55 protein-coding genes and 1 pseudogene (2 of these 56 running past the window's edge) are annotated in these 55,290 nt (G+C 65.4%); 23 read left to right on the top strand and 33 right to left on the bottom strand.

The window, feature by feature from the left end:
• From V7S63_RS25170 to V7S63_RS25160, 3 genes are all read right to left on the bottom strand, one after another.
• Positions 1 to 1,073: the 5' portion of an ABC transporter substrate-binding protein gene (locus tag V7S63_RS25170; RefSeq protein WP_336532274.1), read on the bottom strand. It extends 205 nt beyond the left edge of the window; the window shows 1,073 of its 1,278 coding nt (coding positions 1-1,073); the start codon lies at positions 1,071 to 1,073; the stop codon falls past the left edge of the window.
• A gap of 60 nt (positions 1,074 to 1,133) precedes the next feature.
• The gene (locus tag V7S63_RS25165) at positions 1,134 to 2,147 is read right to left on the bottom strand and encodes a substrate-binding domain-containing protein (RefSeq protein ID WP_336532250.1); all 1,014 of its coding nucleotides are present in this window, start codon (positions 2,145 to 2,147) and stop codon (positions 1,134 to 1,136) included.
• Between the two features lie 188 nt (positions 2,148 to 2,335).
• The gene (locus V7S63_RS25160) at positions 2,336 to 2,995 is read right to left on the bottom strand and encodes a TetR/AcrR family transcriptional regulator (RefSeq protein WP_336532249.1); all 660 of its coding nucleotides are present in this window, start codon (positions 2,993 to 2,995) and stop codon (positions 2,336 to 2,338) included.
• A gap of 321 nt (positions 2,996 to 3,316) precedes the next feature.
• Here V7S63_RS25160 and V7S63_RS25155 point away from each other — a divergent pair, with 321 nt between their 5' ends.
• Positions 3,317 to 4,585: an aspartate aminotransferase family protein gene (locus tag V7S63_RS25155; RefSeq protein ID WP_336532248.1), complete on the top strand. Its 1,269-nt coding sequence runs from the start codon at positions 3,317 to 3,319 to the stop codon at positions 4,583 to 4,585.
• Between the two features lie 236 nt (positions 4,586 to 4,821).
• On the opposite strand, the gene edd is transcribed toward V7S63_RS25155, so the two are convergent.
• The 5 genes from edd to V7S63_RS25130 are packed head-to-tail and all read right to left on the bottom strand — an operon-like array spanning position 4,822 to position 10,899.
• On the bottom strand, positions 4,822 to 6,666 hold the full coding sequence (gene edd, locus V7S63_RS25150) for a phosphogluconate dehydratase (protein ID WP_336532247.1): 1,845 nt from the start codon (positions 6,664 to 6,666) through the stop codon (positions 4,822 to 4,824).
• 59 nt (positions 6,667 to 6,725) lie between these two features.
• Complete coding sequence (zwf, locus tag V7S63_RS25145) at positions 6,726 to 8,204, bottom strand: glucose-6-phosphate dehydrogenase (protein WP_336532246.1); 1,479 nt, start codon at positions 8,202 to 8,204, stop codon at positions 6,726 to 6,728.
• 47 nt (positions 8,205 to 8,251) lie between these two features.
• On the bottom strand, positions 8,252 to 9,211 hold the full coding sequence (locus tag V7S63_RS25140; protein WP_336532245.1) for a carbohydrate kinase family protein: 960 nt from the start codon (positions 9,209 to 9,211) through the stop codon (positions 8,252 to 8,254).
• Positions 9,208 to 9,651 (bottom strand): RbsD/FucU family protein, encoded by a 444-nt coding sequence (locus V7S63_RS25135; RefSeq protein WP_336532244.1) that lies wholly within the window; start codon positions 9,649 to 9,651, stop codon positions 9,208 to 9,210. Before V7S63_RS25135 ends, V7S63_RS25140 begins: the two co-directional genes overlap by 4 nt.
• Positions 9,652 to 9,654: 3 nt before the next feature.
• The gene (locus V7S63_RS25130; RefSeq protein WP_336532243.1) at positions 9,655 to 10,899 is read right to left on the bottom strand and encodes an ROK family transcriptional regulator; all 1,245 of its coding nucleotides are present in this window, start codon (positions 10,897 to 10,899) and stop codon (positions 9,655 to 9,657) included.
• A 239-nt stretch (positions 10,900 to 11,138) separates the two neighbouring features.
• Between V7S63_RS25130 and V7S63_RS25125 the strand changes: the two genes are divergently transcribed.
• The 3 genes from V7S63_RS25125 to V7S63_RS25115 all read left to right on the top strand — a co-directional run bounded on the left by V7S63_RS25125 (position 11,139) and on the right by V7S63_RS25115 (position 14,158).
• Positions 11,139 to 12,164: a sugar ABC transporter substrate-binding protein gene (locus tag V7S63_RS25125; RefSeq protein ID WP_336532242.1), complete on the top strand. Its 1,026-nt coding sequence runs from the start codon at positions 11,139 to 11,141 to the stop codon at positions 12,162 to 12,164.
• Positions 12,165 to 12,278: 114 nt separating this feature from the next.
• A complete protein-coding gene (locus V7S63_RS25120) occupies positions 12,279 to 13,361 on the top strand; it encodes an ABC transporter permease (RefSeq protein ID WP_336532241.1) in 1,083 nt (360 codons plus the stop codon).
• Positions 13,337 to 14,158 carry an ATP-binding cassette domain-containing protein gene (locus V7S63_RS25115; RefSeq protein WP_167561667.1) on the top strand — a complete coding sequence of 274 codons (822 nt, stop codon included), beginning with the start codon at positions 13,337 to 13,339 and terminating at the stop codon, positions 14,156 to 14,158. The genes V7S63_RS25120 and V7S63_RS25115 overlap by 25 nt, the downstream gene beginning before the upstream one ends.
• A 49-nt stretch (positions 14,159 to 14,207) precedes the next feature.
• Here the strand turns inward: V7S63_RS25115 and V7S63_RS25110 are convergent, their stop codons facing one another.
• From V7S63_RS25110 to V7S63_RS25080, 7 genes are all read right to left on the bottom strand, one after another.
• Positions 14,208 to 14,561: a hypothetical protein gene (locus V7S63_RS25110; protein ID WP_336532240.1), complete on the bottom strand. Its 354-nt coding sequence runs from the start codon at positions 14,559 to 14,561 to the stop codon at positions 14,208 to 14,210.
• The gene (locus V7S63_RS25105) at positions 14,558 to 15,238 is read right to left on the bottom strand and encodes an ABC transporter substrate-binding protein (RefSeq protein WP_336532239.1); all 681 of its coding nucleotides are present in this window, start codon (positions 15,236 to 15,238) and stop codon (positions 14,558 to 14,560) included. The genes V7S63_RS25110 and V7S63_RS25105 overlap by 4 nt, the downstream gene beginning before the upstream one ends.
• A complete protein-coding gene (locus V7S63_RS25100; RefSeq protein ID WP_336532238.1) occupies positions 15,163 to 15,540 on the bottom strand; it encodes an ABC transporter substrate-binding protein in 378 nt (125 codons plus the stop codon). The genes V7S63_RS25105 and V7S63_RS25100 overlap by 76 nt, the downstream gene beginning before the upstream one ends.
• Before the next feature lie 317 nt (positions 15,541 to 15,857).
• Positions 15,858 to 16,610 (bottom strand): SDR family NAD(P)-dependent oxidoreductase, encoded by a 753-nt coding sequence (locus V7S63_RS25095; RefSeq protein WP_336532237.1) that lies wholly within the window; start codon positions 16,608 to 16,610, stop codon positions 15,858 to 15,860.
• Positions 16,610 to 17,899: an ABC transporter substrate-binding protein gene (locus V7S63_RS25090; RefSeq protein WP_336532236.1), complete on the bottom strand. Its 1,290-nt coding sequence runs from the start codon at positions 17,897 to 17,899 to the stop codon at positions 16,610 to 16,612. Before V7S63_RS25090 ends, V7S63_RS25095 begins: the two co-directional genes overlap by 1 nt.
• A gap of 32 nt (positions 17,900 to 17,931) precedes the next feature.
• Positions 17,932 to 19,233, bottom strand: coding sequence for an ABC transporter substrate-binding protein (locus V7S63_RS25085; protein ID WP_336532235.1), 1,302 nt, complete (start codon positions 19,231 to 19,233; stop codon positions 17,932 to 17,934).
• Positions 19,205 to 19,996 carry a FadR/GntR family transcriptional regulator gene (locus V7S63_RS25080; protein WP_336532234.1) on the bottom strand — a complete coding sequence of 264 codons (792 nt, stop codon included), beginning with the start codon at positions 19,994 to 19,996 and terminating at the stop codon, positions 19,205 to 19,207. The genes V7S63_RS25085 and V7S63_RS25080 overlap by 29 nt, the downstream gene beginning before the upstream one ends.
• 96 nt (positions 19,997 to 20,092) lie before the next feature.
• On the opposite strand from V7S63_RS25080, the gene V7S63_RS25075 reads away from it, so the two are divergent.
• The 6 genes from V7S63_RS25075 to V7S63_RS25050 all read left to right on the top strand — a co-directional run bounded on the left by V7S63_RS25075 (position 20,093) and on the right by V7S63_RS25050 (position 25,461).
• Positions 20,093 to 21,217, top strand: coding sequence for a mandelate racemase/muconate lactonizing enzyme family protein (locus V7S63_RS25075; protein ID WP_336532233.1), 1,125 nt, complete (start codon positions 20,093 to 20,095; stop codon positions 21,215 to 21,217).
• A 154-nt stretch (positions 21,218 to 21,371) separates the two neighbouring features.
• On the top strand, positions 21,372 to 22,244 hold the full coding sequence (locus V7S63_RS25070) for a carbohydrate ABC transporter permease (RefSeq protein ID WP_336532232.1): 873 nt from the start codon (positions 21,372 to 21,374) through the stop codon (positions 22,242 to 22,244).
• Positions 22,237 to 23,064, top strand: coding sequence for a carbohydrate ABC transporter permease (locus V7S63_RS25065; protein WP_336532231.1), 828 nt, complete (start codon positions 22,237 to 22,239; stop codon positions 23,062 to 23,064). Before V7S63_RS25070 ends, V7S63_RS25065 begins: the two co-directional genes overlap by 8 nt.
• A gap of 5 nt (positions 23,065 to 23,069) precedes the next feature.
• Complete coding sequence (locus V7S63_RS25060) at positions 23,070 to 23,954, top strand: DUF6772 family protein (RefSeq protein ID WP_336532230.1); 885 nt, start codon at positions 23,070 to 23,072, stop codon at positions 23,952 to 23,954.
• Positions 23,954 to 24,289 carry a hypothetical protein gene (locus V7S63_RS25055; RefSeq protein WP_336532229.1) on the top strand — a complete coding sequence of 112 codons (336 nt, stop codon included), beginning with the start codon at positions 23,954 to 23,956 and terminating at the stop codon, positions 24,287 to 24,289. Before V7S63_RS25060 ends, V7S63_RS25055 begins: the two co-directional genes overlap by 1 nt.
• A gap of 698 nt (positions 24,290 to 24,987) precedes the next feature.
• Positions 24,988 to 25,461 (top strand): glycosyltransferase, encoded by a 474-nt coding sequence (locus V7S63_RS25050; protein WP_336532228.1) that lies wholly within the window; start codon positions 24,988 to 24,990, stop codon positions 25,459 to 25,461.
• 264 nt (positions 25,462 to 25,725) lie between these two features.
• Here the strand turns inward: V7S63_RS25050 and hydA are convergent, their stop codons facing one another.
• Genes hydA through V7S63_RS25015 form a run of 7 tightly spaced genes read right to left on the bottom strand, consistent with a single transcriptional unit; the run spans position 25,726 to position 31,845 of the window.
• Positions 25,726 to 27,204 (bottom strand): dihydropyrimidinase, encoded by a 1,479-nt coding sequence (gene hydA / locus V7S63_RS25045; RefSeq protein WP_336532227.1) that lies wholly within the window; start codon positions 27,202 to 27,204, stop codon positions 25,726 to 25,728.
• 16 nt (positions 27,205 to 27,220) lie between these two features.
• The gene (locus V7S63_RS25040) at positions 27,221 to 27,871 is read right to left on the bottom strand and encodes an aspartate/glutamate racemase family protein (protein WP_336532226.1); all 651 of its coding nucleotides are present in this window, start codon (positions 27,869 to 27,871) and stop codon (positions 27,221 to 27,223) included.
• A gap of 59 nt (positions 27,872 to 27,930) precedes the next feature.
• Positions 27,931 to 28,863 (bottom strand): N-carbamoyl-D-amino-acid hydrolase, encoded by a 933-nt coding sequence (locus V7S63_RS25035; protein WP_336532225.1) that lies wholly within the window; start codon positions 28,861 to 28,863, stop codon positions 27,931 to 27,933.
• 25 nt (positions 28,864 to 28,888) lie between these two features.
• On the bottom strand, positions 28,889 to 29,554 hold the full coding sequence (locus V7S63_RS25030) for an amino acid ABC transporter permease (protein ID WP_336532224.1): 666 nt from the start codon (positions 29,552 to 29,554) through the stop codon (positions 28,889 to 28,891).
• Positions 29,554 to 30,228 (bottom strand): amino acid ABC transporter permease, encoded by a 675-nt coding sequence (locus V7S63_RS25025; RefSeq protein ID WP_336532223.1) that lies wholly within the window; start codon positions 30,226 to 30,228, stop codon positions 29,554 to 29,556. The genes V7S63_RS25030 and V7S63_RS25025 overlap by 1 nt, the downstream gene beginning before the upstream one ends.
• 4 nt (positions 30,229 to 30,232) lie before the next feature.
• Entirely contained in the window at positions 30,233 to 30,976 is a 744-nt protein-coding gene (locus V7S63_RS25020) for an amino acid ABC transporter ATP-binding protein (RefSeq protein WP_100962171.1), read from the bottom strand.
• 38 nt (positions 30,977 to 31,014) lie between these two features.
• On the bottom strand, positions 31,015 to 31,845 hold the full coding sequence (locus tag V7S63_RS25015; protein WP_336532222.1) for a transporter substrate-binding domain-containing protein: 831 nt from the start codon (positions 31,843 to 31,845) through the stop codon (positions 31,015 to 31,017).
• 137 nt (positions 31,846 to 31,982) lie between these two features.
• Between V7S63_RS25015 and V7S63_RS25010 the strand changes: the two genes are divergently transcribed.
• The gene (locus tag V7S63_RS25010; RefSeq protein WP_336532221.1) at positions 31,983 to 32,891 is read left to right on the top strand and encodes a LysR family transcriptional regulator; all 909 of its coding nucleotides are present in this window, start codon (positions 31,983 to 31,985) and stop codon (positions 32,889 to 32,891) included.
• Positions 32,892 to 33,163: 272 nt separating this feature from the next.
• Here the strand turns inward: V7S63_RS25010 and V7S63_RS25005 are convergent, their stop codons facing one another.
• Positions 33,164 to 33,511 (bottom strand): RidA family protein, encoded by a 348-nt coding sequence (locus V7S63_RS25005; protein ID WP_336532220.1) that lies wholly within the window; start codon positions 33,509 to 33,511, stop codon positions 33,164 to 33,166.
• A 312-nt stretch (positions 33,512 to 33,823) separates the two neighbouring features.
• Between V7S63_RS25005 and V7S63_RS25000 the strand changes: the two genes are divergently transcribed.
• Positions 33,824 to 34,111 (top strand): DUF6894 family protein, encoded by a 288-nt coding sequence (locus V7S63_RS25000; RefSeq protein ID WP_143079825.1) that lies wholly within the window; start codon positions 33,824 to 33,826, stop codon positions 34,109 to 34,111.
• Positions 34,108 to 34,464 (top strand): response regulator, encoded by a 357-nt coding sequence (locus V7S63_RS24995; protein WP_336532219.1) that lies wholly within the window; start codon positions 34,108 to 34,110, stop codon positions 34,462 to 34,464. The genes V7S63_RS25000 and V7S63_RS24995 overlap by 4 nt, the downstream gene beginning before the upstream one ends.
• Here V7S63_RS24995 and V7S63_RS24990 read toward each other — a convergent pair.
• Positions 34,461 to 35,990, bottom strand: a complete 1,530-nt coding sequence (locus V7S63_RS24990) for a PAS domain-containing protein (RefSeq protein ID WP_336532218.1) — start codon at positions 35,988 to 35,990, stop codon at positions 34,461 to 34,463. The genes V7S63_RS24995 and V7S63_RS24990 overlap by 4 nt on opposite strands.
• A 508-nt stretch (positions 35,991 to 36,498) precedes the next feature.
• Here V7S63_RS24990 and V7S63_RS24985 point away from each other — a divergent pair.
• Both V7S63_RS24985 and V7S63_RS24980 read left to right on the top strand, forming a co-directional pair.
• A complete protein-coding gene (locus tag V7S63_RS24985; RefSeq protein ID WP_336532217.1) occupies positions 36,499 to 39,609 on the top strand; it encodes a PAS domain-containing protein in 3,111 nt (1,036 codons plus the stop codon).
• A 209-nt stretch (positions 39,610 to 39,818) separates the two neighbouring features.
• Positions 39,819 to 39,941: a hypothetical protein gene (locus tag V7S63_RS24980; RefSeq protein WP_336532216.1), complete on the top strand. Its 123-nt coding sequence runs from the start codon at positions 39,819 to 39,821 to the stop codon at positions 39,939 to 39,941.
• Here the strand turns inward: V7S63_RS24980 and V7S63_RS24975 are convergent.
• Complete coding sequence (locus V7S63_RS24975; protein ID WP_336532215.1) at positions 39,938 to 40,354, bottom strand: hypothetical protein; 417 nt, start codon at positions 40,352 to 40,354, stop codon at positions 39,938 to 39,940. The two genes, V7S63_RS24980 and V7S63_RS24975, sit on opposite strands and share 4 nt — an antisense overlap.
• 191 nt (positions 40,355 to 40,545) lie before the next feature.
• On the opposite strand from V7S63_RS24975, the pseudogene V7S63_RS24970 reads away from it, so the two are divergent.
• Positions 40,546 to 41,712: pseudogene (locus V7S63_RS24970) on the top strand (IS3 family transposase).
• 362 nt (positions 41,713 to 42,074) lie between these two features.
• Here the strand turns inward: V7S63_RS24970 and V7S63_RS24965 are convergent.
• Complete coding sequence (locus V7S63_RS24965) at positions 42,075 to 42,476, bottom strand: rhodanese-like domain-containing protein (RefSeq protein WP_336532273.1); 402 nt, start codon at positions 42,474 to 42,476, stop codon at positions 42,075 to 42,077.
• Between the two features lie 83 nt (positions 42,477 to 42,559).
• Between V7S63_RS24965 and ftrA the strand changes: the two genes are divergently transcribed.
• The 4 genes from ftrA (at position 42,560) to V7S63_RS24945 (ending at position 46,138) form a co-directional block, all read left to right on the top strand.
• Positions 42,560 to 43,579: a transcriptional regulator FtrA gene (ftrA, locus tag V7S63_RS24960; protein ID WP_336532214.1), complete on the top strand. Its 1,020-nt coding sequence runs from the start codon at positions 42,560 to 42,562 to the stop codon at positions 43,577 to 43,579.
• A gap of 138 nt (positions 43,580 to 43,717) precedes the next feature.
• The gene (locus V7S63_RS24955) at positions 43,718 to 44,161 is read left to right on the top strand and encodes a hypothetical protein (protein ID WP_336532213.1); all 444 of its coding nucleotides are present in this window, start codon (positions 43,718 to 43,720) and stop codon (positions 44,159 to 44,161) included.
• Between the two features lie 57 nt (positions 44,162 to 44,218).
• Complete coding sequence (locus V7S63_RS24950) at positions 44,219 to 45,262, top strand: carbon-nitrogen hydrolase family protein (RefSeq protein ID WP_336532212.1); 1,044 nt, start codon at positions 44,219 to 44,221, stop codon at positions 45,260 to 45,262.
• A 117-nt stretch (positions 45,263 to 45,379) separates the two neighbouring features.
• Entirely contained in the window at positions 45,380 to 46,138 is a 759-nt protein-coding gene (locus V7S63_RS24945; protein ID WP_336532211.1) for an SDR family NAD(P)-dependent oxidoreductase, read from the top strand.
• A 175-nt stretch (positions 46,139 to 46,313) separates the two neighbouring features.
• On the opposite strand, the gene V7S63_RS24940 is transcribed toward V7S63_RS24945, so the two are convergent.
• Positions 46,314 to 46,901, bottom strand: coding sequence for a nuclear transport factor 2 family protein (locus tag V7S63_RS24940; RefSeq protein WP_336532210.1), 588 nt, complete (start codon positions 46,899 to 46,901; stop codon positions 46,314 to 46,316).
• A gap of 457 nt (positions 46,902 to 47,358) precedes the next feature.
• On the opposite strand from V7S63_RS24940, the gene V7S63_RS24935 reads away from it, so the two are divergent.
• Positions 47,359 to 47,979 (top strand): DUF7002 family protein, encoded by a 621-nt coding sequence (locus tag V7S63_RS24935; protein WP_337682591.1) that lies wholly within the window; start codon positions 47,359 to 47,361, stop codon positions 47,977 to 47,979.
• 224 nt (positions 47,980 to 48,203) lie between these two features.
• Here the strand turns inward: V7S63_RS24935 and V7S63_RS24930 are convergent, their stop codons facing one another.
• Positions 48,204 to 48,938: a dienelactone hydrolase family protein gene (locus V7S63_RS24930; protein WP_336532208.1), complete on the bottom strand. Its 735-nt coding sequence runs from the start codon at positions 48,936 to 48,938 to the stop codon at positions 48,204 to 48,206.
• Between the two features lie 287 nt (positions 48,939 to 49,225).
• The gene (locus V7S63_RS24925; RefSeq protein WP_336532207.1) at positions 49,226 to 49,792 is read right to left on the bottom strand and encodes a hypothetical protein; all 567 of its coding nucleotides are present in this window, start codon (positions 49,790 to 49,792) and stop codon (positions 49,226 to 49,228) included.
• Positions 49,793 to 50,077: 285 nt separating this feature from the next.
• Between V7S63_RS24925 and V7S63_RS24920 the strand changes: the two genes are divergently transcribed.
• The gene (locus V7S63_RS24920; RefSeq protein ID WP_336532206.1) at positions 50,078 to 50,671 is read left to right on the top strand and encodes a TetR/AcrR family transcriptional regulator; all 594 of its coding nucleotides are present in this window, start codon (positions 50,078 to 50,080) and stop codon (positions 50,669 to 50,671) included.
• Positions 50,672 to 50,683: 12 nt separating this feature from the next.
• Here the strand turns inward: V7S63_RS24920 and V7S63_RS24915 are convergent, their stop codons facing one another.
• Both V7S63_RS24915 and V7S63_RS24910 read right to left on the bottom strand, forming a co-directional pair.
• Entirely contained in the window at positions 50,684 to 51,526 is an 843-nt protein-coding gene (locus V7S63_RS24915) for an MOSC domain-containing protein (protein ID WP_336532205.1), read from the bottom strand.
• A 276-nt stretch (positions 51,527 to 51,802) separates the two neighbouring features.
• The gene (locus V7S63_RS24910; RefSeq protein ID WP_336532204.1) at positions 51,803 to 52,357 is read right to left on the bottom strand and encodes a cysteine hydrolase family protein; all 555 of its coding nucleotides are present in this window, start codon (positions 52,355 to 52,357) and stop codon (positions 51,803 to 51,805) included.
• 104 nt (positions 52,358 to 52,461) lie between these two features.
• Between V7S63_RS24910 and V7S63_RS24905 the strand changes: the two genes are divergently transcribed.
• Positions 52,462 to 52,881: an Lrp/AsnC family transcriptional regulator gene (locus tag V7S63_RS24905; protein WP_100962502.1), complete on the top strand. Its 420-nt coding sequence runs from the start codon at positions 52,462 to 52,464 to the stop codon at positions 52,879 to 52,881.
• 89 nt (positions 52,882 to 52,970) lie between these two features.
• Here the strand turns inward: V7S63_RS24905 and V7S63_RS24900 are convergent, their stop codons facing one another.
• A complete protein-coding gene (locus tag V7S63_RS24900; protein WP_336532203.1) occupies positions 52,971 to 54,056 on the bottom strand; it encodes an ArsR/SmtB family transcription factor in 1,086 nt (361 codons plus the stop codon).
• A protein-coding gene (gene arfA / locus V7S63_RS24895) for an arabinosylfuranosidase ArfA (protein WP_336532202.1) crosses the window boundary here: on the bottom strand, positions 54,029 to 55,290 show its 3' portion. Its footprint extends 274 nt past the window's final position; the window shows 1,262 of its 1,536 coding nt (coding positions 275-1,536); its start codon lies beyond the right edge, outside the window — the gene reads right to left on this strand; it ends in the stop codon at positions 54,029 to 54,031. Before arfA ends, V7S63_RS24900 begins: the two co-directional genes overlap by 28 nt.

Raw genomic sequence — 55,290 nt, 5'->3', positions numbered from 1 at the left:
GCCGGCAGCGCATCCTTCGCCCCTTGCGTCTTGGCGACGCCCTCGGCGATCAGCTTGATGCCCGGCGAGAGATCGGCCGGCAGGTCGGCCTTCACCACTGGGAAGAAGCCAACCTCGGCTGCGGTCCTCACCTGCACGTCAGGCTTGGTCAGGTGCTCGATCACCGCGGCGGCGCCGGCGCGATCGGGCGCGCCCTTCGGGATGGCGAGGCCGGCGATGACCGGCATGTAGCCGCGCCCCTTCGGGCCGGCCGGTGCCGGGAAGGTGACGTATGTGTCGGGCTCCTGAACCAGCGCGTCCTTGACGCGCGCGACATGGTCGAACGCGACCCAGACCTCGCCGGCCATCAGCGGCTCCTGCATGAAGTCGTAGCTGGTCGAGTTCGGATTGACGTATTGCCAGAGGCTCTTGAACTTGCCCCACATCGCCTCGGCCTCGGCCGAGCGGAAGGGCGTCACCACCCCGCCGGTGAAGGAGGGGTAGAGATAGCCCTGATAGAAGCGCGGCATCAGCCCCTTCGGCCCGGCCGGGAAGCCGATCAGGCGCTTGCCGGTCTTCTCGGTCAGCGCCTTGCCCCAGGCTTCGAGCTGGTCATAGGTCAGCGCGTTGACGTCGGCGCCGGCCGGCAGCGAGGCGAGCGCCTCCTTGCGCGCGACCATGATGTAGGTCGCCTGCATCCAGGGGATATAGACTTGGCTGCCCGTGCCGAGCTTGCCGAGTTCCATCAGCCCCGGCGGGATGCCGCGATCGGCGAGTTTGGCGGCGATATCGTCGATCGGCTCGATGTCGCCGGAGGTAACGAGCGGCTGCAACTCGCCATGGAGAGCGCCGGCGACGCTGATCGTGCGCTTGCCGGCCCTGCCCTCGGCCTTCATGCGCACGTCGAATTGCGGCGGCTCCTCGACCAGATAGGAGACTTTGCCGGGCACGCCCTTGAGCAGGACCTGGCGGAGCTTCTGCGCTTCCTCGACCGGCCGCAATTGCGTCGACAGGAAATTCACGTCCTGCGCGGCGGCGAGATTCGTCGTGAACAGGATCGCAACGGCGCCCGCGCTTGCCAGAATGGGTTTCATCATCTCCTCCCTCCGTGTTCGTTCTCGTGCGGCCTTGCCGGCCGCTTCAGGCTTGGATCGTCAGGCTTCTGCGCTCGAACCCCGCGGTATCTGGCGCAAATCCAGCACGGCCGAGAGCTCGCGCGGGTCTCTCCCGCTCATGCGGGCAAGCACCATCGCGGCGAGCCGCGCGCCGACCTCGGCCGGCGGCAGTTCCAAGGTCGTGAGCCCCGGCCGCGCATAGGACGCGGCGGGAATGTTGTCATGGCCGGTGACCGCGATGTCCGGGCCGATGGCGAGGCCGGCCTCGACCACAGCCTGCATCGCTCCCAGCGCCATCCGGTCGGTGGCACAGACGAGAGCCGTTGGCGGCTGGCTTCCAGCCAGCAGCTCGGCGGCGAGGCGGTGGCCGTCCGCTTCGGTCGGCTCGCCTTCGACGAGGAGCCGCTGCACGTCCTCCTCGAAGCCGGCTTCGATCATCGCCTGCCGCCAGCCCGCGGCGCGCAGCGTCGCGAAGGTGAGGTAGGACGGCGCCGACAGATGCGCGATCCGGCGATGCCCCAGGCCGATCAGGCGCGTCGTCAGCGTCCTGAAGCCGGCCTGCCCATCGCCGTCGACGAAGGCGTAGGGCCGCTTGGTCTCGGTCCGGCCATGGCAGATGAAGGGAACGCCCTTCGCCTCGAGATAGGCGACGCGCTCGTCCTTGCGGCGGGTACGGGCGAGGATGAAGGCGTCGGCGCGGCCGCTCTCCACCAGCCGGCGATAGGTCGCCATCTCCTCGAGGCCGGGGCGGGCCGCGAGCAGGATGAGGTCGTGCTGCTCGGCCGCGAGCTTTTCCCCGATCGCCGCCAGCAGCTCCGCAAAAACCGGCTCGTGGAAATGCCCAGGCTGCGCCGGCATGACGAAGGCGACGGTCTCGCCTGTGCCCTTGCGCAGGCGGCGTGCGGCGCTGTGCGGACGGTAATTGGCTTCGCGCGCCGCATGCCGGACGCGCTCGCGCGTCGACTGGGCAACGTCCGGATAGTCGTCGAGAGCTCGCGACACCGTGGTGATCGAGAGCCCCAGATTCCGCGCAAGGTCCTTCAGAGAGCTCAAAACAGGTCTCCAAAACGTTTTGGAAAATTATCGTGCCGATAGCGCGAGTCAACCGGCAGGCATGGAGCGGAGGGCCTGATCGTGATCAGCCAGGACATCTGCTACAAGACGCGGCTGCGGAGGCCGAGATCGACGCGATCCTTGTCGGCAATCCGCGCCGGCTGCTGACTTTCGTCTGACTGGGAGGTTCAGATCGGCTTGCGAGCGAGTGCGCGCAGGCCGGTGACGATCGTCTCGACATAGAAGTCGAAGCTGTGAGTCATCGGCTTCTCGGCGCCGCCTTGCCAGCGGACGATGAAAGCGCGGTTGGCGAGCGCATCGAGATTGCGCGCGAGCCGCGGGAACCGGGCGGCGTCGACGCCGCGAATCTCGGCCTCGAAGGCGTTCGCCCATTCGCTGGCGTCCTCGGCCGGGCCGGGCGCGAGCTCCAGCGTGACATAGCCGAGCAGGCCCGCGACCACCGTATTGTAGGCATCGACCAGCCGTTCGCCGCCAAAGCCCGCGGATTCCAGCGCCGCAAGAATGCGTTCGACCAGCTCCATGTCGACGCCGGTGTTCGAGACGATCTGGGCGCCGAGCAATGGCGCGATATTGGGGTGCTTGCGCAGCGAGTCGCGGTAGCGCGTGAAAAGCGCGCGGAGCCAGCCCTCCCAGTCGTCGACTGCATCCTCGGCCGGCGGGATGGCATCGGTGAAAGCCATAGCCGCCACTGCGCCGAGCACGGCATTGCGGCCACCAGGCATGTGCCAGTACAGCGCCGTCGGAAACACGCCGAGCGCCCGTGCGAGTTCGCGCAGGCTGAAAGCCTCCAGCCCGCGCTCGTCGATCAGCCGCAGCGCCTCCGTCACGATCTGCGCGCGATCAAGCGCAACGACTTCGTCACGCTTGGGACGGCCCCGACGCTTTCGTTGCTCGGCTTCCGGCATGCCCTCCCCGGCGCTCGCTGCGGTCGATCCGGTTCGACTCGACAGGTCGCAATTAGCAGCCACATCGAGGTCGCGATACCTTGCAGCGCAAATCCTCGCCGACCCCTCTCGACAAATAAATTGTACGATGCACAATTATTGCTGATGAGGCGATGGTGCTGCTGGAGCGGCGCGTCCCGGCAAATCGATGGACGGCGGATCATGGATACGGCGCGGCGAAACAGGTCGATCGACGACGAGCTCGTGGAAGCCCGGTCGCGCTATGCGGAGCGGCGGCCGAAATCGCTGGCCGTCCACCAGTGCGCCTGCGAAGTGATGCCAGGTGGGAACACCCGCACCGTGCTCTATCACGGTCCGTTCCCGCTACGCCTTGCCCATGGCGAGGGAGCGGTTGCGACCGATGCCGACGGCCACCGCTACCTCAACCTGCTCGGCGAATACACCGCCGGCCTGTTCGGCCACTCCCATCCGGTCATCCGGGCCGCGATCGATGCGGCGCTCGATGGTGGCGTCAATCTCGGCGGTCACAACATGTTCGAGGCGGAGCTCGCCCGGCACGTCGTCGCCCGTTTTGCCGCGATCGAGCAGGTGCGCTTCACCAATTCCGGCACAGAGGCCAACCTGATGGCGATCGCCACGGCCCGCGCCTTCACGAAGCGGTCGAAGGTGCTGGTGTTCCGGGGCGGCTACCATGGCGGCCTGCTGTATTTCGGCGGCGGTGGCATCCCGATCAACGCGCCCTATGACTTCATCGTCGCGCCCTACAACGACTTCGAGGCGACGGCGCGCCTGATCCGGGAGAACGCGTCGGACCTCGCCTGCGTACTGACCGAGGCGATGATGGGCTCGGGCGGCTGCATTCCTGCCCGCCCCGCTTTCCTCGCCATGCTGCGCGAGGAGACGCACGCTGCAGGTGCGCTTCTCATCCTCGACGAGGTGATGACCTCGCGCTTCGGCCGCAGCGGCGCCCATGGCCTGCTCGGCCTCGAGCCCGATCTCGTCACGCTCGGCAAATGGATCGGCGGCGGCATGTCCTTCGGAGCCTTTGGAGGGCGGGCCGAGATCATGGCGATGTACGATCCCGAAAGGCCGGGCTCCCTGCCGCATGCAGGAACCTTCAACAACAATGTCCTCTCCATGTCGGCCGGCATCGCCGCGCTGACGCAGGTCTTCACGCCGGAGATCGCCGAAGCTTTGCACGCGCGCGGCGAGCGCCTGCGGGAACGGCTGAACGAGGTCTTCCGCAAGGCCGATGTCGCCCTCCAGGCGAGCGGACAGGGCTCGCTGATGAATATCCATGGCTTTCGCGGCCCGGTGAGCACGCCGGAGGACCTTGCCGGCAGCGACGATCGCCTCAAGGAGCTCGTCTTCCTCGATCTGCTCGAGCGCGGTTTCTACCTCGCCCGTCGCGGCTTCATCGCCTTGTCTCTGGCCGTCGACGATGCGGCGACGGAGCAATTCCTCACCGCATTGCAGGACGTCGCCACGGAGCGCAGGCATGTGCTCGCCTGAGCGGGTGTGGCTGCGTTGACCGCAGGGCGGCCTGTTCTCGGTGGAACCACGTCGAAATCGGATTGCCGACGATCATGCCGATAGCTCGCCTCAATCGGCCTCGTACAGGGCTTTGGATGACCGCCACTCACATGCATGGCCGATTGCCATGCCTGTCGCATCGGGCGCGTTGGCGTTCCAGACGCCGCAAGCATGCCACCTTGCGGTCACCGAGCCTGTTCATCGAGTTCCGTCATCTAAGGAGTGCCGAAGATCGTGGCACCGCTGTCGGCCGTGCCGACGGAAGAGCGGAAGGCCTCGAACAATTCGCGCCCGACGCCGCGATGGGACGGGGCGAGCTCGGCCTCTGCCGGCGTGCGGCGTACCCATTCCCGCGGGTCGACCAGCGCCGTCAGCGTGCCGGCGACCGCATCGACGCGGATCAGGTCGCCATCGCGGATCAATGCGATGGGCCCGCCATCGGCGGCTTCCGGCGTGACATGGATCGCCGCCGGCACCTTGCCGGAGGCGCCGGAGAGCCGCCCGTCGGTGACCAGCGCGACCTTGAGGCCGCGATCCTGCAGCACGCCTAGCGGCGGCATCAGCTTGTGGAGCTCCGGCATGCCGTTGGCGCGCGGGCCCTGGAAGCGCACCACGGCGACGACGTCCCCCGTCAGCTCGCCGGCCGTGAAGGCGACCTGCAACGCTTCCTGGCTGTGGAAGACGCGCGCTGGCGCCTCGACGACATGGCGCTCCTTCGCGATCGCGGAGGTCTTGATCACGGCGCGGCCGAGATCACCGGTCAGGAGGGTCAGGCCGCCGGTCGGCTGGAAAGGCGCCGCCACGCCGCGCAGCACGGTATCGTCGCCGCTGGCGGCGGCGCCGTCGCGCCAGGCGAGGCTGCCGTCTGGCGCCAGCACCGGTTCCCGGACATAGGCATCGAGCCCCTGCCCCAGGACCGTCTCGACATCGCGATGCAGCAGCCCGCCGCCAAGCAGCTCGCGGATGACGAATCCCATGCCGCCGGCGGCATGGAAATGGTTCACATCGGCCTTGCCGTTTGGATAGATGCGCGTCAGCAACGGCGTCGCTGGCGCGAGATCGGAAAAATCGTCCCAGGTCAGGCGGATGCCGGCCGCCGCCGCCATGGCGACGAGATGCATGGTATGGTTGGTCGAGCCGCCGGTGGCGTGCAGCCCGACCATGCCGTTGACGAAGGCGCGCTCGTCCAGCATCCGTCCGACCGGCTTGTACTCGTTGCCGAGCGCGGTGATCGCCATCGCCCGCTCGGTAGCAGCCTTGGTGAGGGCCTCGCGCAACGGCGTGTTGGGGTTGACGAAGGAGGCGCCCGGCAGGTGCAGCCCCATGATCTCCATCACCATCTGATTGGTATTGGCGGTGCCGTAGAAGGTGCATGTGCCGGGGCCGTGATAGGAGCGCGATTCCGCTTCGAGCAGCGCGTCGCGGTCGACCTTGCCCTCGGCGAAGAGCTGGCGTACCCGCGATTTCTCGTCATTGGAGAGGCCTGAGGTCATCGGCCCGGCGGGGATGAACACGGCCGGCAGATGGCCGAAGGAAAGCGCTCCGATGACGAGGCCGGGCACGATCTTGTCGCAGATGCCGAGAAAAACCGCGGCATCGAAGGTCTGGTGCGAAAGCGAGACCGCAGTCGCCAGCGCGATGACGTCGCGCGAAAACAGCGAGAGCTCCATCCCGGCCTCGCCCTGGGTAATGCCGTCGCACATGGCGGGCACGCCGCCCGCGACCTGCGCCACGCCGCCGGCGGCACGCGCTGCGGCGCGGATCACCTCGGGAAAGTTCTCGTAGGGCTGGTGGGCCGAGAGCATGTCGTTATAGGCGGTGACGATGGCAAGATTGGCGCCGGCACCGGCCCGCAGCATGGCCTTGTCCCTGGGCCCGCAAGCGGCGAAGCCGTGAGCCTGGTTGGCGCAGCCCAGCCGCTGGCGGCGCGGCCCTGCTGCTGCCGCGGCCTCCACCCCATCCAGATAGCGTTGCCGCGCATCGTGTGAGCGGCGCACGATCCGTTCCGTGACCTCGCCGACGCGGGCGTTCAGAAGAGAATTGTTGGCTTGGGTGGTCATCGAGACCTCCTGGCAAGTTTAATCCACTATGACCGCTGCACGGGCATCGCGTAGGAACGTCACGCTCCGTCCTCCTGCCAGGTCCGGCCATCGCGCTCGATCAATGCGATCGAGGCGGAAGGTCCCCATGTGCCGGCAGTATAAGGGCGCGGCTGCTCATTCAGATTGCGCCACGCTTCCAGGATAGGGTCGACCCATCGCCAAGCGGCCTCGACCTCGTCGCGACGCATGAACAATGTTTGGTTGCCGCGGACCACATCGAGAATAAGCCGCTCATATGCATCGGGATTGCGGACCTTGAAGGCTTCGGCGAAACTCATATCGAGCGGGACATGGCTGAGGCGGATGCCGCCGGGACCGGGATCCTTGATCATCAGCCAAAGCTTGACGCCTTCGTCCGGCTGCAGACGAATGACCAGACGGTTTGGTCGGATCTGTCCGACCTGCTCGCTGAAAGCCGAGTGCGGCACCGGCCGGAAGCCGACGACGATCTCCGAGACGCGCGTCGCAAGGCGCTTGCCGGTGCGCAGATAGAAGGGCACGCCGGCCCAGCGCCAGTTCGCAACCTCCGCCTTCAGAGCGACGAAGGTCTCCGTCTGGCTGGCATTCGATCCGAGCTCGTAAAGATACCCTGGCACCGCTCCGCCTGCCGAGGCGCCGGCGCGATACTGGCCGCGCACCGTGAGGCTCGCGGCGTTGCGCTCGTCGATCGGCTTCAGCGCCCGCAATACCTTGAGCTTCTCGTCGCGGACAGCATCGGCATCGAGTGATGGCGGCGGCTCCATGGCGACAAGACAGAGCAATTGGAGCAAATGGTTCTGCACCATGTCGCGCATGGCGCCGGCTGTGTCGTAGTAGCCGGCGCGCTCCTCGACGCCGAGGCTCTCGGCGACAGTGATCTGGACATGGTCGATATGGGCGGCGTTCCAGAGCGGCTCGAACAGCGCATTGGCGAAGCGCAGCGCCATCAGGTTCTGCACCGTCTCCTTGCCGAGATAATGGTCGATCCGGTAGACGCGCTCTTCGGGAAAGACCTTGCCGATGGCAGCATTCAGCCGGATTGCCGAGGCGAGGTCCTTGCCGATCGGCTTTTCGATCACCACCCGGGAATCGTTGCGGGCGAGGCCGAAATTGCCAAGCCGCTCGCAGATCGGCCCGAAGAGATGCGGTGCCGTGGCGAGGTAATAAACCTGAATGCGGTCCGCATAGGGTGAGATTGCCGCAGCGAGATCCGCCCAGCCGTCATCTCCTCCGGCATCAGCGGTCACATAGTTCAGCCGCGTCAGGAAGCGATCGAGCTCCGGACCGGCCGTCTCCGAAGCCGGCACATGCTCGACGATGGCCGCGCGTGCGAGAGAAACGAACTCCTCCCTGGTCATTGCGCCCCGCGCAACGCCGATGATCGTCGCCTCCGGCGGCAACTGGCCAGCGAAATCGCGATGGAACAACGCGGGCAGCAGCTTGCGCCGCGCAAGATCACCCGTCGCACCGAACACCGTCAGGACAAAGGGAGCCACCGGTATCACGCGGCTGGTCATGCAATCCCCTTCTGGTCTCAACCCCGAAGACTCATCAGCTCCGGCAATCAGCCGGTGAGGCGCGGATGCAGAAATGCATCGACCTCCGCCGCCGTGGGCAGGTCGGCTCCGCGGCGGGCAACGGTGATGGCTGCGGCAGCTGTCGCGTAGGTCAGCAACTCGCCGATCGCTGGCAGATCAAGCGCTGCGATTGCGCCGGGATGAAGCCTCCGGGACTTCGTGAGCTGGGCAAGCAGCGCGGCATGAAACGTGTCGCCGGCGCCGACGGTGTCATGCACCCGGACGGCGCGGCCAGGCACTGAAATGCTGCCCGCAGCGGAGAAGGCGGTCGCCCCTCCTACCCCCTCGGTCACGACGACGAGCTGGGCGCCACAATCGAGCCAATATGCGGCAGCCTCGGCAATCGTCACCTGCCCGTCCCAGGCAATGCGGACATCCTCGTCGCTGGCCTTGATCAAAGTCGCGGTACGATAGAAGCGCTCGGCCGCCCGATTCCACTGTGCCATGTCCCGGATCACGTTCGGGCGAAGATTGGGGTCGACGCTGATGACGCGCTGCCCTTTCTGGCTCTCAGCCAGGGCCGCGAAGGCGGAACCGACAGGTTCGACAACCATCGTATAGGAGCCGAAGGTCAAAGCCTGGACCTCCGCCGGCAGCGCAGCCGGCAAATCGGCGAGCCCGAGCGAGCGATCTGCCGCACCCTCGCCATGGAAGCTGTAGCTCGGCTGGCCATCATGAGCGGTCGCGATCGCAGAGATGGTGGAGAGCCGGTCAGTCCGCACGAGGAAGCTGTCGTCCACTCCCTCGTGAGTAAGAATTTCAGCGAGCAGCGTGCCAAAACGGTCATGCGAGATGCCGCCGAGGAAGCCGGTCTCGACCCCGAGCCGGGCAAGGCCAACCGCGACGTTGAAAGGCGACCCGCCCGCGACAGCCCGTGCCGGCATTTCGGTGCCTTCGGGAGGGCCGACGAACAAATCGATCAGGGCTTCTCCGCAGACGAGGATCATGGCGCGGCCCCCGGGGTCGCGATGACGCCCTTGCGCAGGATGATGTTGCCGTAAAGTCTCCGCTCTCCGCTTGCGATGACGGCATAGGCGGCGCGGACGCGGTCGTAAAATGGCTCGCCGGCGATTGGCGTCAGCCGGAAGCCCGGTTCGCGTCGTGCAATGGCAGCCTCGAACTCAGCGAAGACCGGCTCCCGCCGCTCGCAATCGCCGAAAGCACAAGGGCGGAATGCTGCACCGCCCACGGCCGCATCCAGCGGCATCAGCGAAAGCACGGCATCGAGGATTACCGGCGCCTCATGGCCGTCCATACGCACCAGCCGCCTGGCATGGGCGTCGGCAGGATAATTGGCGTCGACGATCGCGATCTCGTCGCCATGGCCCATCGCCCGCAGGAAAGCGAGCACCTCGGGCCCCAGCAGAGGAGTGACACCCTTGAGCATGCCTCACTCCTTGAACAGCACGTCGTGGTCGCGGGCGAAGGCGGCGAGCAGAGGCAGAGCCGCGCCGCCGATCGCGCGCGCGTCGCGCCCGACCGAACCTTCCAACACCGCCGCCTCTGTCAGGCCCTGGCGGTCGATTCCGGCTAGCCGTTCGCGAATGCGCTCGACCAGCCGCTGGCGGACACTGATGGGAAAGGCGCCATCGATGATGACGGCCTCGAAATCGATCACCGCGCATGCGGAGGCGATGGCCTGTGCCAGCGCCTCGGCCGCCTCCGCGATCCAGGCATCGAGGGGCTCGCGAAAATTCGACCAGTCCTCGGGCGACAGCCAAATGTCGGCGCCGCGCTGCCCGGCAGCGATCAGCTTCCGCTCCAGGCGGTAGATCGAGGCGGTGCGGATCAATTGCTGAAGGCTGACCTCGCCATTCACGTCGCGCCGCATGATCGGCATCGAGCCGAGCGCCCCGGCATTGCCGCTTCGACCGGGGAACAGGCTGCCGCCCAGCACGATACCACCGCCAACGAAGGCACCGATATAAAAGTAGGCGAAATCTCGGTAGGCGCGCCCCGCACCGAAGGTGAGTTCGGCGGCGCAGGCCGAGGTCGCGTCGTTGCAAAGCCGGACCGGCAATGGCGCAAAGCGGCGCGACAGCTCACCGGCGACGTCGAAATCGCGCCATGCGTCGAGCGCTCCAGCCGGCGTCTCGAGATCGGCCTCCCAGTTCCAGAGCTCGAAAGGCATGGCGACGCCTAGCCCGCTGACCCGCTCCCGCTGCGCATCGGGGAGCGCGACAAGCAGGTCGGGCATCTCGCGCTCGGCGAAGGCCAGGATATCCTGCGGCACCGGGAACGGATAGATCATCCGCTGTCTGGCGCGGATGCCGGCGGTGAAATCCATCAGGACGAGGTCGGAGCTGCGCCGGCCGATCATCAGGCCGAGCCCGAAGGCACCGTCGGGGTTGAGCGAGTATGGCACCGATGGTTGGCCAACGCGGCCGCGTTGAGGCTCGCCGGGGATCAGCAATCCATCGGCCTCCAGCCGATTGATGATGACGGTCGTGGTCTGCGTCGAAAGGCCGGTAAGGCGGGCAATCTCGACTTTGGCGAGGCCGGGATCACGGCGGATAAGCGACAAGATCAGGCGTTCGTTATAAAGCCGGACGCCGGTCTGAGTGCTGCCGCGACTTCCTAACGAGGCCGCGGCCACGGATTCGTCGGCGTCTCGCAGCGGTGCGCGCTCTCCCATCCTCGGCTCCCCGAAACACGTGTTCTTCTTGTTTTCGCTACGGTCGTAGCTCTCTTTTCGCGACACGCATGACGCATCGCGCCAATCAGAATGAACCGGATCGGAGCGCCCTGTCAATAAATAAATCGGAATGATTTATTTATTGACAGGTCGCCTCCTCTCGTGCCTGATAGCGTCGCAGAAACAACATGCGTGCGGTCGAACCGCGCCGATCGACACCAGTTCCAAGGGAGGGAACAATGCGTCTGCCATTCGGGCTTTGCGCCGCGTCGGCGCTCGTGTTTGCACTGAGCGTCCAAGGCGTTCGCGCCGCCGACAGGCCGATCGTCGGCCTCATCACCAAGACCAACACCAATCCGTTCTTCGTCAAGATGAAGGCCGGCGCCGAGGAGGCCGCCAAGGCCAATGGTGTGGAGCTGCGTTCATTCGCCGGCAAGATTGACGGTGACAATGACGGCCAAGTCGCAGCCGTGGAAAACCTGATCGCCTCCGGCGCCAAGGGCATCCTGATCACGCCGAACGATTCCCGCGCCATCGTGCCGGCGATCGAGAAGGCCCGCGCTGCTGGCATCCTGGTGATCGCGCTCGACACCCCGCTCGATCCGCCGACTGCGGCGGACGCCACCTTCGCCACCGATAATTTCCTGGCGGGCGAGCTGATCGGGCAATGGGCCGCGAAGACCTTGGGCGCCAAGGCGGCCTCGGCCAAGATCGCCATGCTCGATCTCAACGTGAACCAGATTTCCGTTGATGTCGCCCGCGATCAGGGCTTCCTCAAAGGCTTCGGCATCGATGTTGGCAACCCGGCCAAGATCGGAGACGAAAAGGATGCCCGCATCGTCGGACACGACGTCACCCTCGGCAGCGAGGAAGGCGGCCGCAAGGCGATGGAGAACCTGCTGCAGAAGGACCCGGGCGTTTCGGTGGTCTATACCATCAATGAACCGGCCGCAGCCGGAGCCTATGAGGCTTTGCGCTCGGTTGGCCGTGAGAAGGGTGTGCTGATCATCTCGGTCGACGGCGGCTGCCCGGGCGTGCGCAACGTGAAGGACGGCGTCATCGGCGCGACATCGATGCAATTTCCGCTGCTGATGGCAGCCAAGGGCGTCGAGGCCGTGAAGAAATACGCCACGGACGGCGCCAAGCCGCAGGCATCGCCGGGTCTCGACTTCGTCAATACCGGCGTGGAGCTGGTTACGGACAAGCCCATCGAAGGCTTGCCCTCGATCGACAGCGCCGCGGCGCTGAAGAAGTGCTGGGGCTGAGATTGGCGGTCATGCACCGCGTGCAAGGACCGGCGCCCCGCCTCGGGACGCCCGGAAAAGAGTGGGCGCCCGCGCCGACACGGCGCAAGGACAGCCCTCGGTGAGGAAACCACGATGACCGATATTGGCAACAGTCGCCCCGGCATCCAGGCCTTCGAGGCCGTGCTGGACAAGCCTGACACCCGGGTGGCCGAGTTCGAGGTGTCGGCGAAATCACCGCTCCAGAAGCTTCAGCATTTCTTGCATGCCAACCCCACCGCCGTGCCCGCGATCGTGCTTCTGCTCGGTGTCATTGCCTTCAGCCTGATCGTCGGCTCGCGCTTCCTGTCGGCGTTCAATCTGTCGCTGATCATTCAGCAGGTGACGATCATCGGCGTGATCGGGATTGCCCAGACGCTGATCGTGATCACCGCCGGCATCGACCTCTCTGTCGGGGCGATCATGGTCCTGTGCTCGGTGATCATGGGTAAGCTCGCCGTCATGATGGGGCTGCCGGCGCCGATCGCCCTCGCGGCAGGCATAGCTGCGGGTGCGGGCTGCGGCGCGATCAACGGCGTGCTCGTGACGCGGTTCAGGCTGCCCCCTTTCATCGTCACCCTCGGCACCTGGTCGATCTTCTTCGCACTCAATCTTTGGTACTCGGCCTCGGAAACCATCCGCTCGCAGGAGGTGGCGCGAACCGCCCCGTTCCTGCAATGGCTCGGGACGCCGGTGGATGTGCTCGGCGCCCGCTTCACCTACGGCTCCTTCTTCATGCTGGCGCTGGTCGGGCTGGTCTGGTTCGTGCTCAACCGCACCGCCTTCGGCCGCCATCTCTACGCCGTCGGCGACGACCCCGACGCCGCGCGGCTCTCCGGCATCCGCACGGACCGCATCCTGTTCACCGTCTATGTGCTGGCCGGCACCATCTGCGCACTCGGCGCTTGGATCCTGATCGGACGGATCGGCTCGATCAGCCCGCAGGCCGGCCAGACGGCCAATCTCGACAGCATTACCGCGGTCGTCGTCGGCGGGGCCAGCCTGTTCGGCGGGCGCGGCTCGATCATCGGCACCCTGATCGGGGCCTTGATCGTCGGCGTGTTCCGCAACGGCCTCGCGCTCTCGGGCGTCGACGTGCTCTGGCAGGAGTTCACCGTCGGGTGGCTGATCATTGTTGCGGTCGCCCTCGATCAATGGATCCGGAAGGTGTCGGCATGACCCTCGAGCTCAGAACATCGCAACCGGCCGAGCCGCTCCTCAAGGCCCGCGGTCTCGTCAAGCGCTACGGACGTGTGACTGCGCTGGATCACGCCGATTTCGACCTCTATCCCGGCGAGATCCTTGCCGTTATCGGCGACAACGGCGCCGGCAAGTCATCCCTGATCCGCGCGCTGTCCGGCGCGCTGGTCCCGGATGAAGGCGAGATCAGCCTCAATGGCGAAAGGGTCGCGTTTCGTTCGCCGCTGGAGGCCCAAGCCGCCGGCATCGAAACCGTGCATCAGACACTCGCGCTCTCGCCGAGCCTATCGATCGCCGACAACATGTTTCTCGGCCGCGAACTGCGTCGTCCGGGCGTGCTCGGCTCGGTCTGCCGCATGCTCGACCGCAAGGCCATGCAGCGCATCGCCCGCGACAAGCTGACCGAGCTCGGCCTGCTGACGGTGCAGAACATCAATCAGCGCGTGGAGACCCTCTCGGGCGGCCAACGCCAAGGGGTGGCAGTGGCACGGGCAACGGCCTTCGGCTCGCGCGTGGTCATCATGGACGAGCCGACAGCCGCCCTGGGCGTCAAGGAATCGCGGCGCGTACTCGAACTGATCCTCGATGTCCGCCGGCGCGGCGTGGCGATCGTGCTGATCAGCCACAACATGCCGCATGTCTTCGAGATCGCCGACCGCATCCATATCCATCGTCTCGGCCGTCGCCTGACGGTCATCGATCCCAAGACCCATTCGATGTCGGATGCGGTCTCCTTCATGACAGGGGCAAGAACGCCGATCGAGATGGCGGCCTGAGTTACGCCATCGATTCTCGTATCAGCCCCGTTCTTCCTAGAAGGGCGTTTCATTCCATGGTGGCCGCGAGCAGGTACCCGCCGAGCACGCGGTAGACGCTGACCGTGATGTCGCCGAGGAAGCCGCCGGGAACATACATCTGCCACCCGGCCCGTAGCACCTGCGCCGGACTCGGCAGGAAGAAGGAGGAGACGAAGCCGAGCCCCGTTGAGGCCCCCCAGAGCGCGAGCAGGATCAGGAAGAACGAGACGGACAGGAGGATGGACGCCCCTGCCGGCAGAGGTTGGCGAACCGTGAGAACCGGGCTTTTCGGCCGCCCCGTCCGGAGTGGAGCGCCTCGCGCTCCACCCGTCGCAGGACTCCGGTCCGTCATCGCGCCGACGCTCGTCGCGCGCCTGCTCATTGGCCAAGCGCCGCGGCGAGAGGTCCGGTGTCGATCACGGCGCCTGCCTGGATCGGCTCCTTGAGCAGGCCGAGCGTCGTATAGAAGTCGATGCCGCGCTCGGTCACCGCTTTGATCTCGCCGGACTTTGCCGTCGAGCCGATATAGTCGCGGTTCTGGGCGCGTGAGACGAATTCGAGACCGGCGAGCGAGGATTTGAACTCCTCGGCACTGATCCCGAGCGCCTTCGCCATGATGTCGTTGGCCTCGGAGGGATTGGCCTTCCAGTAGTCATAGGCTTGGAAATACGCCTTGACGAAGCCTTCGACCTCCTTGCCGCACTTCTCGATCACCTCGCTGCGGAAAGCCACTGTATCGACGATGAGGCCCGGCTTGTCGGCGGAGCTGACGAGGATATGGCCGCCGCGTTCGGCGGCCTTAGCAAGCCAGGGATCCCAGGTCGCGGCCGCGTCGACCCGGCCGGCCGCGAAGGCTGCACCGGCATCACCTGCCCGCATCGAGTGCACCTTGATGTCACTGACGGCCATGCCTTTCTCGGCGAGCACGTTCAGCAGGAAGAAGAAGGTGCTCGAGCCCTGCTCGGCGGCGACCGTGCGCCCCTTCAGATCGGCGACGCTCTTGATGTCTCCCTTGGCGGACAGGCCTTCGCCGCCCTTCGAGAAATCGACGGCCAGCACTGCTTCACGCCGAGCTTGGCGGCGTTATAGAAGATGAAGGTGTCGACGGTGGTGACCCAGCCATCCATCCGCCCGGTGGCGATCGCGGCGGCCGTCGAGGGCTTGTCCTGCACTGTAACCAGCGAGACGTCGGCGCCGTTCTCTTCGAAAAACCCCTTCTTGTCAGCGAGATGGAGCAATCCATAGCCGACCCAGGTGGTCATCCCGACGGTAAGCCGCTTCTTCTCCTGCGCCTGCACCGGAAGCAGTCCGGCCGCCAGCGACACCGCGACGAAAGCGCCGCCAAACCATTTGCGTATCATGTCGATCCCCTCGATCGCGCTTATGCGCTTCTGATGTTGACGGGGCCGATCGGAGCATGACGGATTGACGCGATTAAGCGAAAAATCGGCATCGATTGATGCAGGAAGGCAATATCTAACTTGGCGACTGCGGGGCGCACTTCGATGAGCAAAAAGGGGAATGTACCTACACCCACGCCTATAGCGCGCCAATAGCTGCCGTTGGCACAATGCCCGGAAGCAGACATTGGCGAGAGGCAGTGAGGAGGGCCCATCACGTGCCGCGTCAGAAATTCACGGTGGCCCTTTCGCCATGCCGACGGCCAAAGTCGATTCTCTCAAAGCCGCATTCCACCATCGACGGCGATCTCGGCGCCGTTGATATAACTGCCCTCACGTGAGCAAAGCAGCAGGGCGACACCCGCACAGTCTTCGGCACGCCCGAGCCTGCCGAGCGGAATGCGTGCGAGCACCTGCTCCTCCCGTCCAGGCTGGCCAAGCACTGCGCGGTTGCGATCGGTCAGGATCGCGCCGGGCCGGATGATGTTGCAGGTGACATCGGGCGCACGCAGGGTCCGCGCCAGATTGAGGATCATGTTGGTCTGCGCCGCCTTGGTGGCCGCGTAATAGAAATGCGTCGGATTGGGGCGTGTCTCCTGGACGCTGCCGATGGCGATGATCCGGCCGAAGCCGCGCATCAGCATGCCAGGCAGGAAGGCCTGCAGCAGCCTCACTGTGGCATGAAGGTTGATCTCGGTTTGCGCAGCCATCGCGGCTTCCGAGACCGCATCCCATGTCTCCAGGGTTTCGACCGAGGCGCAGAGCACGAAAATGTCGGGTTCGTTTCCGTTCGCCTTCAGCTCTGCCGCCATGGCGGATGGGGCAGCGGCCTCCGCGAGATCGGCGATCAAGGTCGATGCCGCGAGACCTTTTGCCCGCAGATCAGTCGTTGCCGCGTCGGCTGCAACGACATCCCGGTCGTGGATGATCGCATGCGCGCCCGCCTCGGCGAGCCGCGTCGCGATCGCCAGGCCGATGCCGCGCGCCGCGCCGGTGACGAGCACGGTGCGCCCCGAAAGCGGCCCCGCCATCAGCCGAGCAGCGGCTTCACGCGGGCGACTGCATCGTCCATGGCCTGCTGCGGCGGCTTGCGGCCGAGCACGGCGGCCTGCGTCTCCTCGATGAAGATGTCGTGGGCGCGGGCCTGCTCGTCGAAGGCTGGCAGATGGATGCGCGAGGCCTTCAGCGCCGCGGCCTCGTCGGCGGCATAGGGCATCGCCGCCTTGAGCTTCTCGTCGGCATAGGTCGAGATCCGGGTCGGCCCGTTGCCGTTGAGCGCCATCGCCGTGGTGCCGGCCTTCGACGAGAGCGCGCGGATGAGTTCCCAAGCGAGCGGCTTCTGCTTGGCGTTCTTCGGGATCATCAGCGACCAGAACTCAACCGTCGGCGCGAAGGCGACCTTGCCGGCGAGGTCCGCCGCCATCGGCGGTAGCAGCGACTTGAAGCGCCCGCCATATTTGCCCTTGGCCGGGTCGTTGTAGGAGACGAGGCGCGCGAACGGATTGATCGTCATCGCCGCCCTGCCCTGCTGCATCCAGGTGGTGATCTCCTCATTGTTCACCGTGGCGAAGTTCCGCGGCAGCACGCCAGCCTTGTAGAGATCGGCAAGGATGGTCAGCGCTTTGACCATCGGAGGCTCGTTCGCGGTCAGCTTGCCGTCGGCCGTCATGTAGTCGCCGCCGAGGCAGCGCGAGACAGTCAGGAAATTCGAGGCGAAGACGGCGGTGAAGGCGAGGCCGTGGACCTGCGTGCCGTCCTCGCGCTTGAAGGTGAGCTTGCGCGCCACCTCGACCAGTCCCTCGAAGGTCGTCGGCAGCTTGTTGATGCCGCGTTCCTCCAGCAGCGCCTCGTTGTAGATCAGCGCATTGGTAGCGTGGCGGACCGGGATGCCGTGCAGGGCGCCATCGACCTTGAGCGGGCCGATCAGGCCGGGCGCGAAATCGTCGAAGGCCTCGATCGGCGCATCCTTGAGCAGCGTATCGAGCGGCTCGAACAGCTTGATATTGCGCGGCACGGCGCGGCCATTAACGAGATAGGCGACGTCGATCGAGGTCTCGGCCAGCGAGGCCTCGCGCAGCAGGCGCTCATGCACGGCATTGACGTCGCCGAAGGTGACCCAGCTCAGGTTCGCCCCGCTCGTCTTGCGGAAGGCTTCGGTGGCGTCGCCGCCCGGCCCGGTCGTGGCGGCGGTCTGGTGGACGCGGTGGCCGAGCGCGGTGAGCGTCTTCGCCTGGGCGAAGGCGCGACCTGGCAAAGCGGCAGCGGTTACGGCCGCGCCGGCGAGAGCGCCGAAGCGGCGGCGTGAGATCGGAAAGGTCATGGCGTCTCCTCCGGGCCTTTTCTGCCTTATGATCAAGCCGGCAACAGCGGCTGCACGCGCTTGACCAGCGAGGCCATCGCCTCCTCCGGCGTCTTCATGCCGAGCACCGCGGCCTCCGCCTCCTCCTTGAACAGGTCGCCGGCGCGGGCCGCCTCGTCGAAAGCCGGCAGCGGCACGCGCGCCACCTTCAGCACTTTCAGTTCTTCGGCCGCGTAAGGCACGGTGCCGGCGAAGCTCTGATCGGCATAGGTCGAGGCGCGGACCGGGCCGTTGCCATTGAGCGCGGCCTTCAGCGTCGCCTCCTTCGAGGCCATGGCCTTCATGAAGCTCCAGGCGAGGTCTTTGCGCTTGGCGTTCTTCGGGATGACCATGCCCCAGAACTCGACCTTGGCCGGGGCGGCATCGTATTTGCCCGCCAGCGTCTTGGAGGCTGGAACGGCGATCGTCCTGATCTTACCAGAGAATTTCGACTTCTGCGGATCGTTGTAGATGCGGTTGCGGCCCATGCTCTGCAGGCTCATCGCGGCGCGGCCCTGCTGCATCCAGACATTGACGTCCTCGGGCGAGAGCGTCGCGAAATTGCGCGGGAAGGCGTTGGCCTGGAAGAGCTCGCGCAAGGTCCGGATCGCGTTCAGCATCGGCGGCTGGTCGGCGGCGCATTTGAAGTCGGGCGTGATGAACTCGCCATCCCAGGCGCGGGCGAGGTCGATCACGTTGGGATAGGTCACGCCCGGCATACACAGGCCGACGACCTGCGTGCCGTCGGAGCGGCGATAGCTGCAGGCCCTGGCGATCTCGATCATCTCCTCGATCGTCGCCGGCGGTTTGGAGAAGCCCTTCTCGGCCAGAATCTCCTCATTGTAGTGCAGGCCGGAGGAGGCATGCCGGAACGGGACGGCGAGCTGCTTCCCGCCGACAGTCATGCCCTGCATCAGCCCGGTGAAGACGTCGGCCGGGTCCTCGAGCGGATCGCGCTTGAGATAGTCGTCGAGCGCTTCGAACAGGTTTGCGGCGCGCGGCACGACCTGCGTATTGAGGACGAAGCCGACATCGACCGAAGTCTCGCCGAGGCTCGCCTCGCGGAACAGTCGCTCCTGCAACGGGCCGGTGTCGAAGGTCGTCCACTGGACGCCGACGCCGTTCTTGGCGGCCCAATCCTTGGTGATGTCGCCACCCTGTGCGCCGGTCGAGACCGTCTGCATGACGCGATGGGCAAAGACGTTGAACGGCCCGCCTTGCTGCGCGCGTGCGCCTCCGGCGCCTAGCGCCGTGAAACTCAGCCCGAGGATGCCGGCGCCGAACTGCCTACGATTCAGCCCTGTCTCCGTCGTCATGCCTGTCCTCCCGATGGTTCGCGAGTTCCGCGATGGCGGCTTCTGCCGCTTCGAAATGCTTGTTCATGGCGGCGAAAGCCGCGGCCTGATCGCCGACGCGGATCGCCTCGACGACGCGCACATGCCGCGCGAAGGTGCGGCGCCAGTCGTCCCTGGTGCGCTTCTCGCGCGAATTGAAGATCTCCATGACCTCGTGGATCACCGGCCGAAGACCCCTGATCTGGAAATCGAGCAGACGATTGCCGGAGGAGGCGGCGATCGCCTCGTGGAAGTCGAGATCAGCCTCGATCCAGCGCGGCACATGGCCGAGTGCATCCTCCATGCGGGCGAGGATCAGGTCGAGCTTCTCGACATCATCAGCCGAGCGCCGCGCGGCGCTATGGGCTGCGATCGGCGGCTCGAGGATGCGGCGCAATTCCACTGCCTCGGTCAGGCCATTGGCCCGGCCGCGCACGGCGAAACGATAGAAGCGGTCGAGCGGGGCGGCATCGAGCGCCTGAATGCGGGTCGGCTTGCCCTGCTGGATGTGCACAACGCCCATCGCCGCGAGCTGGCGGATGGCCTCGCGGGCGATCGGCTTGCTGACGCCGAAGGAAGCGGCGATCCGCGCCTCCGACGGCAAGGCGTCGCCGGGCTTTAGCCTGCCGTCCTGGATCGCTTGGGTGATGCGCTGGATCACGGCGTCGCCAAGCCGCATAGGCACGACGTCACCGCCGGCGAATGGGTCGTCGCCACCCAGCAGGGATGAAGCGGCATCGCTCATCAATCACCTCCGTTCGGAGATCATTGACAGATGCCGCTCAACTTGGCAACTGTTCAACCTATCAGATAAGTTGAACACTCGGGAGGACGCCGCTTCATGCCGGCCAGCCGCATCTCGAAGGTCACCGTACATCCGCTGCGGGCGACCCTGCCCAAAGTCCAACGCACGTCGCAGGGCGACTATCCGGCGATCGAGATCGTCGTGGTCGAGGTCGAGACGGAGGATGGCGTCATCGGCTTCGGCGAAGGTCTCTGCCGCCGCGGCGCCGCCGGCTACGCCCGCTTCATCGAGGAGGCGCTGGTGCCGCGCCTGCTCGGCCGCGATGCCGCCGACCGGCGCTTGCTCTGGAAGGCGATGCGCGCCGCCTTGTCTGGGCGCCCGGGCGGCCAGATAGTCGAGGCGATCGCGGCGGTCGACATCGCGCTGTGGGACATCGCCGGCAAGCAGGCAGGCCAGCCGATCCACACGCTGCTCGGCGGTATGGGCCGCAAAGAAGTCGCCGCCTATGCCTCCTCGATCAACTGGCTCGACGATGCCACGGTCGAGGCCGAGGTCGCCGCTGTGCTGAAGGCCGGTTTCCGCGAGATCAAGGTCAAGCTTGGCCGTCCGCTGCGCGACGCGATCGCCCGCGCCAGGCTCGTGCGCAAGCTGGCCGGCGACGACATCGCCCTCTATGTCGACGCGAACTGGGCCTATGACGTCGACGACGCGCTGATCGTCGGGCGGGCGCTGGCCGATCTCGGCTATGGCTTTTTCGAGGAGCCGATCGCGCCGCAGGATCGCGAAGGCTATCGCCGCCTCGCCCAGCACCTGCCGATCCGGCTCGCCGCCGGCGAAAGCGATTTCGTCGCGACCGACGCGCTGATCTCGCTGCAGGACCGCTCACTCGGGCTGATCCAGCCGGACGTGACGCGCTCGGGCGGGATCAGCGAGACCTGGCGCATCTGCGAGCTCGCCGCCGCCTTCAACACGGCTTATGCCCCGCATGTCGGCTGGTCGGGCGCGATCTGCGTCGCCGCGAGCCTGCAGCTCGCCGCGGCGGCCGAGACCTTCCGCACCTTCGAGTGCATGGTCTACCAGAACCCGCTGCGCGACGCCTTCACCCACCCGATCGTCGGTGAGGGCTCCCAGCTGGTCGAGGGCAAGCTTGCCGTGCCGCAGGGACCGGGACTCGGCATCGAGATCGACCGCGACGCGCTGGCGCGCTTCAGGATCGCGTGACAATGCGCTGTGTTCTCAGCCTCCAATACCTCCGGAGTCATCCCGGACAAGCGGCGAAGCCGCGCCGATCCGGGATCCATTCCGGAACGGCTCAGGCATGGATCCCGGGTCTGCGCTTCGCTTCGCCCGGGATGACTAAGGTGGGGAACCATAGATGAGTCAGAGGACGCCTCTCTCCGCCATCGCACTGGTCTCGCCGGTCCAATTGATGATCGGCGGCATCATTTTCTTGCCGGCGATCTATGTCTTCTGGCTCAGCCTCAACCAGTCCTCCTTCGGCCAGGCGGCGAGCTTCGTCGGCTTCGCCAACTACGCGAAGGTGCTGGGCGACGCCTATTTCTGGAAGGCGCTGCTCAACACGGTGATCGTCGTCGCGGTGGTCGTCCATGTCGAGCTCCTGCTTGGCCTCGGCATGGCGCTGTTCTTCGCCTCGGGCGTGCCGTTCCGGCCGCTGCTGCTGGCGATCGTGCTCGCGCCCTATGCCGTCAGCGAGGTCTCAGCGGTGGTGATGTGGCGCTTCCTGTTCGAGCCGGATGTCGGGATGATGAGCCGGCTTCTGATGTCGCTCGGCCTGCCGCCGATCGAATGGGCGGTGAACCCGAGCCACGGCCTCGCCATGGTCAGCCTGCTCTCGATCTGGCTGCATCTGCCGTTCAGCTTCATCATACTCTACGCGGCGAGGCTCTCGATCCCGAGCGATCTTTATGAGGCCGCCGCAATCGACGGCGCCTCGCCATGGACCTCGTTCCGCCGGGTGACGCTACCGCTGCTGATGCCGGCGCTGCTGATCGCCGCCCTGTTCCGCTACATCTTCGCCTTCCGGCTGTTCTCCGAGGTCTGGCTGATGACCGGCGGCGGCCCGGCGCGCTCGACCGAGGTGATGGCGGTCTATCTCTATCTCGAAGCCTTCCGCTACAACGCGTTCGGCCCCGCCGCGGCAACCGGCTGGCTGCTGGTGCTCGCCTCGCTCCTGCTTGCGCTGTTCTATCTGCGCCGGCTCTACAAGGAGATGTTCGCGCGTGCCTAAGCTCCTGCGCCATCTCCTCAAGCTCGTCGGCGTGCTTGCGATCGTCGCCTGGTCGCTGGTGCCGATCGGCCTGATCGCACTGTCGTCCTTCAAGGCCGACCGCGACATCTTCTCGACCGGCAGCACCTTCGCCTTTGCGCCGACCTTGGCCAACTACCAGGCGCTGTGGAGCCGCTGGGGCGACTTCTTCTTCGGTTTGTGGAACAGCTTCCTCGTCACGGTTGGCGCAACCGTGCTTGCCGTCGGCGTCTCCCTGCTCGCCGGCTTCGCCTATTCGCGCTTCGCCTCGAAGGGCCTGCAGGCCTCGGCCTTCTTCCTGATCTTCATCCGGCTGATCCCGCCGATCGTGATCACCCTGCCGCTGTTTCCGGTGGTGAACTGGCTCGGGCTAAACGACACGCATTTCGTGCTGATCGTGCTCTACGCCACCTTCTTCGTCTCGCTCGGCACGGTGGTGATGCGCACCTTCATCGACCAAATCCCGCGCGAGCTGGACGAGGCCGCGATGATGGACGGCGCCTCGCAGATTCAGATCATCGCCCGCGTGATCCTGCCGATGGCGGCGCAGGGCATGCTGGCGGTCTCGGTCTTCGTCATCGTCTACGCCTGGAACGAGTTCCTCTTCGCCTTCATCTTCACCACGACCAAGGCCAAGACCGCGCCGCTGGTGATCTCCGAGATGATTGGCGCCGTCGAAGGCGTCGAATGGGGCGTGCTCTTCGCCGCCTCGACCGTGCAGCTCGGGCCGGTGCTCGCCTTCGTCATCCTCATGCAGAAGCATCTCGTCGCGGGCCTGACCGCCGGCGCGGTGAAAGGGTAATCGCCATGACCGACATCGACGCCCTGCGCCGCGCCATCCGCGAGGCCGATCCGCAGCTCAGCCGCTTCGATCCGCTGCCCCGCATCATCTGTCTCGACGATTTCGACCGCGGCATGTGCGGCTGGACGCAGCTAGTCGGCAACTACGAGGAGACGCTGGATGCGATGCTGCCGGGCTATGCCCAGCACAGCCACGCCATGCTCTCGACCCTGCCGAACTGGGATTTCGGCTCGCATGGCGGCGTCGATGGCTCCTATGCGCTGAAGATCGCAACGCGACCAAAGAAGGGCGCGCAGAACGTCGCGATCAAGCGCCTGACCTTCCGAAAGCCGGGGCCGATCCGTCTCGAAGCCTATTTCACCTTCAAGCCCGAGGCGAGCGAACTGCAGCTCTCGGAGACCGATATCCGCTCCTTCGGCTTCCTCTACGATCTCCAGATCGGCGACACGTCCGGACCCGGCGATCGCGTCATGCCGCATTTGCGCTTCCTCAACGCGCAGGACGGCAAGCACCTGCAGAAATGGCAGTTCAAGCGGAAGACGACGCCGATCAAGCCGATCGGCCATGCCGGCAAGACGATCACGCACTACCACCTCGCGCCCGACGACTGGGAAGACCTGCCCGGCGGCGAGCAGCGGCTCTGCTACAACGAGATCCCGACCAAGGTGAACTGGCACTATCTGCGCTTCGACTTCGACCTCGGCGCGATGCAGGCGACACGTTTCCAGGTCAACGACCGCATCTTCGCCATGGACAACTTCGACTGCATCCGCATCCCGGCGATGAAGAACCTGTGGTGCATGCTCAATCTCGCCTTCTTTGCCGAGACCGACACCGACAAGCGCGCTTTCGCCTATCTCGATTCCGTCTGCCTGTCGGGAGAGTTCTGATGCTGCCAGAGAACCTGACCGCCGTCGTCGCCCGCAACGAGAGCTGGATCGGCGAAGCTGCGACCGAACCATACGAGGCCGGCTGGGCGAAGGAGGCGATCGTCTTTGTGCGCGCGCTGAAGCAGCCGAAGGGGCCTTTGCCAAAGGCGAGGGTCGAAATCTCCGCAGACGGCATGCATTGGTGCCATGAGGGTTCGGAGTTTCCGCTGCCGGCGAGCAAGGACGCGGTGACCTTCCAGCGCCTTGCCCATTTCGGCAATTTTGTGCGCGTGGCGGCGACGCTGCCGGAGGGCGCCGAGGTCACCGTGCTGGTGACACTTCATCTCAAAGCCTGACAGGGCGGAATGCAGAATGTGCTAGAACATGGCTCGGGCACTTCGCCCGAAAGCGGGCCTCCAGAGCAAGACGATGGCGCGCTCGAAACCGACCAGGCACGCCGCTTCTCGCTCCAGAGCTCTCTCGCGGCGGAGATTGCGGGCATCTGAGATATCGTTCCGTCGGAACGGATCGTCCTGATCCAGCCCTCTTCCTTGAGCAGATGTGCCTGCTCGACAATCGCATTCGAGATTTCCGGCCCCGATTCAGAGACAGGCGCTCGCTAGGCAAAAGAACCGATGCGCCTCGTACAAGACCAGCATCCGCGACACCGGCAGCAAAGGTCGAGCCAGCCATCCCATTGGGGGAAAGTGCCGAAGCTCACCACGTCATTCCAGATGTCATGGGCGCGCCGATAACGCTCGAAACCTGCGTTGTGATCTGCCGGGCCTGCCATATCAGCGCCCATCGGGGCGGCTCATGGCGCAATACGGAAATCTACAAGGACATCCGCAAACTGCCCATGTCCGAACAGATCCGGCGCATTGCCGCTCACTACAGGGGATGAAACTGGCCCGCCGGGAAAGGGGCCGACGGCCCCTTGGGATCGGCAGGTATAAACGCAGCCCTACCCCCAGCGCCCGAGTCTGCATTTCAGTTCAAAGGGAAATTCTAAACGCGATGCGATCGTAAAAAACGCACCCTTCCCTTGCGGAGCATGCTCCGGGCTGCACGATCGGTATCGATTCCCCGCACAAGGCGCAGTCAGATGCGACTCAAACGCGCCAAGGACCCGGGCGATCAGCCGCGCCGGCAGAGGATCGATCTCTTTCCAGCCTTCCGCTACAGCAACGCCTTCGACATCTGCGTCTCGGCGGCCGGCTACAACGCGTTCCACGAGAACCTGCTGGGCGCAATACCGACGATCTTCGTGCCAAACGAGGCGGAAGAAATGGACCTGCAGCTGGTCCGGGCCAAATACGCGGAGGTCTTGGGGCTGGCGCTGCTGCTGCGCAGGGACCACGATCGCTATCGGATCGGCGAGGTGGTGGAAACGATGCTCGACGATCGCGTTCGAAACGGGATCAGACTGCGCTGCCAGCGACTTGATCGGCGCAATGGAGCAGACGACATCGCCAGCTTCGTCACAATGGCCGCGCATATGCTGAGAACTGACCGACCATTCAGCTGAACCGGACGCCTTTGCTGGGCGCCAGGAACTGCCGTTCAAGGCCTGCCAGGAAGCGGACATGTCGGTGAGGCTCGGTTGGCGACCGCACGCCAAGCTTCCTCTCCCAGCGTCGAATATGACGAGGCCCAGCGGCTGCTGCCGAGAGGGCGGCGCCCGGTTACTGCTGTGGCGCGCAGACCATGCGCTGAGCTTCGCGCGGCCTCCGTGCCCCCTCCCGTCCGTCAAAGGCATCTGAGCTCCCGGAGTGAGCACGGGCACAGTCGGTCAAAGCAGCATCGCGCCGAAATTGCGGGCCGGGTCCATTTCCGGCACGAGCCGACCGGTCGGTCTGGCTGCCCAGCCGCCGGTGCGGGCCAGCCAGCGACCGCTGCCAGGCGTGGCCTTCACCACCCCTTCAGCGATGACGCTCCGCCCGCGGACGAGCACGGTCTCGGGCCAGCCAATGGAATGACGTCCGGCAAAAGGCGTGAAACCCGTCCGGTCATGCATCATGGCGTCCGTGACTATGACCTTGCGATGCGGATCCCAGATCGCGATGTCGGCGTCATAGCCCGGCAGGAGCGCGCCCTTGCCCGGCAGGTTGTAAATCTGTGCCGGCGCGGTCGCGGTCAGCTGAACGAAGGCATCCAGCCCCCGCCCCGCGAATTCGGGCCGCTCCTTCGACACCATGGCGTCGAAGAGCAGCGGCAGCCTCGTCTCCAGCCCCGGCAAGCCGTTGGCGATCTGCTTGAAGTTCGGATTGGGACCGGCCGAGAGCTTACCGGTCTCGTCGAAGCGATAGGGCGCATGGTCGGACGAGATGGTCTGAAGATCGCCGAGAGCCAACCCCTGCCACAGCGCCTCCTGATCGTCGGTCTCGCGCGGCGGCGGCGAGCACATCCATTTCGCGCCTTCGAGGCCGGGTTTGTCGAGGTCGTCCTTCGTCAGGAAGAGATATTGCGGGCAGGTCTCAGCGAATATCTTCAGGCCCCGCCCCCGCGCCGCACGGACGGCCTCGACGCCTTCGCGGGTCGAGACGTGGAAGATCATCACCGGCTGGTCGAGCAGTTCGGAGGCCGCGATCAAGCGATTGAAGGCCTCCGCTTCCGACACGCGCGGATGGCTGACGCCGTGATATTTCGGCGCGACATAGCCCTTCTCGACGAGACGGCGCGCCATCCAGGCGATCATGCCGTGGTTCTCGGCATGGACGCAGACGAGCGCGCCGTTCTCGCGCGCCGTCAGCAGGAGGTCGAGCAAAGGTTCATCGTCCACCTTGATCAGGTCATAGGTCATGAAGACCTTGATCGAGGCGTGCCCCTCCGCGATCAGCGCCGGCAGGTCGGTCTCCAGCGTCTTGCGATCGGGATTGGCGACGATCAGGTGGAAGGCGTAGTCGATCATCGCGCCACGCCGGGCGAGCGCCGCATAGTCGTCGACGACCTTGCGCAGATCGAGCCCGCGATGCTGGGCGGCGAAGGAGATCAGCGTGGTGGTGCCGCCGAACGCGGCAGAGGCGGTAGCGCTTTCGAAGCTGTCTGCGTTGAGCAGGCCGCCGGCCGAGACCTGCTCGACATGGGCGTGGGTGTCGACGCCGCCGGGCAGGACAAGCTTGCCGGTCGCGTCGATCTCGTGCGTGGCCCGGCCGAGCCCCAGCCCGAGGGCGGCGACCTTGCCGTCCTTGACCGCGAGGTCGGCGCGGAAGCTGCCGGTCGCGCTGCCGATGGTGCCGCCACGGATGATGAGGTCGTAAGGGGTCGTCATTGCGTTGATCCTCGTCTCAGGGGCCGACCATCACGGTGCCGAGCGCCATGGCGACGGCGGCCTGTGTCGGGTCGATCACCGGCACGCCCAGCGCCCGTTCGAGCGGGGCTCGGTGGCGGGCCATGCCGGCGCAGCCCATCACGACCACCCCTGCTCCGTCCAGATCGCGCAGCTCCCGACCCTTCTCGATCATGCGGGCGAGCGTGCCTTCGCCCGAGGCACTTTCGGCGACCGACATCTCCAGCGCGCGCTCGCCCGCCAGCCGCTCCATCAGCCCCATCTGGCGCAGATAGCGGATATGACGCGGGATGGAGCGCGACTTGATGGCGATGACCCCGAAACGATCGCCCCTCGCCAGCGCCGTCAGCACGCCGCATTCGGCGATGCCGAAGACCGGCTTTGCCGTTCCCTCGCGGCAGACATGCAGGCCCGGATCGGAATAGCAGGCGATGACGAAGGCATCGGCGTCGGCCGCCTCGATGCGCCGGCGCAGCGGCATGGCCACGGCCTCGACATGCTCCTGCGTTTCGATGCCGAAGGGACCTTCGGCCAGCGTCTCGCAAAAGATTTCGGGGCTGCCCGGGCGCGCGAAAACCGCCAGCGCCTGGCGCAGCCCTTCGGTGACGGCCTCGTTCGAGTTCGGATTGATGACGAGGATGCGGCTCATGGTCTGTCTCCCGGAAAGGCTGCGCCCCTTGCGGCCGGGCCTTTGGTCGGCGGCAGTCTTTACGCCTCAGGCGGCGGCACTGCGCCGGTCTGGCTGGTGATGATCCCGTAATGCTCGATGCGGCGATGGCGAGCGAAATCGAAGATGGTCGATTTGCCGAAGGCCGTCTCATCGAGATCGCAGGCATGCACCAGCAATTCGTCGCCTTCCGTCTTGGCCTCGGCGACGATCTCGCCGTTAGGGTCGACGATCAGCGAGCCGCCGATCATATGGTGCCCGTCCTCGTCGCCGGCCTTGGCCACCGCCACGACCCAGGTGGCGTTCTGATAGGCGCCGGCCTGGACGCTGAGGCGGTTGTGGAAGAGGCGCTTTTCAGGGCCCTCTGCGCCGCGTTGCGAATTCACCGAGGGGGTGTTGTAGCCGATCAGCACCATCTCGACGCCCTGCAGGCCCATGACGCGGTAGGTTTCCGGCCAGCGCCGATCGTTGCAGATCGCCATGCCGAGCACGCCGCCCAGCGTGCGCCAGACCGGGAAGCCCAGGTCGCCCGGCTCGAAATAGCGCTTTTCGAGATGCTGATGCGTGCGCTCGGGATCGTATTCGGCGTGGCCGGGCAGATGGATCTTGCGGTACTTGCCGACGATGACGCCGGTCTTGTCGACGAGAATGCTCGTGTTGAAGTGATGCCCGTCCGATGTCTTTTCGGCGTAGCCAAAGGACATTGCGATGCCGTGCTCGCGCGCCCGGTCGAACAGGGCCTGCGTCGCCGGGCCGGGCATCGCATCCTCGAACCAGATGTCGGCCTCGCCACGGTCCTCGTAATACCAGCGCGGAAAGAAGGTCGTCAGCGCCAACTCGGGATAGACGACCAGATCGGCACCCTTCCCCTTGGCTTCGTCGAGCAGCGCGATCATGCGGGCGATCACGGCCGCGCGGCTGTCGGCTTTCTGGATCGGGCCCATCTGGGCGGCGGCGACGGTGAGCATGCGCATGGCGCGTCCTTTCGATGATGGCCGCTCAGCGGGCGGCGACGTGTTCGAGGCGGCTGACGAGCCTGACCGCCGGCCAAAGCAGCGCGAAATAGATCAGCGCGGCCAGCACGATCGGCGAGGCGTTGAAGGTGAGAGAACGGGCCATGTCGGCCGAGTAGAGCATCTCCTGCAGCGAGACGACGCTGGCGAGAGAGGTGAGCTTCACCACCTCGACCGTGTTCGAGACGAGGTCCGGCAGCACGTTGCGCAGGCCCTGCGGCAGGATCACCCAGGTGAACGTCTGATCCGCCCTCAGCCCCGTCGAGCGCGCCGCCTCCCACTGCCCGGCGGGGACGCTCTCGATGCCCGCACGGATGATTTCGCCGTAATAAGCGGCGTTGTTGAGAAAGAAGGCGATCACGACCGCCGTGAGCGGCGAGATGCGCAAGCCGAGAAAAGGCAGCCCCGAATAGACGAGGATCAACACCACCAGCGGCGGTAAGGCGCGCATCAGGTCGACGAGCAGCGTCACCGAAACCCGCAGGGCGCGAACCGTGGATCGGCTGGCCAACGCCACCAGCACGCCGCCGATGAGGCCCATCGGGATGACGATCAGGCAGATGAGTAGCGTGGTCTTCAAGCCCTGCAGCACCAGCGGCAGGGCCTTGGCCATAATGTCGAGATTGAAGAACTGCTGGAGGAGCACGTCCATTACTGGCGCCTCCAGGCAAAGCGGCTCTCGATCAGCCGACCGAGGCCGATGACCGGGATGAAGAGCAGGAGATAGGCGAAGGCGCCCATCAGCAGCGGCGTGGCATTGCCCGAGAAGGAGACCGCGGTCGTTGCCTGGTTGATGATCTCCGGCACGCCGATCACCGTTCCCAGTGCGGTGTTCTTGGTGATGGCGATGGTGCGGTTGGTCAACGGCGCCACGGCGAGGCGCAGCGCCTGCGGCAGGACGACGTAGAGAAGCGTCTGGGTCTCGGTGAGCCCGGTCGAGCGGGCAGCCTCGCGCTGGCCGCGTTTCACTGCGATCAGCCCTGCCCAGACGATTTCCTCGGCGAAGGCGGCGAGCACCAGCGAAAGCACGAGCCAGAGCACCGCGAAGCTTGGCAGTTCGATGCCGACATTGGGCAGGCCGAAGAAGACCAGCAGCACGAGAACGAGCGGGGGCACCGCGCGGAAGAGATCCACGAAGAACATCAGCGGCCAGGCAAACCAGCGGCCGGCCCGCCAGCGCACCAGCGCGAGTGCCAGGCCCAAGAGCAGGCCCGTCCCGACGACGAGCGCCGCGATCTCGATCGTCACGACGAGCCCGCTCAGGATCGCCGGCCAGGTGGCGGCGATCAGCTTGGCGTTCAGGAAGCTGTCGAGGAAGCGATCCATGGCGCTACCGGGCGACCTCGGAGACGAAGGTGCGGGTGCGCTCGTGGCGTGGCGAACCGAAGATCTGCTCGGGCGGGCCCTGCTCGACGATGACGCCGCCATCCATGAAGACGACGCGGTCGGCCGCCTCGCGGGCGAAACGCATCTCGTGGCTGACGACCAGCATCGTCATCCCGGCGGCACGCATGTCGCGCATTGCCTGCAGCACCGAGCCGACGAGTTCGGGGTCGAGCGCCGAGGTCGGCTCGTCGAACAGCATCAGGCCGGGCTCCAGCGCCGAGGCGCGGGCAATGGCAACGCGCTGCTGCTGGCCGCCAGAGAGTTCCCCCGGATAGGAAGCGGCCTTATGCGCGAGGCCGACGCGCTCCAGCGCGGCCATGCCGATGCGCTCGGCCTCGGCGCGCGGCTTCTTCAGAACCTTGCGCAGCGCCAGCGTGACGTTCCCCAGCGCGCTCATGTGCGGGTAGAGGTTGAAGGACTGGAAGACCATGCCCATACGCCGGCGCAGCGCGTTGATGTCGATCCTGTCGGCCAGCACCTCCTGCCCGTCGAACCAGATCGAGCCGCCGCTGGCCTCTTCCAGCCGGTTGCAGCAACGCAGCAGCGTGCTCTTGCCGGAGCCGGAAGGGCCGATGAGGAAGACGAGTTCACCGGGCGAGACGGCGAGGTCGATGCCCTTGAGGACCTCGGCCGCGCCATAGCTCTTGCGCAGGCCGCGGATGTCCAGCAGCGGGTGGGCCGGACGCATGGTTCCAGCCTGTCCGCGAGCCGACGCAATCGCCTCGCTCACTTGCAAGTGGGGGTATGCGCCGCGGCATCGTAGCCCGGCATGTCGGGCACGCCATAACCCGGGAACGGAGTGACGGCGGCGGAGCCGGCCGCCGGCTTGGTGCCGAACCATTTCTCATGGAGAGCGGTAATGGTGCCGTTGGTCTTCAGGCACTCGATGGCCTGGTCGAGCTCGCTGCGCAGCGGCCCGGAATCCTTGCGCAGTGCGACGGCCCACACCAGCCCGGTCGAATAGGTGTAGGAGAGCTGGATCTGCGGATTGCTCTTGGCCGCCCACTGCACGACCGTGTTGCCGGCGACATTGGCGTAGGCCCGGCCGGAGATGACGGCCTGGACGGCGTCGGTCTGCGTGCCGAAGGATTCGACCTTCCAGCCGATCTTCTCTTCGAGGCCGCGCGCCCAGCTGTCATAGGCCGAGCCCTTGTTGACCGAGATGACCTTGCCCTTGAGTTCTTCGAGGGCGGTGATCGGCGGCGCGCCTTTCTTCGTCAGGAACTGGAAGTCGGTGTTGAGATAGCCTTCGGTGAAGAGCAGGCTTTCGGCGCGCTCCTTGCTGACCGTCACCGGCGCGACGATGAAGTCGTAGGTGCCGGCCTGCAGGGCCGGGATCAGCCCGGAAAACTGAGCGGCATCGACTGTCACCGTCTTGCCGAGCTGCTTGCCGATGGCCTCGGCCAGATCGACGTTGAAGCCCTCGATGCCGCCGGAGAGCTTGGGCATGGCGTGAGGCGCGAACGTGCCATCGACGGCGGTCTTCAACGTCGTCTGCGCCATCGCGGTGGGCGCAAGCAGCAAGGTCAAGCCGATGGTGGCGATTCTGGCGAACATGGCGCGCTCCTGGGAACGGGAAACCGCAGGATAGTCAGGGCCGGAAAGCCGCCACAATATCAGATCTAGAAAAATCACTAGCCCTACTATCAATCAAATTTATACTGCCCGCGATCTGTCCAGAGGAGCCGGCCGACGTGCTGAATTTGCGGCAACTCGAGATCTTTCGGGAGGTCATTCGCTGCCAAACGACAGTGGCGGCGGCGCAGGGGCTGGCCTTGTCGCAGCCGGCGGTGAGCACCGCGGTCAAGCAGATGGAACGGCAGCTCGGCTTCCAGCTGTTCCAGCGGCAGGGTAACCGGCTGATCCCGACGCCGGAAGCGCTCGAGATGTATCGCGACAGCGATCCCATCTTCTCGATGGTCCAGTCCTTCTCGCGCAAGGTCACCGCACTGCGCGACACGCGCAGCGGCTCGCTACGGCTTCTCGCGACGCCCCCGATCGCCAATGCACTGGTGCCCCGCGCCCTGGCGCGCTTCGCCAGCAACCGGCCGGAGCTGCATGTCGATTTCGACGTGCGCCGTACCGATGGTGTCATCGAAGGGCTGGAGAGCGGCGCAGCCGATCTCGGCGTCTCGCTGGAGCCCTATGCGAGGCCGGGATTGGAGGCGGAACTGATCGGTGCCGGGCAGATGGTCTGCGCCATGACGCGGGACCATCCGCTGACCGCCAAAAGCGAGATTTCTCCTGCCATGCTCTCCGGCCACCGGATGATCGGCTTCGAGCCGGGCGCACGGCTCGGGCTGCTGCTGCAGCGGGACTTCTTCGCCGGTGCGCGCCCGGCCTGCCCGATCGAGGTGCGCTACAGCAACACGGCCTGCCTGCTGGCCGAGGCCGGCCTCGGCGTGGCGCTGGTCGATTCCTTTACCGCGATCAGCGGCAGCCGCTACCGGCTGGAAGTGCGGCCCCTTAGCCCGCGCGTCTCGGTCGAGGCCTACGCGCTCTATCAGAAGGCGCGCACCCCCAAACGGCTCATCCGAGCCTTCATCGACGAGCTGAAGAAGGCGGTTCGCCCCGCCTTCCTGGAGACCGGCGAAGATCGCTGAAGTCACAGGAGCGCAGTGCTTGGCTGGCCCGCAAGAAGCGTCGGCTCCGGACGGCCCACGCTCTCGGTCGCCAGCCCCAGGCGATCCGCTTCTGATGCGGCGGCGGCAGAGTGCGAAGCGCCAGGAGCAGAATTTGGCGCACCCCACGAAAGCAGACCTCGGGATCTGCAGTGATTGGCGCACTGCAGGATCAATTGTTTCCGAAGCGCCGATCGTCGAGCGATCAAGCCCGACGGATCGTCCTCGCATTTGGCGATGGGATCGGCGCTGGACTATCGAGAGGCGATCGCCGTCATCTCGACGAGCAGGTCCGGATAGGCAAGGCGCGCCTCGACGGTCGCGCGGGCCGGAGCGTGGTCTTTTGCGACCCAGGCGTCCCAAGCTTCGTTCATGGCGGCGAACCCCGCCATGTCGGCGAGATAGATGGTAACGCTGGCCAGGTTGTTCTTGGAGACGCCGGCATGGGCCAGCGTCTCATCGAGGCTGCGCAGAACTTCCTCGGTCTGCACCTTGACGGATTGTCCGCGCGTCTGCTCCGCGACATGGCCTGCAAGGAAGATCAGATCTCCGACGATGACTGCGTCGCTCCAGCGTTCCGTCATCCCAATTCGTTCGATCATAGGGTCAGCTCCATCTACCCGGTCTTCGGCCGATTTCCGGGGGTCGGTTCACCAGCGCTGATCGCCTCTATGACGCATATGGCGACGACGCCATATCGCCGCGATGCGCCACCTGCAGACATTCTCTCTCTAGCCGAGCAGACGTCGATGACGTGATCGACACTCAGTCGCCGGCAATTTCCAGTCCAGTTGAAGGATCGATCCGTTTTCCATCACGCCGCAGAGCTGTCGTTACAAAAAAGAAAACGGAGCATCGCGGAACATGCTGACCTCTCCTGCCGTTCGGCCCTAGGGGGATCGGAGATGGCTGCGATGCCAACCTACGTTGTGCGCATGGATGTCGGCGAAGGACCCGATCGGGGAGAACCAATGGAATTCCCCGACGCCTCGGCAGCCCGCCGGGACGCACAGATCGCGATAGCCGAGATCGCCCGGGATCATATTCCTGGCAAGCGCGAAGCCCATATGGCCGTCGAAATAGACGACGAGCATGGCGCAGCGATCTATCGCGCGAAACTGGAATTTAGCGGTTACGACGGCGAAGAGCCGGAGATGGACCCTGATGGAACCCGACCGCCACAGAACGGACCATGTGAGTGAGCAAGCCAATCGCGTTGATCGTCGAAGACGAGCCACTGCTGATGATGCACGCGGTCGATATCGTCGAGGATGCGGGGTTCGATGTTCTGGAGGCGGCCAATGCGGACGCCGCCGTCGCCATCCTGGAGACCCGCGACGATATTCGCGTCGTTATCACCGATGTCCAGATGCCGGGCAGCATGGACGGGGTCAAGTTGGCCAAGGCGGTGCGCGATCGCTGGCCGCCGATCCTGATCATCGTGGTCTCGGGTCACCACAAGCTACAATCAGGCGAATTGCCGGACGATGTGACATTCTTGAGCAAGCCTTATTCCGCGCGTCAGATGCATCAGGCACTTTCGCGGATGGGTTAGTCGAAGGACGAGGTGATATTGCGCCGGAACAATTCTTCGTCGTCCGGCGTGCCACTGATTTTGTCCTGGTCCGGGAGCGGCGCCTCGACTGTAAACAAGACACCGGATGGCAGGTAACTCAGCGAGCCCTTGCCATTGAGTTCGGCCGTCAGCACCTTTTCGATGAGCCGAGTGCCGAAACCGCGGCGGCTGGGCTGGCCTGTGACCTTCGGCCCCCCGACCTCCTGCCAGCGGAACTCGATCATCTTCGAGCCTGCGTGATCGGCAATTTGCCAATCGATCACGACATGACCGTCGGGCACCGACAAAGCGCCGTACTTCGCCGCGTTGGTCGACAACTCGTGCAGAGCAAGCACCATCGCCATGGCCGCCCGAGGCGGCAAGCTGATTGGCGGACCGCCAACGCGGAAGCGCCTTGCCCCCGGGGCTTCGAAAGACTCTGTGGCACTCGCGACCACCTCCGCGATGGTCGCACTCTGCCATTCCTCCCGCGTCAGCAGGTCATGAGCCGATGCCAGCGACTGCATGCGTGCGGTGAGAACCTCGGTCGCTTCCTGGAGCGAACCTGCATTGCGCAGCGTCTGCGTCGCGATCGACTGGATGGTCGCCATCGAGTTCTTGACGCGATGCTTCAACTCGGCGGTGAGCAGCAGCCGCTGCTCTTCATTACGGCGGCTTTCGGTAACATCGAGCGTGACGCCGGCCATGCTGAGTGGCTTGCCTTCCGCGGAGTAGTAGGGCCGCGCGCGCGCCATGATCCAGCGCGTTTCGCCGCTCGGTATCTCGATCCGGTATTCCTGCTCGTAGTCGTGATGTTCCTCGATGGCGTCCTCGACGGATTGCTGCATTCGCTGCCGCTCTTCCGGCACGACTGTCGCGATGAGGTCGTGATAGGTGAAGGGTTCGGCCGGCTGTCGCCCGAAATTGCGCTTGCAGATGTCCGAGCAGGTCAGCCGCATGTCGGTGAGGTCGAGCGTCCATGAGCCGAGGCGGGCCGCCTGGATGGTGAACTTGAGGCGCTCCTCGGACTGCCGGAGCTCGCGGGTGCGGCGCTCGACCTCCTTCTCCAGCTTGTCATGCTCGCGCTGGAGACGCACCAGACGGTCGCGCTCCAGCGTGACGTCGAACTGGGACGCGAAGAAATAGGTCAGGTGGCCGTCCTCGTCGAAAACTGGCGAGATCAGCACGCGGTTGAAGAACCGACTGCCGTCCTTGCGGTGATTGACGATCTCCATCTCGATCTGCGAGCGGCGCTCGATCGCGTCGCGCAGCTTAGCCACATCGGCGGAATCGGTATCCGGCCCTTGAAGAAATCGGCAGTTGTGCCCGAGACACTCCTCGCGCTCGTAGCCGGTCAGGCGCAGGAAAGCGTCGTTGACGAAGACGATCGGATTGTCGGGCTGGTTGGGATCGGTGATCAACATCGGCATCCGCGTTGCGCGGACGGCGGATGCGAACGGGTCCGATGACTTGCCGACCTTGTCGATCTCGCTCTCGATACGATCGTGCTCGGTTTCGGCATTCATGCGTTCTGGATCTCCTCGTGTGCTTCGTAACCCGAGACGTTCCCGATAGTCGTGTCATTTGCTGGACGACGCGACGGCATATGGCTGTAGCGAGAATGCAACTCTCTCGACCGCGGTGAGTTCAATCGTGGATTCGTCGAACCTACCGAAGCTCCTTATGGATGCGCGGCTTACCTCAGATTATAGGGCAAAATGATAGCCGCCGAACGCGACGCCCGATTCATATGCAGCCCCGGCCGGGGACGGTGGACCTGCGACGCCTGACATAAAGTACCGTAGGTCGGACGTATCCCAGTGGCGCGGGGATGCGGCGCAGCCAACGCCCCGATAGTCCATACCTTCGGCCCGTACCCGCTGAACCGCTTCCAGGTGATTGCTGGGTAGGTGGTTACGGACTGATCGGATCTCCCCATCTCGGGATGCTGTTCAAGCCGCGCGGCTGCCGCAGCAGAGTGTATTGACACGAATAAATCAGCAGTCGATTCCAGCGCATATGATGACCGGTCCAATGCAGAACATCGCCCTCACGCCCGATCTTGAGGATTTCGTATCCGAGCAACTGGCCTCTGGTCATTATGCGGATTCGAGCGAAGTGGTCCGCGCCGCCTTGAAAGTCCTCCGGGATAGGCCTCGCCTTTCGACGCCGAAGGAACGCACGGCATGGCCAGTGGCCGGGGGAGAATGTGGTGCGTTGATCCGCGAGCGGGACTGGGCAGCGACCAGCCTCGGCGCCGTCGATACCTGGCCGGTCGAAATGCGAGCCACGATCGCCAATATCGTGAACTCCCCGGTGGCCAAGGTGCTGATGTGGGGGCCCGACCACATCATGCTCTACAACGATGCCTACAGGACGATAGCCGGGGAGCGTCATCCTTCGGCTCTCGGCAGCCCGGTTGCGATGGCGTTTCCCGAGGTATGGGACTGGAACCGCCCAATTCTGGAAGCCGGCCTGCGCGGCGAAACCATCTCCTATCGCGACCAGCCCATCGAATTCGACAGGCCAGACGGCAGGACGACGCTCTATCTCGACCTGTTCTATACGCCGGTCTACGAAGCCGATGGCGGCGTCGGCGGCGTCATGTGCACCATCGTCGACAACAGCGCACGGGTCGAGGCGGAACGGCGCGTCGCCGTCAGCGAAACCGAATTGCTGCGGGTCACCGACGCCCTGCCGATGCTGGTCTCTTATGTCGACCGGGAGCACGTCTATCGCTTCGCCAACATCGCCTACGAAAGCTGGTTCGGGATGTCGCCCGCCAGCATGATCGGGCGACACGTCAGGGACGTCATCGGCGATGCGCCTTATCAGGATCGCCGAGCAGATCTCGACCGCGGGCTTGCGGGTGAGCGCTTCACCGCAGAAACGACGATGCCCCACCGTGATGGCGTGACTCGCCGGCTCGAGGTTCGCTATGTGCCGCGCATTGAGCCGGACGGCTCGATCCCTGGCGTATACGTTCTGGGAATCGACGTGCAGGAGCGTGCTCTGCGCGAGGCGGCACTGGCGCGCAGCAACAGCCGGTTTCGTCGGGCGATGGATGCCGTTCACGGGGTTTTGTGGACCAACAGTCCCGACGGCCGGATGGATGGCGAGCAGCCCGGCTGGGCTGCGCTCACCGGTCAGACCTATGAGGAATACCAGGGTTTCGGCTGGGCTGACGCTGTGCACCCCGATGACCGGTCCGCATCCGTCGAAAGCTGGAACGCGGCCGTCGATGCGCGGAGTATGTACGTCCACGAGCACCGCGTGCGCGACAGCAGCGGCAGCTGGCGCACCTTCGCGATCCGGGCCTTGCCGGTGTTCGACACGGTCGGAGAGATCGTCGAATGGGTCGGCGTCCATACCGACATCACCCATCAGCGAGCGGCTGAAGCCGCTCTTCGAGCGCAGGCCGAGGACCTCGCCCGGCAGGTACGGCATCGCGAGCGGGCCGAGGCGCAGTTGCGACAGCTGAACGATAACCTGGAGGCTCGCGTCATCGCCGAGATCGACGAGCGGCGGCAGGCCGAAGCCAAGCTTGCGCAGGCTCAGAAGATGGAGACGGTCGGCAAGCTCACGGGAGGCGTCGCGCACGACTTCAACAATTTGCTTCAGGTCGTGGCAGGCAACCTCCAGCTTCTGGCAAAGGACATCGCCGGCAATGAACGCGCCGAGCGACGCGTAACCAACGCGATGGCCGGCGTCTCCCGCGGGGCCAAGCTCGCCTCGCAGCTTCTCGCCTTCGGACGCCGTCAGGCGCTCGAACCCAAGGTCGTCAATGTCAGCCGCTTCGTGCGCGGCATGGACGACATGCTGCGCCGCGCGCTCGGCGAAGCTATCGAGATCGAGACCGTGGTCGGCGGCGGCTTGTGGAACACGTTCATCGACCCAGCCCAGATCGAGAACGCCTTGCTCAATCTCGCGATCAATGCCCGCGACGCGATGGAGGGCCAGGGGAAGCTCACCATCGAACTCTCGAACACCATGTTGGACGATGCCTATGTCCGCGCCCATGACGACGTGACGGCGGGGCAGTACGTCATGCTGGCGGTCACCGATACCGGCAGCGGCATGGCGCCCGAGATCATCGACAAGGTGTTCGAGCCGTTCTTCTCGACGAAGGGCGAGGGCAAGGGCTCGGGGCTCGGCCTCTCCATGGTCTATGGCTTCGTCAAGCAATCGGGGGGCCATGTTAAGATCTATTCCGAGGTCGGGCATGGCACGACGATCAAGCTCTATCTGCCCCGCGCACTCGAGAGCGAGGATGTCGAGGTCGCGGTCGATACCGGCCCCGTCGCGGGCGGCACCGAGACGGTGCTCGTGGTCGAGGACGACGAGGAGGTTCGCGCGACGGTCGTCGAGCTCTTGGCCGATCTCGGCTACCGCGTGCTCAAGGCCGTCGATGCCGCAAGTGCGCTGAACGTGATCGAGAGCGGCGTTCCGATCGACATGCTCTTCACGGACGTCGTGATGCCCGGCACGCTGAAGAGCCCGGAACTGGCCCGCAAGGCGCGTGAGCGCCTCCCGAACATCGCCGTGCTGTTCACCTCGGGGTATACCGAGAACTCCATCGTGCATGGGGGCAAGCTGGATGCGGGCGTCGAGCTGCTCTCGAAGCCCTACACGCGCGAAGCGCTGGCGCGAAAGGTCAGGCACGTCCTGGCAAACCAGCAGCAGCGGAATGCCGCAGCGGCCCAACGCAGGGAGCCGGAGATGGCCGCCGTGCCGGCGCCGCCGGCCGCCGCGAATGCGCGACGCACCGTACTCCTTGTCGAAGATGATGCGCTGATCCGCATGAACACGGCCGAAATCATCGAGGAGGCGGGCTTCGTCGTTGTGGATGCCGGAAGCGCCGAAGAGGCGATGGCCGCGCTGCAGACGGCTCCCGTCGACATCCTGGTGACCGACATCAATCTCCCGGGAGCATCCGGCACCGAGCTTGCCGCTCGTGCACGCGAACTTCGGCCGCAGGTCGTGGTCGTGTTCGCGACCGGCGACGCGTCCACCGTCGCGAAGGACGAGCGCGCGTCGATCCTCGTCAAGCCTTACGGGGAACACAGCTTGCTGGAGGTTCTCGGCGTGAAAGCGCCTGCGAGCCAGCCAAGTTCGCTGAGCAGTTCCGACACCGACACGATATGAGGTCATGCCGGTGAAGCCATCCGCACATGCTGGCGGGTGGCCGATCACGCCCTCGTTTCACGTGGCCGTGTCCGACGCTCCGGCTTTGACGAAACGAGGAGAGTCATCCTGGGGGCGAGGGGTGGCATCGGCTCGGCGCTGGTGGAAGCTATCCCTGCATCCGACGAGTTCGCGGATCCCCTTTGGGGGCACGGGGAGGATTTCCGCACATGGCCGACATGACTGACGAGCAAAGCGTTCAGCAGGTCGCCGGTGTGATCGCCGCCGGCCCGCCCGTCAGCCTTGTGATCGTCGCCAGCGCGATCCTTCATGGTTCCGGCGTGACGCCCTAAGAGTCGTTGAGGGCGATCGATCCGGCAGCCTTCGCCAGACTGTTCGCGGTCAACGCCATCGGACCAGCCCTGATCGCCAAACTCTCATCCCGCTGCTGCCGAGGCAGGGTCGCTCGGTCTTTGCCGCGCGCTTGGCCCGCGTCGGATCGATCGAGGACAATCGCCTGGGTGGATGGTCTGCATACCGGGCCTCCAAGGCCGCGCTCAATCAGTTGATCCGCACCCTCTCGATCGAGCTGAAACGGACGCGGCCAGATGCTATCGCCCTGGCCCTGCATCCCGGCACTGTCGTCACAGCTCCATCGGAGCCCTATCGCGGCGAAGCAGGCAAGCCCGGGCCCTTCCGGCCGCGCGAAGCAGCAGCCCATCTTCTTGCTGTCGTTGACGCTGCCGTTTCTGAACAATCCGGACATCGTCTCGCCTGGGACGGATCTCGCATTCCGTTCTGACGTCCTGCTGAGATTGCCCGCGCTGCGCCAATAGCATGCGTAATCGGGCGGACCCGTGAGGGTTCGAGCTCCCGTTAGTATCTCAGCCGATCCAGAAGGGATGGCCCGCTGCCGGTTTCGTGGACACCGAAATTGGGTGTTTCATGAAGCCGGAGGTGCAGCGAAGGCGATTTCGGCGTGAGTTCAAGATCGATGCGGTTGCCTGATCAAGGAACGCGGGGTGAGCGTGGCGCAGGCGTCACGGGACCTGGATGTCCACGAGAACCAGTTGCGCAAATGGGTGAAGCTGCTTTCTGCCGACACTGCGCGGGCCTTTCCTGGCCACGGGCAGATGAAGCCTGAATAGCTCGAGATCGAGAAGTTGCGGCGGGAGGTCGCCGAGCTCAAGGCGGAGCGCGATATCCTAAAAGCGGCCGCAGCCTACTTCGCAAAGGACGTGACATGAGGTTCGCGTTCATTGCGAAGCACCGGGGGATCTGGCCGGTGGCGTGGCTGTGCGAAGGGCTGGATGTTTCGCGCTCGGGCTTTCATGCTTGGCTCGCCAGAACGCCGGGCAAGCGCAGCCAAGACGACGAGGCGATTGGGGTGAAGGTGCCAGCGAGCTTCATCGGCTCGGATCGCACTCAAGGCGCTCGCCGCGTCTGGCGGGACTTGCTGGCGGAGGGCATCGATTGCGGCCTTCACCGCATCGAGCGGCTGAAGCGGATGCAGGCCCTACGCGCGAAGCCACGCCGGCACGGGTTGCCGAAGGATGCCGGCCAGCGCTCGGCGATCGCTCCCAACATGCTCGACCGTGTGTTCCATGCCGAGCGGCCGAACCAGCGCTGGATAGCCGAATTCGCTTCGCGGGCCTTCGGCTCACCTATGTCTGGACCGCCGAGGGTTGGCTCTATGTGGCGGCCGTCATAGATCTGTTCTCTCGCCGCGTCGTCGGCTGGTCGATGAAGGCCGAGATGACCGCGCAGCTCGTCACCGACGCGCTCGGGATGGCGATCTGGCGCCGCGTCAAGCCCGACGCGCTGCCGCATCACTCCGACCAGGGCAGCCAATACGCCAGCGAGGCGTTCCAGAAGCTGATGGCCGACAACGGCATCACCTGCTCGATGAGCCGCTCCGGCAATGTCTGGGACAATGCCGCCATGGAGAGCTTCTTCTCCTCGTTGAAAACGGAATGGATCAGAGGCGGGGTCAACCGTACACGCGACGATGCTCGTGGCGACCTGTTCGATTACATCGAGCGGTTCTACAACGCCGTTCGCAGGCACTCGACCATCGGCTACATCAACCCGGCCGAGTTCGAAAAGAAGGTCGGGTCAGCTTAACTGAGCGTCCACAAAACCGGCAGCAGGCCATATGACGACGCGCGCTGACGGCAGTTGAGACGTAGCCCTCCGGCAGCGCTTCGTGTCGTTGAGATATCTTCGATTCGGATCCGGATAGCCGACGACGCTCTTGAGTCTCGCGCTTTGGCAGCAATCGAGCGTGTTGCCCGGGAGACGGGCAAGCCGGGATTTCGAGCAGGGTGAGACGGTGGGCTTGCCGAGCCTGCTCTCGATGGGCGGCGTAGGGCACACTGGCGCCGCGAAAGTGGCGGCAAACCAGAAGTCTTGCCGCCCGATCGTTCGCCCGGACGGCAAGATCGAATTTTGAGGTCGTGTCGAACGATGCTGTCTTAGGGTGTTTCTCACTCGCCAGGGGCAAGTGTGAATCCCTCGTCGATCCACCCGGTGACACCGCCTGCCATGATCTTGACCGGGCGGCCGAGCTTGGCCAGCCGAAGGGCGCCTCGCGCGGCACCGTTGCAGTGCGGGCCGGCGCAATAGGTCACGAACAGGGTGTCCTTCGGCCATTGTTCAAGCTTCGACGGAATGAGCTTGCCATGCGGAAGGTTGATCGCACCTGCGACATGCCCCTGCTTGAAAAGGTCGGGGCTCCGGACGTCGAGGAGCACGAAGCCGGGCTCGGCAGATTTCAGCGCATCATGAACATCCCAGCAATCGGCCTCGAACGTGAACTCGGCCGAAAAGTGGGCGACGGCATCTTCGGGCGCCGCCGCGGGGATCTGGGTCACACCGTTTGTCTTCATGGAATTCTCCCTGTTGCGAACCCGGTTTTGCAGTCGCGGTCGTCTTGTGGCAATTGGCATGATCGCCAACTAGCGTAACGATCATGCCAAATGCATCTGACCTGGGCCAAAAGCCCAATCGCCTCGTCGCCGTCCTGATCTATGACGGGCTGGCGACCTTCGAGTACGGCATAGCGACCGAGATCTTCGGCCTGGCGCGCCCCGAAATGGGCGAGGACTGGTATCGCATGGTGACATGCGCGATCGAGGATGGTCCGCTGCGGGCGGGGGGCGGCATCTTCATTTCCGCCACTGCCAGGCTCGATGCTCTCGACGAGGCCGGGACCATCATCGTGCCGGGCTGGAAGACCCACCTGGCACCCCCTCCGGCATTGATCTCGGCCTTGCAGCGGGCGAACGCACGGGGCGCGCGGATCGTGTCGATCTGCTCGGGCGCCTTCGCCCTGGCGGGTGCAGGCCTGCTCGACGGGCGCAGCGCCACGACACATTGGCGCTACGCCGATGCTTTCAAGGCAGCATTTCCCAAGGTGACGCTGATCCCGGAAGTGCTCTATGTCGACGAAGGCAACGTCCTGACATCAGCAGGCAGCGCGGCCGGCATCGACCTTCTCCTGCACATCGTTCGACGCGATTTCGGTGCGGACGCCGCCAACAGCGTCGCCCGGCGACTGGTCATGCCGGCTCATCGCGACGGCGGACAAGCCCAGTTCATCGAGCGACCCGTTCCCAGGCGGCCCAACGGAAAGCTGACCTTTCTGCTCGACGCCATGCGGGCGCGGCTGAACCAGACCATGACCGTTGCGGATCTGGCCCAGCAAGCCGCGATGAGCGAGCGCACCTTCCTGCGGCGCTTCAAGGAGATGACAGGCCTGACACCGGCCGCTTGGCTGCTCGAGGAGCGGCTGGCGGCCGCAAAGCAGATGCTGGAAGGGCCGTCTCTGCCGGTAGAGGAGATTGCAGCGACAGCCGGATTCGGCAGTGCCGCGACGATGCGGATGCATTTCCGCAAGTCGGTCGGGATCGGGCCGACCGAGTACAGGCGTCGGTTCGGCACCGGACGCAACCTCGCAGGCCTCCCGTCCGCCCGGCAATCGATCATGTAGCGGCGGTTCCCGCGAGCCCGGATCGCCTGCTTCCAGCGTGTGGCAGGATTCATGCGGTGATTGTCAGTACTGCCACTTTCCGATCGAGGCCCGCCGCGCATATCGGTTGCGGACGAGAGCGTCGAAAGGAGAGATGACGTGACGAGCGGATCCGCCGGCGACAAGCCGGAACGCGTCTGGGGCTTCTACTATGGCGGCCTCATCAATCCGAAGGTTATGCAGCAGCTCGGGATGGCGCCTGCGGCGCAGGACGTTGCCATGCTGCCGGGCTATGAACTGCAGATCTCGCCGCTGATGAACCTCGTCCGCAACGACCGGCAGACGGCGTACGGGCTCCTTCTTTTGCTGACGCATGACGAGATCGCGCACGTCTATGGCCAGCTGAAGGCGAAGTATTATCCGTATCCCGTGCTGGCACGCGATCGCGAGGGCCGCGAGCGGGCCGCACTCTGCTACCTCCTGCCCAAGCTCGAGCCTGGACAGGCCGAGGCGCAGTACGTGACCAACCTCCTTGAGCCCGCGACCGCGCTCGGGTTCCCCGGCTGGTATCTCGACCGCATCCGCAGCTTCCTGCCGCGCTAGAGCAGTTCCGCAATTCGCCGCCCCGCGCGCATGACCTTCAATCCGGATGACACGCCCATGCCCAGCGCCAGCTCCATCATTGTCGCCGCAATCCAGGCCACCCCCGTCTATTTCGATCGCGAGGCCTCGACCGCCAAGGCCTGCCGGCTGATCGCGGAGGCCGGCGCCCAGGGCGCGGTTCTGGCCGGCTTCGGAGAGACCTGGCTGCCCGGCTATCCAGGCTTCGCCTGGCGGCCGCAATCGACACCAGGCTGGTGGGATGCCGCCGAGGCGTATCTCGATCAGGCGATCGCGATCCCGGGACCGGAGACCGACCGGCTGTGCAAGGCGGCACGGGAGGCTGGCACCGATGTCGTGATCGGCGTCGTCGAACTGGATACGCAGACCCAGGGCACCGTCTACGCCACGCTGCTGTTCATCGGTCGCGAAGGCGTCATTCTCGGGCGCCACCGCAAGCTGCGGCCGACGGCCTATGAGCGCGTCGCCTGGGGGCAGGGCGACGCCCAAGGCCTGGTGGTGCATCAGCGCCCCTACGGTCGTATCAGCGGGCTGAACTGCTGGGAGCACAACATGATGTTGCCCGGCTTCGCGCTTGTCGCGGGCGGGACGCAGATTCACGTCGGAGCCTGGCCCGGCCGCGAGCTCGCGGCGGCGCCGGATGCGCCGAACCCGCAATGGCCGCGGCAGCATCTGCTCTCCCGGGCCTTCGCGGCCCAGGCGGCCTGCTATGTGATCTGCGCCGGCGGATTGCTGAAACCCTCGGATATGCCGGAGCGCTACAAGGAGCTCGTCAACTTCACCTATACCGGCGACAGCGCGATCATCGACCCGCGCGGCGAGATCATCGCGCTTGCGCCCAGCGGCGAGGAGACGGTCCTGACCGCGCGCATCGATCTGCGCAACGTGCGGGCGGCGAAGGCGGTCAACGACATCGCCGGGCATTACGCCCGCCCCGATATCTTCGATCTTCGCCTCAACCGCGGCGCTCCGCGCCAAGCCGGCGTGATCCTGGCCTCCGGCGGCGGCGACGAGAGTGGCGAGCCCGAACAGCTGCAATCCCACGGGGCCGACAGGCCGAGGCCCGGCTCGCACACAGGCTGACCCGCCTCGAGCCCTGGCCGACATCACCCGGCCGGGCATCTTCCCGTCGGCGCATCGCCAGGAATTGGGAGGGCGCCCTCGGTTCATTCCCTAGTTTGCGAAGGGATTTTCGACAGCATGCTCGTCGACCTCTCCGGCAAGATTGCGCTCGTTACCGGCGGCTCCAAGGGCATAGGCGCCGCCAGCATACGCCTGCTCGCGCGTTCGGGCGCCAAGGTCGTCTTGCATTATTCGAGCGGAGAGGCCGAGGCGGAGAGGCTCGCAGCCGACATCGGTTCGGATTCGTGCGCTCTGGTTCGCGCGGATCTGCGGCGCCGCGGTGCCGCAGCCGAGCTGTGGAGGGCGTCGGTCAAGGCATTCGGCAGGATCGACCTCCTGGTTTGCAATGCGGCCCTCGTTGCGCCGCTGATGCTGGACGCGGCCGACGAGCAATGGGACCGGGTCTGGGCGGATACGATGCAGGTCAACGTGCGTGCGATCGCTGATCTCTACCGTGCCGCCCTGCCGCATTTCCTGATCGGGGGCGGCTCGATCGTCGCTGTCGCCAGCCGGGCGGCGTTTCGCGGTGACGAAACCCACCTGATGCACTACGCCGCATCGAAAGGTGCACTGGTCGCCCTGACGAGAAGTATCGCCAAGAATTTCGCGGCCGACGGAATAACGGCCTATATCGTCGCGCCGGGGTTCGTTCGGACGGAGCGGCAGGAGGCCGTCATCGCGACGCGCGGCGAAGCAGACATGCTTCGTGACGTGCCTCTCGGAGAGATGTGCACGCCGGACGCCGTCGCGAACGTCATCGCATTTCTGGCATCCGGGCTCGCGCGACACGCCACAGGTGCGACGATCGACATCAATGGCGCCTCCTATTTCCATTGAGCGAAGGCGTGCGCCCGATCGGGCAAGCCGCCCCTGACGGTCCATGCGAGGCCTTCCGGCGCTCCGGCGCCTCGGTCGGGAGCGCCTGTCTCACGCGACGCCGGATCGAGGGATCGCGCGGTCCCTGGTCGTATGCGCTGCGCGATCGCGGCGGGCAACCACTGCCCTTGGCGCCTTACCGGATACGCCGGATGCGCCAGAGCTGACGCCAGCCGGCAAAGCTGCCGAGATAAGCGCGCCGGATGCGCGACGGGTCGAAATAGGCGACGCGCTCGACGGCAACTCCGTTTTCGAAGCGGATCCGGTCGACGTCGTTCCAGGAGATAAGCTGGCGTCCGATCGTCGCCGAGAAGGTCATCTCGATGAACAGGACATCCTCGCTGGCGCTCCAGCGCAGGACTTTCCCTGTCAGATCGGGCAGCGCCGCGAAGGTGCCGGCGAAGGCTCGGTAGCCGGCCGCACGGCCGCGCGTGGTCCGCAGGCCGGGCGCCTTCAGGACGATGTCCGGACCGAGGATTTGCATGAACCGGTCCAGATTGGCCTGGGCATCAGCCCATCTTTCCGCGAACGCGGCGACCCAGTCGGCATAACTCCCGGTCTGGCCCGTCATGGTATCGATGACGACGTGATCGCTACCGCCGACAGGACCGACCGTCCGTTCTTTTCGTATGCCCATTGCGGTTGTCATGATGCGTAAGCTCTCTTTCTCGAACAGTGGGTGAGGCTGAGTTTCCGGCCCTGAAGGGCGTGGCGGCGGGCCCAAATCGTTCGCGCCTGCGTCATGTTCTTCATCATGGAGAGGGGTGATCGTCGCAGGTGTGATGCAGCTCTGCCGCCTCGCGCATCCGGCCGCTCGGAAGCATCTTGGCTACCTCCTCCGTCCGCTTGGTCAGGGGCGAGACGCACGTACGCGGCGCGGCGGCGCGTATGCCGAAAGGCTGCTGCCTGGCGCCGCAGTCGACTGCGATGATCGTGATGGCGGCTCGGACGGAGGGATGATCGCGGCGATCGGCTCCAGCGCGAAACCCGCGAGAATGATGATGACTTCGCACATGCCGGCCTCTCCTGTACCATGATTGAACTCGTTAATAGCACGATCGGTCATATTGTAAATTGTCTTGAAAGCCCGTATTTTCAATCATACAGCGTCGCTGGACCGGATTTTATAAATCGAACGATCGTGCTAATACCGAGACGGAGAGATCCGGGAGACTTTTACGGTGACGAGGCGACGGCTTGCGTGCATCTACCACATCGTCGATCGCGCCAATTGGGCCGCGGTCCAGGCCGAAGGGCTGCTACCGGCGGATATGCTTGTCAGGCGGGCTCATGGCAGGAACAGTGAAGCGCTCCTTCGCAGCCAGCGCAGGCGAGGCGAGACGCTCCTGCCTTCCGGCGTGAGATTGCGCGATCAGGAACCGATGCCGCCGGCCGCTCTCGATCGCTGCCTGGTCGGGGGGCTGAGCAGCTCCGACTGGTACGCGCTCATCAATCGAGGAGTTTACTTCTGGCTCGATCCAGCACGCCTGCGTCGACATCTGCGGGCCCTGAAAGGTCCGCAGGTTCTGATCGAGCTTGATGGCAAAGCTCTGGCGCAATCCTATCGTGCCGATGCCTTCGTCACCGCATTCAACACCGGCGCGGCGATGAGGCGGGCTGCGGCGCGCGGGCCAGGGACGTTCGTTCCCTATGGCGATTGGCTGGAGAAGGGCTGGATTGCCGAGGAGCCACGCCCGCCATCCAGGCAAACCGCCTCGCATCCGCCTGCCGAACTGGTGATCCGGTCGGCAATACCCGACTGTATGCACTATGTCAGCTCGGTCCAGCATCTCGATTGCTAGCGTGCAGGCGCGAGGCACTGCTCCTCCGGCGGGATATGCCCGATGCGCCACGACTGCGCGGCGATGGGCGCGCGATCAGGCGTGGACGATCGAACACCGCAATCCGTGCAGACAGCGCATTCGACAGGTGCTTTGGAAGGCATGCGTCGCGTCGAACGCCAGGTCCTTGCCGCAGAACTCGCAGTTCGGCCCGATCCTTGACGCTATCGAGAGCAACCCCCGCCCTAGGAGCCGGCGAAGATTTCCCCGAAGAAGTCCTGCATCGCCTGCCAGGAACGCCGAGCCGCGGCTGCGTCATAGGCGATGCCTTGCTCCGGCTTTGCGGCGCGCTCAAACGAGAATGCGTGCATGGCGTGCCCATAGGCATGCACCTGCCAGTCAGCCTTGGCATCGGTGAATTCACGGGCGAACGCCTCGATGCGAGCCGGGGGAGCAAACGGATCTTCCCACCCGTGCAGCAGCAGGATGCTCGCCTTGATGTCGGCCTGCGGCCCAAGCTGAGGCGGGGCCAGCACGCCGTGGACGCTCACGACGCCACGAAGGCCAGCCGGAACAGCCCTGGCGAGATCCAGCGCACATAGTCCGCCGAAGCAGTAGCCGACGGCGGCGATGCGGTCGCCATCGACGCGGGGGTGCTGGCAGGCAGCGCGAAGGCTGGCGAGGAGGCGCTGGCGCAGCAACGCGCGATCGCCGACAAGCGGGTTCATCAGGCTGCTGTTGTCGTCCGTTTCACCGCCGCGCCGGCCCTTGCCATATACGTCCGCAGCAAAGGCGACATAGCCGAGGCCGGCCACGCGCTCGGCGACCTCGTGCATGCCGCTGTTGACGCCGCTCCAGTCGTGAAGAACGAGGACGCAAGGTCTTTGGCCGCCCAGGCTCACGTCAGGCTCGACGACATACCCCTCAAAGAGTTCACCGCCGTCTGAGTACTCAAAGATTCTGCCATTGCCGGTCGACATGGATGCTCCGCTGCAGACGCCACGATCGGGCGTCAATCCATAAGCCACCGCGATGCCGGCGGGCCGTCAAAAGGCGTTTCAAAACCGCCAATGTCGTTTGCCGCGGGCAGGCGGTGTCGCCGCAGGCCGGCCGATAGGGTGTCGCAGCACGAAGCACGGCTTTCCACCGCTGGTCGAGGAGCCGCCGAGATCTCAGACCGGGCCGCCTCATGCCACGCGACGGCATGGATCGCCGGCGCCCGTGCCGGGCAGCCGAGGCTGATCGCGAGGCCTGGTCGACCATGCCTTTACTGGGATGATTCAGCGGATCGACGACTGCGCACGACATGCCGCAAATGAAGGAAAATCGCGACATGGATCAGGAGGAGGACAGGCACGTAGAAGCCCGGAATGAAACGCCATGGCAGGTCCATGATGACTGCGGTGCCCGGCGGCTCATGGAAGAGGCGCAGGGGCGAGCCCGGCTGCGAGGTGGTGGCGAAGAAGATCGCAGAGCAGAAGTCGGCGAAGCCGACGATGTTCCAGATCAGGGTGAGAGGAAGCCAGCCGGGTAGGCGTCTTGCGGCGAAGACCGCGGTCGGGATGGCCAGGCCTGCCGTCAGGATGTCGCCCCAGCCGGCATAGGCCGCGAACGGGTTCGACAGGCGGCCCGCTTCATGAAGGAGCAGGAAGCCTCCGCCCGCGAACCGGGCGACATGAAGCGCTATCAGCGGCGCCAGCGACAGTTCGGCGACGATGGTGCGCCCTGCGCGGGTCGCCGCCAGCATGGCGCTGCCGATCAGGACCGGCAGCAATATTCCCAAGGCGCCGTCGGGTAGTGCGGCGATGCCTGGTACGCGCGTCGCGGCGGTCATCGCGAACCAGATGGCGAGCAGGCCGGCGACCGCTATGCCCCTATGACGTCTCTCCGGCAGCCCCGACACGATCAGTACGACGGCGACCGGCCAGCATGCGACAAGAAGCACAGTCCATACGGCGTCTAGCATGATGGAGTACCTTCGGCATCGTGTCCCGCCGATACGGTCGGCGCCGCTGCAAGGCTGTGATCACAGCAGGAGCTTATAGTGTAGATACACATTATATCGGCGGCACGCTCCGGCAACATTTTCTTTTATGATCGTTCGTGCTAAATTTTGGGCATGAGCAAGGGTGAAACGACGCGCGCGGCGATTGTCGACGAGGGTCTGCGGCAGGCCTCTCGGATCGGCCTCGAGGGGCTGTCGCTCGGCCCCCTGGCGACGAAGCTCGAGCTGACGAAAAGCGGGCTTTTCGCGCACTTCAAATCCAAGGAGGCGCTGCAGCTCAACATTCTTGAGGAAGCGATCGGGCGCTTCAAGCGCGAGGTGATCGCCGCCGGCACGCGGCGCGAGGCGCCCGACAGGCGCTTGCGGTCGCTGTTCGAACGCTATCTGGTCTGGATCAGAGGAGAGCAGGACGATGGCGGCTGCCTCTTCATGACGGCGGCGCAGGAGTTCGACGACCGGCCAGGTCTCGTCCGCGACAGGCTGGTGGCGTCCCAGCTCGACTGGCGCGAATTCCTGGGCTCCATCATCAGCGAAGGTGTCGCATCCGGTGCCTTCCGGGAGGATGTCGATCCGCAGCAGGCCGTCTTCGAGATCCTGGGCGCCGCGCTGGCCTATCAGCATGCAACGAAGCTGCTCGGCGATCCGCGCGCCAAGGCGCGCGCTCAAGCAGCCTTCGCGCGCGTCCTCGCCGACCTGAAGCGCGGCTGATCGCGGGTCCGGTCAAGATCCGACGACGAACACATCGCCGACGGAGAGGCGCCCGGTCCCGTCCGGAATCGCATTCTGACCGAAGATCACCTTCCCGCTGCCGTCCCTGCGGAAGGTCGCCATGCTGCGCAAGGGCTCGGCCTCAGGCGATTTGACAGCGGTCTCCTGATCGATGGTGGTCACCACGCAACGCGCGCAAGGCTTGACGATGCGCAGGCCGATGCCGTCCCCGGTCAGCATCCGCCAATGATCTTCCGCCCAGGCCGCCGGCCCCTCGACGACGACGTTCGGCCGGAAGCGCTGCATCGTCACATCGGCACAGCCGGGCATGGCCGCCAGCGCCAGTTGTGAGGCCCGGTTGGTTACGAGCAGCGGAAAGCCGTCGGCGAAGCTGACGCGGTCTTCGGCTCGTCCGAATACCGCATCGACCGGCCGCGCCTGCTCCGGCCGATCCATGTAGACCAGGCGACAGGCGCGCCCCACGACCGCGCTCAGCCATCGGTCGGCCGCTGGAGAGACATGAACGGCACTGACCATGTCACGCCAGATCACGACGCTGACGCGGTGTGTCGCCCCTGCTGTTGGCCTCGCGACCTCGATGGCCGGTTGCTGCGATGCCGCCGACTGCAGGAGCAGCTTGCCATCGGAGAGCGTCGCCGAAATCGTGGCGAGCCGCGGCTCCTCGCGCTGGGTCAGGAAGCGGTCATTCGCATCGACGATCATGAAACGGCGGTCGTCCCGCAGGCCCCACGGCTCCAGGTCCGCCGTCTCTAGCCTGATACCCCGCAGACCCTTGACCGGATAGATCCAGAGTTCACTGACACGCACACGCTCGCCTATCGCGCCTTCGGACATCTGGTCTCCATTCGCCTGTTTCGTCATCCGCGCGACGGCGAACGACGCGAGCCCAGCCGGATCGGACCTCCTCGATCCGGTCGAGGTTCCGCGCGCCGGCGCGGTCCGGCAGATGGGCGATGAGGCCGGCGATGTCGTCCACCGTCAAGGGCTTGCATGTCTCGACAAGCCGCCGGCGCCTTGCGCGCATCGCCGCAATGCGGCCCGTGCCACCCGCTGGCCGTCCTGTCGAATGATCGCGCCGGCCCAGCTTCGGGTGCTGCGGGCTGACTGGGGTCAGACGGCCATGTCTTGCACGCTCACCACCTCGCAGAACTCGGCGCGTAGCGTCGCCAGATGGACGGCATGCACCGTTTCGGCCGGCAGTGTTCCGCCGCTTCCGTCGGGAAGATCGAAGCAGTCGCAGGCGTCGGCGACCAGGACCATGCGCCAACCCATATTGGCGCCTGTGCGGATCGTGGTCGAGACGCACATGTCGGTGGAAACGCCGAACGTCACGACGCTCCTGGCGCCGAGACGCCGCAGCTGCAGGTCCAGGTCCGTGCCAATGAAAGCGGAGTTGACGCTCTTGACGATTTCCGCCTCGCCCTCTCGCGGGCCGAACCCGTCGCGATAGGCATGCCCCGGCGCTTCGGGTCGCAAGGTCGAGTTCGGCTCGACCGAGGCATGCCGGACGTGAATGATAGGGCGGCCGGCCCGGCGGAAGATATCCAGAAGACGCAGGCCATTACGGTCGAGGTCCTGATTCCACCGCCGCGGCCATGGCGCGGAGTCGAAAGCCTGCTGCATGTCCACCGGCAGCAATACGGCATTGTCCAGATCGAGTGTCATCGCGCATCCTCCTCATGGCAGAGATGCCGCGACACCGCGCCGGATGCAGTCGGCATGATGTCGGGCGGACAAGCGATCTGCCGGGCCTGGGAGCGAGGGACGACATGGACGACAAGGACCGCATGCTGCTGTCCGCACTGCGGCGCGACGCTCGTCGCTCGGCGGTGGCGTTGGCGCGCGAAGTGCAGCTGTCGCGCAGCACAGTCCAGGAACGGATCGAGCGCCTGCGAGCGTCCGGCGCAATCAAGAGCTTCACCATTGTCGAGGGGGAGCCAAGCCAGCGCCAGAGTGCCCACTTCCTCGCCAAGCTGCGACCGGGCTTCACGTGCAGCCAGCTGCTTCCCGTGCTGCGGCGCGTTCCCGGCATCGTCTGTCTGCACTCCATTGCCGGCCAGTACGACATGATCGTTCGTGCCGATGGAGATTCGATCGATTCGATCGAGGCTGTCCGCAAGGCGCTCGCCGGCCTGTCCCAAATTGCCGAGGTCGTGACGCTCGTGACGCTCGACCGCCATATCGGTTGACGCGCGTAGGGCCGGTACCCGGTTTCATGCATCGGCCCATGATCCGGCCACAGCGGTTGGCCTCGACGCTGTCCGGCATAAGGCACATCTCAGATCGGAACGTGCGGCAAGGCCTTCATCCCTTCCAGATGCAGCCGCATCTTGATGTCCTGGTTGTGGTTGCCGAAGCCGCGGCCGAAAATGTTGACTCCCCCCGGGCGGCCCTCCTTTTCGTCGATGCCGATGCGTACCTTGATCGAATGGTGGAGGTCGAGGTCGAGATCCGTGGTGGCGACATCGCTGAGCCGGCGTTCGCCGAGATAGGTGCCGTCCGCGGTGATGCGCCAGGTCGTCAGGATGCCGTATTGCGAGCCTTCGAGCTTCCACCAATGCGGCGTGTAGATCCCTCGGCGGTCACCGTAGTCGCCCGGACAGGTCCAGGTGCCGACCTTGCGGCCATTGACCCAGAGGCTGATGTCGGACGGCCAGTCGGCATTGGTTCCCGGCACCTCCGACGACATCTCCATCTCGAATTCGAGCGCGGTGATCGCCTGGTTCAGGACCTTGGCATTGTTCGGGAATTTGTACTCGACATAGCCGCGACCGAACCAGATCAGCCCTGCCTGGACCCGGCGCGGATCGAGGAACAGCTCGGGCACGTCGAGCACGCCGAGGATACGCTCGGTCGAGCAGAGCCCGCAGGGCGCAGAGACGTTCGAGCTGGTATAGAGCCCGAGCGGCATCTCGACTTCGACGACGTTGCGCTCCCGGCTCGGATCCTCCGGGTCTAGATTGACGACGATCTCGGCATAGCGCGCCGCGCAGACCTTCTGCTGGCCCTTGGCGGCCTTGCCGAGCGAGGTCGAGATCAGCTCGGCTTCCTCGAGCACCTGGACATTGGTCACGATCGTTGATTGCGGCAGGCCGAGCACCTCGGCGATCTGGTTTATGTTCTTGGGGCCGTGGCGGTTGAGCAGCCGCAGGATGCGCAGCCTGACCGGGGAGGCCAGGCCGCGCAGCACCTGATACTGGCGATCGGCATTGACGACGAGGAAGCTGCGGTCGCGCCGGGTCTGCGCGCCCGGCGCAGGACCAGCTCCGCCGGGATCCCGGCGACCGCGCTGCGATCTTGGTGGGCTCTCGTCCATCGTGGTGAAGACGCGTGCTCCTAGCCTTCCAGCCTGATCACATTCCACGAAGCCGGCTGCAACTCCAGCGAGATCGCGTTCGCCTTCGCCGAGACACCCTTCAAGGTCGCGGGCTTGACCTTGAGTTGCTCCTTCTTGCTGTTGACGGCCTTCAGGTCGGCATGGCGCAGCTCGGTCGCCTCCGCGACCTTGAGCTTGCCGAAGCCTCGGGCATCGAGCGTCACCGTGACGGGCTGCTCCAGATCGCGGTTGAGCAGGAAAAGCGAGACGCCCTTGTCGTCGGCGACGACCGAGGCCTTCAGATAGGGCGCGTCGATCGGGTAGTAGAGGTCCTGCTTGCCGCGCGGGTCGTAATAGTCGGCCTGGTAGCTCTCGGACTTGACGATCGCCTTCAGCACGCTGCCGCGGCCGAGCCGGCTCATCTGGGCAAAGGGCCAGAAGATCGTCTGTCGCCAGGCCGGCCCGCCGGTCTCGGTCATGATCGGCGCGATGACGTTGACAAGCTGGGCGAGGCAGGCCGCCTTGACCCGGTCGGCATGGTTTAGCAGCGAGATGCAGGCGCCGCCGAAGACGAGCGCGTCCTCCATCGAGTAGATCTCCTCCAGGATCGGCGGCGCCACCGGCCAGCCCTCCTTGACGCGGTCCGCTCGCACCCGCCGCGTCCGGTACCAGACATTCCATTCGTCGAAGCTCAGCATGATCCGCTTGTCGGAGCGCCGGCGCGCTGCGACCGCATCCGAGATCGCGACGACCTCCTCGATGAACTGGTCCATCAGGTCGGGGCTGGCCAGGAAGGCCTTGGTGTCGGCGGCATAATTGTTGAAATAGGTGTGCAGCGAGATGAACTCGACCTGGTCGAAGGTGTGCTCGAGAACCTCGTCCTCCCAGCGGCCATAGGTCGGCATGTTGCGGCCGGACGAGCCGCAGGCGGCCAGCTCGATCGACGGGTCGATCCAGCGCATCATCTTCGCGGCTTCATGGGCGACGCGGCCGTATTCGGTCGCGGTCTTGTGCTCCATCTGCCAGGGGCCGTCGACCTCGTTGCCGAGGCACCAGAACTTGATGTCGTGCGGCTTCTTCCAGCCGTGCTTGATGCGCAGGTCCGACCAGGCGGTGCCGCCGGGATGGTTGCAGTATTCGACGAGGTTGCGCGCCGCGTCGCCGTCGCGCGTGCCGAGGTTGACGGCGAGCATCGGCTCGATCTTCGCGGCGCGGCACCAGTCGACGAACTCGTTGGTCCCGAAGGTGTTCGGCTCCGTGGTGAACCAGGCGAGGTCGAGCC

The organism is Allobosea sp. CCNWLY174 (assembly GCF_037120455.1).
GTDB classification, from domain to species: Bacteria; Pseudomonadota; Alphaproteobacteria; order Rhizobiales; family Beijerinckiaceae; genus Allobosea; species Allobosea lupini.
The sequence above is the reverse complement of the archived record's forward strand: the minus strand, read 5'-3'. Positions and strand labels throughout refer to the sequence as shown.

Excerpts from the sequence above, each read along its gene's own strand:
- V7S63_RS25060 (WP_336532230.1), top strand. The coding sequence starts at position 23,070 with ATGACCGACATCGACGCCCTGCGCCGCGCCATCCGCGAGGCCGATCCG.
- V7S63_RS24915 (WP_336532205.1), bottom strand. The coding sequence starts at position 51,526 with ATGTCCGAAGGCGCGATAGGCGAGCGTGTGCGTGTCAGTGAACTCTGG.
- V7S63_RS25000 (WP_143079825.1), top strand. The coding sequence starts at position 33,824 with ATGCCAACCTACGTTGTGCGCATGGATGTCGGCGAAGGACCCGATCGG.
- V7S63_RS24925 (WP_336532207.1), bottom strand. The coding sequence starts at position 49,792 with ATGACCGCCGCGACGCGCGTACCAGGCATCGCCGCACTACCCGACGGC.
- V7S63_RS25070 (WP_336532232.1), top strand. The coding sequence starts at position 21,372 with ATGAGTCAGAGGACGCCTCTCTCCGCCATCGCACTGGTCTCGCCGGTC.
- V7S63_RS25015 (WP_336532222.1), bottom strand. The coding sequence starts at position 31,845 with ATGTTCGCCAGAATCGCCACCATCGGCTTGACCTTGCTGCTTGCGCCC.
- V7S63_RS25050 (WP_336532228.1), top strand. The coding sequence starts at position 24,988 with ATGCTCCGGGCTGCACGATCGGTATCGATTCCCCGCACAAGGCGCAGT.
- hydA (WP_336532227.1), bottom strand. The coding sequence starts at position 27,204 with ATGACGACCCCTTACGACCTCATCATCCGTGGCGGCACCATCGGCAGC.
- V7S63_RS25030 (WP_336532224.1), bottom strand. The coding sequence starts at position 29,554 with ATGGACGTGCTCCTCCAGCAGTTCTTCAATCTCGACATTATGGCCAAG.
- V7S63_RS24920 (WP_336532206.1), top strand. The coding sequence starts at position 50,078 with ATGAGCAAGGGTGAAACGACGCGCGCGGCGATTGTCGACGAGGGTCTG.
- V7S63_RS25115 (WP_167561667.1), top strand. The coding sequence starts at position 13,337 with ATGGATCCGGAAGGTGTCGGCATGACCCTCGAGCTCAGAACATCGCAA.
- V7S63_RS25005 (WP_336532220.1), bottom strand. The coding sequence starts at position 33,511 with ATGATCGAACGAATTGGGATGACGGAACGCTGGAGCGACGCAGTCATC.
- V7S63_RS24975 (WP_336532215.1), bottom strand. The coding sequence starts at position 40,354 with ATGTCCGGATTGTTCAGAAACGGCAGCGTCAACGACAGCAAGAAGATG.
- ftrA (WP_336532214.1), top strand. The coding sequence starts at position 42,560 with ATGCCAAATGCATCTGACCTGGGCCAAAAGCCCAATCGCCTCGTCGCC.
- V7S63_RS25135 (WP_336532244.1), bottom strand. The coding sequence starts at position 9,651 with ATGCTCAAGGGTGTCACTCCTCTGCTGGGGCCCGAGGTGCTCGCTTTC.
- V7S63_RS25055 (WP_336532229.1), top strand. The coding sequence starts at position 23,954 with ATGCTGCCAGAGAACCTGACCGCCGTCGTCGCCCGCAACGAGAGCTGG.
- V7S63_RS24945 (WP_336532211.1), top strand. The coding sequence starts at position 45,380 with ATGCTCGTCGACCTCTCCGGCAAGATTGCGCTCGTTACCGGCGGCTCC.
- V7S63_RS25085 (WP_336532235.1), bottom strand. The coding sequence starts at position 19,233 with ATGACGACGGAGACAGGGCTGAATCGTAGGCAGTTCGGCGCCGGCATC.
- V7S63_RS25025 (WP_336532223.1), bottom strand. The coding sequence starts at position 30,228 with ATGGATCGCTTCCTCGACAGCTTCCTGAACGCCAAGCTGATCGCCGCC.
- V7S63_RS25095 (WP_336532237.1), bottom strand. The coding sequence starts at position 16,610 with ATGGCGGGGCCGCTTTCGGGGCGCACCGTGCTCGTCACCGGCGCGGCG.
- V7S63_RS24905 (WP_100962502.1), top strand. The coding sequence starts at position 52,462 with ATGGACGACAAGGACCGCATGCTGCTGTCCGCACTGCGGCGCGACGCT.
- V7S63_RS25035 (WP_336532225.1), bottom strand. The coding sequence starts at position 28,863 with ATGCGCATGCTCACCGTCGCCGCCGCCCAGATGGGCCCGATCCAGAAA.
- V7S63_RS24990 (WP_336532218.1), bottom strand. The coding sequence starts at position 35,990 with ATGAATGCCGAAACCGAGCACGATCGTATCGAGAGCGAGATCGACAAG.
- V7S63_RS25020 (WP_100962171.1), bottom strand. The coding sequence starts at position 30,976 with ATGCGTCCGGCCCACCCGCTGCTGGACATCCGCGGCCTGCGCAAGAGC.
- V7S63_RS25080 (WP_336532234.1), bottom strand. The coding sequence starts at position 19,996 with ATGAGCGATGCCGCTTCATCCCTGCTGGGTGGCGACGACCCATTCGCC.
- zwf (WP_336532246.1), bottom strand. The coding sequence starts at position 8,204 with ATGACCAGCCGCGTGATACCGGTGGCTCCCTTTGTCCTGACGGTGTTC.
- V7S63_RS24910 (WP_336532204.1), bottom strand. The coding sequence starts at position 52,357 with ATGACACTCGATCTGGACAATGCCGTATTGCTGCCGGTGGACATGCAG.
- edd (WP_336532247.1), bottom strand. The coding sequence starts at position 6,666 with ATGACCACCCAAGCCAACAATTCTCTTCTGAACGCCCGCGTCGGCGAG.
- V7S63_RS25140 (WP_336532245.1), bottom strand. The coding sequence starts at position 9,211 with ATGATCCTCGTCTGCGGAGAAGCCCTGATCGATTTGTTCGTCGGCCCT.
- V7S63_RS25110 (WP_336532240.1), bottom strand. The coding sequence starts at position 14,561 with ATGAGCAGGCGCGCGACGAGCGTCGGCGCGATGACGGACCGGAGTCCT.
- V7S63_RS25100 (WP_336532238.1), bottom strand. The coding sequence starts at position 15,540 with ATGATACGCAAATGGTTTGGCGGCGCTTTCGTCGCGGTGTCGCTGGCG.
- V7S63_RS24930 (WP_336532208.1), bottom strand. The coding sequence starts at position 48,938 with ATGTCGACCGGCAATGGCAGAATCTTTGAGTACTCAGACGGCGGTGAA.
- V7S63_RS24980 (WP_336532216.1), top strand. The coding sequence starts at position 39,819 with ATGGCCGACATGACTGACGAGCAAAGCGTTCAGCAGGTCGCCGGTGTG.
- V7S63_RS24985 (WP_336532217.1), top strand. The coding sequence starts at position 36,499 with ATGCAGAACATCGCCCTCACGCCCGATCTTGAGGATTTCGTATCCGAG.
- V7S63_RS25120 (WP_336532241.1), top strand. The coding sequence starts at position 12,279 with ATGACCGATATTGGCAACAGTCGCCCCGGCATCCAGGCCTTCGAGGCC.
- V7S63_RS25040 (WP_336532226.1), bottom strand. The coding sequence starts at position 27,871 with ATGAGCCGCATCCTCGTCATCAATCCGAACTCGAACGAGGCCGTCACC.
- V7S63_RS24965 (WP_336532273.1), bottom strand. The coding sequence starts at position 42,476 with ATGAAGACAAACGGTGTGACCCAGATCCCCGCGGCGGCGCCCGAAGAT.
- V7S63_RS25090 (WP_336532236.1), bottom strand. The coding sequence starts at position 17,899 with ATGACCTTTCCGATCTCACGCCGCCGCTTCGGCGCTCTCGCCGGCGCG.
- V7S63_RS24950 (WP_336532212.1), top strand. The coding sequence starts at position 44,219 with ATGCCCAGCGCCAGCTCCATCATTGTCGCCGCAATCCAGGCCACCCCC.
- V7S63_RS25125 (WP_336532242.1), top strand. The coding sequence starts at position 11,139 with ATGCGTCTGCCATTCGGGCTTTGCGCCGCGTCGGCGCTCGTGTTTGCA.
- V7S63_RS25130 (WP_336532243.1), bottom strand. The coding sequence starts at position 10,899 with ATGGGAGAGCGCGCACCGCTGCGAGACGCCGACGAATCCGTGGCCGCG.
- V7S63_RS25075 (WP_336532233.1), top strand. The coding sequence starts at position 20,093 with ATGCCGGCCAGCCGCATCTCGAAGGTCACCGTACATCCGCTGCGGGCG.